This is a genomic window from Pseudomonas sp. GW460-12-10-14-TSB1, from assembly GCF_017349775.1.
In the GTDB taxonomy this organism is placed as follows: domain Bacteria; phylum Pseudomonadota; class Gammaproteobacteria; order Pseudomonadales; family Pseudomonadaceae; genus Aquipseudomonas; species Aquipseudomonas piscium.
On sequence record NZ_JACNAC010000009.1, the window covers coordinates 54,763 to 111,369 of the forward strand.

51 protein-coding genes and 1 pseudogene (1 of these 52 only partly in view) are annotated in these 56,607 nt (G+C 61.6%); 14 read left to right on the top strand and 38 right to left on the bottom strand.

What is annotated here, in order from left to right:
- Positions 1 to 94 precede the first annotated feature (94 nt).
- Positions 95 to 691: a phenylacetic acid degradation protein PaaY gene (gene paaY / locus J4D52_RS08465; RefSeq protein WP_025809041.1), complete on the top strand. Its 597-nt coding sequence runs from the start codon at positions 95 to 97 to the stop codon at positions 689 to 691.
- 86 nt (positions 692 to 777) lie between these two features.
- Entirely contained in the window at positions 778 to 1,701 is a 924-nt protein-coding gene (gene paaX / locus J4D52_RS08470; RefSeq protein ID WP_025809040.1) for a phenylacetic acid degradation operon negative regulatory protein PaaX, read from the top strand.
- A 271-nt stretch (positions 1,702 to 1,972) separates the two neighbouring features.
- On the opposite strand, the gene J4D52_RS08475 is transcribed toward paaX, so the two are convergent.
- Positions 1,973 to 2,239: a hypothetical protein gene (locus J4D52_RS08475; protein ID WP_009048883.1), complete on the bottom strand. Its 267-nt coding sequence runs from the start codon at positions 2,237 to 2,239 to the stop codon at positions 1,973 to 1,975.
- A gap of 351 nt (positions 2,240 to 2,590) precedes the next feature.
- Between J4D52_RS08475 and J4D52_RS08480 the strand changes: the two genes are divergently transcribed.
- Positions 2,591 to 3,916 (top strand): sigma-54 dependent transcriptional regulator, encoded by a 1,326-nt coding sequence (locus tag J4D52_RS08480; RefSeq protein WP_063430568.1) that lies wholly within the window; start codon positions 2,591 to 2,593, stop codon positions 3,914 to 3,916.
- Positions 3,917 to 3,977: 61 nt separating this feature from the next.
- Here the strand turns inward: J4D52_RS08480 and J4D52_RS08485 are convergent, their stop codons facing one another.
- The 9 genes from J4D52_RS08485 to J4D52_RS08525 form a co-directional block, all read right to left on the bottom strand.
- Positions 3,978 to 5,258 (bottom strand): transporter, encoded by a 1,281-nt coding sequence (locus J4D52_RS08485; RefSeq protein WP_025809038.1) that lies wholly within the window; start codon positions 5,256 to 5,258, stop codon positions 3,978 to 3,980.
- A gap of 45 nt (positions 5,259 to 5,303) precedes the next feature.
- Positions 5,304 to 6,050 (bottom strand): hypothetical protein, encoded by a 747-nt coding sequence (locus J4D52_RS08490; RefSeq protein ID WP_025809037.1) that lies wholly within the window; start codon positions 6,048 to 6,050, stop codon positions 5,304 to 5,306.
- Between the two features lie 44 nt (positions 6,051 to 6,094).
- Positions 6,095 to 6,775 (bottom strand): C39 family peptidase, encoded by a 681-nt coding sequence (locus tag J4D52_RS08495; RefSeq protein WP_025809036.1) that lies wholly within the window; start codon positions 6,773 to 6,775, stop codon positions 6,095 to 6,097.
- A 63-nt stretch (positions 6,776 to 6,838) separates the two neighbouring features.
- Complete coding sequence (locus J4D52_RS08500; protein ID WP_063430570.1) at positions 6,839 to 7,894, bottom strand: hypothetical protein; 1,056 nt, start codon at positions 7,892 to 7,894, stop codon at positions 6,839 to 6,841.
- A 62-nt stretch (positions 7,895 to 7,956) separates the two neighbouring features.
- Positions 7,957 to 8,535, bottom strand: coding sequence for a hypothetical protein (locus tag J4D52_RS08505; RefSeq protein WP_063430572.1), 579 nt, complete (start codon positions 8,533 to 8,535; stop codon positions 7,957 to 7,959).
- Position 8,536: 1 nt separating this feature from the next.
- A complete protein-coding gene (locus tag J4D52_RS08510) occupies positions 8,537 to 8,998 on the bottom strand; it encodes a hypothetical protein (protein WP_063430574.1) in 462 nt (153 codons plus the stop codon).
- A gap of 355 nt (positions 8,999 to 9,353) precedes the next feature.
- On the bottom strand, positions 9,354 to 9,878 hold the full coding sequence (locus J4D52_RS08515; RefSeq protein WP_063430576.1) for an AAA family ATPase: 525 nt from the start codon (positions 9,876 to 9,878) through the stop codon (positions 9,354 to 9,356).
- A complete protein-coding gene (pnuC, locus tag J4D52_RS08520; protein WP_063430578.1) occupies positions 9,875 to 10,441 on the bottom strand; it encodes a nicotinamide riboside transporter PnuC in 567 nt (188 codons plus the stop codon). Before pnuC ends, J4D52_RS08515 begins: the two co-directional genes overlap by 4 nt.
- Before the next feature lie 106 nt (positions 10,442 to 10,547).
- Positions 10,548 to 12,182 carry a methyl-accepting chemotaxis protein gene (locus J4D52_RS08525; protein ID WP_102677811.1) on the bottom strand — a complete coding sequence of 545 codons (1,635 nt, stop codon included), beginning with the start codon at positions 12,180 to 12,182 and terminating at the stop codon, positions 10,548 to 10,550.
- 284 nt (positions 12,183 to 12,466) lie between these two features.
- Here J4D52_RS08525 and J4D52_RS08530 point away from each other — a divergent pair, with 284 nt between their 5' ends.
- Both J4D52_RS08530 and J4D52_RS08535 read left to right on the top strand, forming a co-directional pair.
- Positions 12,467 to 13,297, top strand: a complete 831-nt coding sequence (locus J4D52_RS08530) for an undecaprenyl-diphosphate phosphatase (RefSeq protein ID WP_063430927.1) — start codon at positions 12,467 to 12,469, stop codon at positions 13,295 to 13,297.
- A complete protein-coding gene (locus J4D52_RS08535; RefSeq protein WP_009043775.1) occupies positions 13,297 to 13,722 on the top strand; it encodes a DUF1294 domain-containing protein in 426 nt (141 codons plus the stop codon). The genes J4D52_RS08530 and J4D52_RS08535 overlap by 1 nt, the downstream gene beginning before the upstream one ends.
- A gap of 138 nt (positions 13,723 to 13,860) precedes the next feature.
- Here the strand turns inward: J4D52_RS08535 and J4D52_RS08540 are convergent, their stop codons facing one another.
- Positions 13,861 to 14,205, bottom strand: coding sequence for an MmcQ/YjbR family DNA-binding protein (locus J4D52_RS08540; protein ID WP_025809028.1), 345 nt, complete (start codon positions 14,203 to 14,205; stop codon positions 13,861 to 13,863).
- Between the two features lie 23 nt (positions 14,206 to 14,228).
- On the bottom strand, positions 14,229 to 15,137 hold the full coding sequence (locus tag J4D52_RS08545; RefSeq protein WP_063430582.1) for a LysR substrate-binding domain-containing protein: 909 nt from the start codon (positions 15,135 to 15,137) through the stop codon (positions 14,229 to 14,231).
- Positions 15,138 to 15,266: 129 nt separating this feature from the next.
- Between J4D52_RS08545 and J4D52_RS08550 the strand changes: the two genes are divergently transcribed.
- Both J4D52_RS08550 and J4D52_RS08555 read left to right on the top strand, forming a co-directional pair.
- Positions 15,267 to 15,878: an FMN-dependent NADH-azoreductase gene (locus J4D52_RS08550; protein WP_063430584.1), complete on the top strand. Its 612-nt coding sequence runs from the start codon at positions 15,267 to 15,269 to the stop codon at positions 15,876 to 15,878.
- Positions 15,879 to 16,150: 272 nt separating this feature from the next.
- Positions 16,151 to 17,188, top strand: a complete 1,038-nt coding sequence (locus tag J4D52_RS08555; protein ID WP_025809025.1) for a dienelactone hydrolase — start codon at positions 16,151 to 16,153, stop codon at positions 17,186 to 17,188.
- Position 17,189: 1 nt separating this feature from the next.
- Here J4D52_RS08555 and J4D52_RS08560 read toward each other — a convergent pair whose 3' ends face one another.
- Positions 17,190 to 18,377, bottom strand: a complete 1,188-nt coding sequence (locus J4D52_RS08560) for an MFS transporter (protein WP_063430586.1) — start codon at positions 18,375 to 18,377, stop codon at positions 17,190 to 17,192.
- Between the two features lie 377 nt (positions 18,378 to 18,754).
- The gene (locus J4D52_RS08565) at positions 18,755 to 20,341 is read right to left on the bottom strand and encodes an ABC-F family ATPase (protein WP_009043780.1); all 1,587 of its coding nucleotides are present in this window, start codon (positions 20,339 to 20,341) and stop codon (positions 18,755 to 18,757) included.
- A gap of 538 nt (positions 20,342 to 20,879) precedes the next feature.
- Here J4D52_RS08565 and lpxO point away from each other — a divergent pair.
- On the top strand, positions 20,880 to 21,779 hold the full coding sequence (lpxO, locus tag J4D52_RS08570; protein WP_063430588.1) for a lipid A hydroxylase LpxO: 900 nt from the start codon (positions 20,880 to 20,882) through the stop codon (positions 21,777 to 21,779).
- A gap of 86 nt (positions 21,780 to 21,865) precedes the next feature.
- On the opposite strand, the gene ligD is transcribed toward lpxO, so the two are convergent.
- On the bottom strand, positions 21,866 to 24,391 hold the full coding sequence (gene ligD / locus J4D52_RS08575) for a DNA ligase D (protein WP_102677812.1): 2,526 nt from the start codon (positions 24,389 to 24,391) through the stop codon (positions 21,866 to 21,868).
- A gap of 32 nt (positions 24,392 to 24,423) precedes the next feature.
- Positions 24,424 to 25,296: a Ku protein gene (locus tag J4D52_RS08580; protein WP_063430592.1), complete on the bottom strand. Its 873-nt coding sequence runs from the start codon at positions 25,294 to 25,296 to the stop codon at positions 24,424 to 24,426.
- 215 nt (positions 25,297 to 25,511) lie between these two features.
- On the opposite strand from J4D52_RS08580, the gene J4D52_RS08585 reads away from it, so the two are divergent.
- Positions 25,512 to 25,868, top strand: coding sequence for a hypothetical protein (locus tag J4D52_RS08585; protein WP_063430594.1), 357 nt, complete (start codon positions 25,512 to 25,514; stop codon positions 25,866 to 25,868).
- A 67-nt stretch (positions 25,869 to 25,935) separates the two neighbouring features.
- Positions 25,936 to 27,084, top strand: a complete 1,149-nt coding sequence (locus J4D52_RS08590; protein ID WP_063430596.1) for a PQQ-dependent sugar dehydrogenase — start codon at positions 25,936 to 25,938, stop codon at positions 27,082 to 27,084.
- 107 nt (positions 27,085 to 27,191) lie between these two features.
- On the opposite strand, the gene J4D52_RS08595 is transcribed toward J4D52_RS08590, so the two are convergent.
- Positions 27,192 to 28,298 (bottom strand): GNAT family N-acetyltransferase/peptidase C39 family protein, encoded by a 1,107-nt coding sequence (locus J4D52_RS08595; RefSeq protein ID WP_063430598.1) that lies wholly within the window; start codon positions 28,296 to 28,298, stop codon positions 27,192 to 27,194.
- 92 nt (positions 28,299 to 28,390) lie between these two features.
- On the opposite strand from J4D52_RS08595, the gene J4D52_RS08600 reads away from it, so the two are divergent.
- A complete protein-coding gene (locus J4D52_RS08600; protein ID WP_063430600.1) occupies positions 28,391 to 29,977 on the top strand; it encodes a RimK family protein in 1,587 nt (528 codons plus the stop codon).
- 7 nt (positions 29,978 to 29,984) lie between these two features.
- Complete coding sequence (locus J4D52_RS08605) at positions 29,985 to 30,926, top strand: magnesium transporter CorA family protein (RefSeq protein WP_102677813.1); 942 nt, start codon at positions 29,985 to 29,987, stop codon at positions 30,924 to 30,926.
- Positions 30,927 to 30,930: 4 nt separating this feature from the next.
- Here J4D52_RS08605 and map read toward each other — a convergent pair whose 3' ends face one another.
- The 3 genes from map to J4D52_RS08620 all read right to left on the bottom strand — a co-directional run bounded on the left by map (position 30,931) and on the right by J4D52_RS08620 (position 32,309).
- Complete coding sequence (map, locus tag J4D52_RS08610; RefSeq protein WP_063430604.1) at positions 30,931 to 31,695, bottom strand: type I methionyl aminopeptidase; 765 nt, start codon at positions 31,693 to 31,695, stop codon at positions 30,931 to 30,933.
- Positions 31,692 to 31,895 (bottom strand): ParD-like family protein, encoded by a 204-nt coding sequence (locus tag J4D52_RS08615; protein ID WP_009048910.1) that lies wholly within the window; start codon positions 31,893 to 31,895, stop codon positions 31,692 to 31,694. The genes map and J4D52_RS08615 overlap by 4 nt, the downstream gene beginning before the upstream one ends.
- A 78-nt stretch (positions 31,896 to 31,973) precedes the next feature.
- The gene (locus tag J4D52_RS08620; protein ID WP_102677814.1) at positions 31,974 to 32,309 is read right to left on the bottom strand and encodes a DUF2834 domain-containing protein; all 336 of its coding nucleotides are present in this window, start codon (positions 32,307 to 32,309) and stop codon (positions 31,974 to 31,976) included.
- 267 nt (positions 32,310 to 32,576) lie between these two features.
- Here J4D52_RS08620 and ilvA point away from each other — a divergent pair.
- Positions 32,577 to 33,584: pseudogene (gene ilvA, locus J4D52_RS08625) on the top strand (threonine ammonia-lyase, biosynthetic); the annotation flags it as partial.
- A gap of 185 nt (positions 33,585 to 33,769) precedes the next feature.
- Here the strand turns inward: ilvA and eco are convergent.
- Positions 33,770 to 34,252 carry a serine protease inhibitor ecotin gene (eco, locus tag J4D52_RS08630; RefSeq protein WP_102677816.1) on the bottom strand — a complete coding sequence of 161 codons (483 nt, stop codon included), beginning with the start codon at positions 34,250 to 34,252 and terminating at the stop codon, positions 33,770 to 33,772.
- Positions 34,253 to 34,726: 474 nt separating this feature from the next.
- On the opposite strand from eco, the gene J4D52_RS08635 reads away from it, so the two are divergent.
- Positions 34,727 to 34,996: a DUF1652 domain-containing protein gene (locus J4D52_RS08635; protein WP_096374174.1), complete on the top strand. Its 270-nt coding sequence runs from the start codon at positions 34,727 to 34,729 to the stop codon at positions 34,994 to 34,996.
- 147 nt (positions 34,997 to 35,143) lie between these two features.
- On the opposite strand, the gene J4D52_RS08640 is transcribed toward J4D52_RS08635, so the two are convergent.
- The 17 genes from J4D52_RS08640 to J4D52_RS08720 form a co-directional block, all read right to left on the bottom strand.
- The gene (locus J4D52_RS08640) at positions 35,144 to 35,404 is read right to left on the bottom strand and encodes a DUF2790 domain-containing protein (RefSeq protein ID WP_102677817.1); all 261 of its coding nucleotides are present in this window, start codon (positions 35,402 to 35,404) and stop codon (positions 35,144 to 35,146) included.
- A 249-nt stretch (positions 35,405 to 35,653) separates the two neighbouring features.
- Entirely contained in the window at positions 35,654 to 36,622 is a 969-nt protein-coding gene (locus tag J4D52_RS08645; protein ID WP_081251634.1) for a tetratricopeptide repeat protein, read from the bottom strand.
- Between the two features lie 5 nt (positions 36,623 to 36,627).
- Complete coding sequence (locus J4D52_RS08650; protein ID WP_063430608.1) at positions 36,628 to 37,599, bottom strand: tetratricopeptide repeat protein; 972 nt, start codon at positions 37,597 to 37,599, stop codon at positions 36,628 to 36,630.
- Positions 37,600 to 37,650: 51 nt separating this feature from the next.
- Entirely contained in the window at positions 37,651 to 38,622 is a 972-nt protein-coding gene (locus tag J4D52_RS08655) for a tetratricopeptide repeat protein (RefSeq protein WP_164485763.1), read from the bottom strand.
- Between the two features lie 20 nt (positions 38,623 to 38,642).
- Positions 38,643 to 39,626 carry a tetratricopeptide repeat protein gene (locus tag J4D52_RS08660; protein ID WP_219736217.1) on the bottom strand — a complete coding sequence of 328 codons (984 nt, stop codon included), beginning with the start codon at positions 39,624 to 39,626 and terminating at the stop codon, positions 38,643 to 38,645.
- Positions 39,627 to 39,630: 4 nt separating this feature from the next.
- Positions 39,631 to 43,203, bottom strand: a complete 3,573-nt coding sequence (locus J4D52_RS08665) for a LysM domain-containing protein (RefSeq protein WP_025809008.1) — start codon at positions 43,201 to 43,203, stop codon at positions 39,631 to 39,633.
- A 50-nt stretch (positions 43,204 to 43,253) separates the two neighbouring features.
- A complete protein-coding gene (locus tag J4D52_RS08670) occupies positions 43,254 to 44,099 on the bottom strand; it encodes a DUF4123 domain-containing protein (RefSeq protein ID WP_102677576.1) in 846 nt (281 codons plus the stop codon).
- Positions 44,090 to 46,138, bottom strand: a complete 2,049-nt coding sequence (locus tag J4D52_RS08675; protein ID WP_102677577.1) for a type VI secretion system tip protein VgrG — start codon at positions 46,136 to 46,138, stop codon at positions 44,090 to 44,092. Before J4D52_RS08675 ends, J4D52_RS08670 begins: the two co-directional genes overlap by 10 nt.
- Positions 46,139 to 46,305: 167 nt before the next feature.
- Positions 46,306 to 47,088 carry a ChbG/HpnK family deacetylase gene (locus tag J4D52_RS08680; protein WP_063430931.1) on the bottom strand — a complete coding sequence of 261 codons (783 nt, stop codon included), beginning with the start codon at positions 47,086 to 47,088 and terminating at the stop codon, positions 46,306 to 46,308.
- 20 nt (positions 47,089 to 47,108) lie between these two features.
- Positions 47,109 to 48,239 carry a GNAT family N-acetyltransferase gene (locus J4D52_RS08685; protein WP_063430612.1) on the bottom strand — a complete coding sequence of 377 codons (1,131 nt, stop codon included), beginning with the start codon at positions 48,237 to 48,239 and terminating at the stop codon, positions 47,109 to 47,111.
- Positions 48,236 to 48,940, bottom strand: coding sequence for a GNAT family N-acetyltransferase (locus J4D52_RS08690; protein WP_063430614.1), 705 nt, complete (start codon positions 48,938 to 48,940; stop codon positions 48,236 to 48,238). The genes J4D52_RS08685 and J4D52_RS08690 overlap by 4 nt, the downstream gene beginning before the upstream one ends.
- On the bottom strand, positions 48,937 to 50,871 hold the full coding sequence (locus J4D52_RS08695) for a hypothetical protein (protein ID WP_102677578.1): 1,935 nt from the start codon (positions 50,869 to 50,871) through the stop codon (positions 48,937 to 48,939). The genes J4D52_RS08690 and J4D52_RS08695 overlap by 4 nt, the downstream gene beginning before the upstream one ends.
- Positions 50,865 to 52,175 (bottom strand): lipopolysaccharide biosynthesis protein, encoded by a 1,311-nt coding sequence (locus tag J4D52_RS08700; protein ID WP_102677579.1) that lies wholly within the window; start codon positions 52,173 to 52,175, stop codon positions 50,865 to 50,867. Before J4D52_RS08700 ends, J4D52_RS08695 begins: the two co-directional genes overlap by 7 nt.
- A complete protein-coding gene (locus tag J4D52_RS08705; protein WP_102677580.1) occupies positions 52,172 to 53,170 on the bottom strand; it encodes a polysaccharide deacetylase family protein in 999 nt (332 codons plus the stop codon). The genes J4D52_RS08700 and J4D52_RS08705 overlap by 4 nt, the downstream gene beginning before the upstream one ends.
- Position 53,171: 1 nt before the next feature.
- Positions 53,172 to 54,308, bottom strand: a complete 1,137-nt coding sequence (locus J4D52_RS08710) for a glycosyltransferase family 2 protein (protein ID WP_102677581.1) — start codon at positions 54,306 to 54,308, stop codon at positions 53,172 to 53,174.
- Positions 54,301 to 55,266, bottom strand: a complete 966-nt coding sequence (locus J4D52_RS08715; protein WP_102677582.1) for a glycosyltransferase family 2 protein — start codon at positions 55,264 to 55,266, stop codon at positions 54,301 to 54,303. Before J4D52_RS08715 ends, J4D52_RS08710 begins: the two co-directional genes overlap by 8 nt.
- On the bottom strand, positions 55,263 to 56,607 hold the 3' portion of the coding sequence (locus tag J4D52_RS08720; RefSeq protein WP_102677583.1) for an O-antigen ligase. The gene runs 32 nt beyond the window's last position; only the last 1,345 of its 1,377 coding nucleotides appear in the window; its start codon lies beyond the right edge, outside the window; its stop codon occupies positions 55,263 to 55,265. Before J4D52_RS08720 ends, J4D52_RS08715 begins: the two co-directional genes overlap by 4 nt.

The following is a 56,607-nucleotide window of genomic DNA, read 5'->3' on the forward strand; positions in this document are numbered from 1 at the left end:
TTTTTCGTTTAGGTTTGATGTGATACAAAATAAATCCTGATCGGCATCGCTTTGCGCAATGTGTCGACTTGCCGCCCTAGCCAAGGAGTACCTCATGACCTGCTACAGCCTCGACGGCCTGACCCCGGTGGTCCATCCCAGTGCCTATGTGCATCCGTCCGCCGTGCTGATCGGCGACGTGATAGTCGGTGCCCACTGCTACATCGGCCCGTTGGCCAGCCTGCGCGGCGATTTCGGGCGGATCGTGCTGGAGGAGGGGGCCAACCTGCAGGACACCTGTGTGATGCACGGTTTTCCCGACAGCGACACGGTGGTCGAGCGCAACGGCCATATCGGCCACGGCGCGGTGCTGCACGGCTGCCGGATCGGCGCCGATGCGCTGGTGGGGATGAACGCGGTGGTGATGGACAACGCCCGCATCGCGCCACGCTGCTTCGTGTCCGCGGCGGCCTTCGTCAAGGCCGGTTTCGAGTGTGCGGAGCAGTCGCTGGTCATGGGCGCCCCCGCCAGCGTCAAACGCCGTCTCAGTGATGAAGAGCTGCACTGGAAGCAGGCCGGCACCCGTGAATATCAGCAGTTGGCCAGGCGCTGTCTGGAGCAGATGCAGGTCTGCGAGCCGCTCGCGGAACCGGAAGCCAATCGCCCGCGGATCAGTGACAGCGGCCTGCGCCCGAAAAATACCGGGCAGTGAACAGCCAAGGCGCATGAAGAGCGCGGTCCAGGCCACTCGAAACCGGCGAAACCCGGTATATTTCTTCCTTTTTGTCCGGTACGCCCATGTCGTCCCTAGCACCCCTGAATCACCTCGTGACCCGTTTCCAGGAGCAGACGCCGATTCGCGCCAGCTCCCTGATTATTACCCTGTACGGCGATGCCATCGAACCCCACGGCGGGACGGTATGGCTGGGCAGCCTGATCCAGTTGCTCGAACCCATCGGCATCAACGAGCGGCTGATCCGCACCTCGATTTTCCGCCTGACCAAGGAAGGCTGGCTGACCGCCGAGAAAGTTGGGCGCCGCAGCTATTACAGCCTGACCGGTACCGGTCGCCGGCGTTTCGACAAGGCTTTCAAGCGGGTCTACAACGCCAGCGTGCCGGCCTGGGACGGTTCCTGGTGCCTGGTGATGCTGTCGCAACTCGGCCAGGACAAGCGCAAGCAGGTACGCGAAGAGCTGGAGTGGCAAGGTTTTGGCGCGATTTCGCCGGTGGTGCTGGCCTGTCCGCGCAGCGATCGGGCGGATATCAACGCCACCCTGGTGGACCTCGGCGCCCAGGAAGACACCATTCTGTTCGAGACCACTGCCCAGGATGTGCTGGCCTCCAAGGCGCTGCGCCTGCAGGTGCGCGAAAGCTGGAACATCGACGAACTGGCGGCTCATTACAGCGAGTTCATCCAGCTGTTCCGACCGCTGTGGCAAGCGCTGCGCGAGCAGGAGCAGCTGCAGCCGGCCGATTGTTTCCTGGCGCGCCTGCTGCTGATCCACGAGTACCGCAAACTGCTGCTGCGCGACCCGCAGTTGCCGGACGAACTGCTCCCTGGCGACTGGGAAGGGCGGGCGGCGCGCCAGCTCTGCCGCAACATCTATCGGTTGATCTATGCCAAGGCCGAGGAGTGGCTCAATGACGCGCTGGAAAACGCCGACGGTCCGCTACCCGACGTGGGCGAAAGTTTCTATCGGCGTTTTGGCGGTTTGAAGTAAGGCGTTTTCAAGACGCAGCCCTCGTTCAGAAAAACTCGAGCATTGGGAATGCCTGGCGAGGGATGTGCAGCTACTAAAGTGTCGCGTCAGGCGCGGACTAAGGCTGTAATAAAGAGGTTTTAACGAATGTCTGAAGACTCGCCTTGAAACAGGCGGGGGAGGAGCAAGTCAGGCAGGGAAAGTTGAACTTTCTGCAAACTGGCTAAAGTGTGGCTATATCAACTGCGACAAAATAACGCAGATCACCCGAAGGTGATCTGCGTCTGTGTTCTTACTCTGGCATGGCCCAGGATTGCAGTTTGTAACCTTCCTGGCTCAGTTCGGCGCGGGCCTGTTTCAGCAGGTCTTCCAGTTGCGCCGGGTCGGAGTAGGCGCTGCTTGGAATCTGTTTGCGGCCAATACGGGTATTGGTGCGGTCGATGACGGTCAGGCTCAGTTCGCCGTTACCGTCTTGTGGGGCCCAGGCGACGCATTGGAATGGCTGGAATGCGCGGTCGGCGATCAAAAGTGCTTCGTTGATACGGAGCGGGGCGTTCATGGGGTCTTCTCTCTATGTGCCCAATCAAATGATGTGCCGTCGGTTGGGCTTACCGTTCGGCTGGTTACTTGTACTGATGTCTCGAACCAGGGATCAGGTCACATAGAAAGACCAGAATTTACAACTTTTGTTCATCGCCGCGTTGCAGAGCCTTCTTTTGAAAGCTTAATGAAAGATTGGCGCACGGAATTAAACCAGGCTTTTGGATCCATCCAAGAGTTAGTCCAAATGGTGATTGCCGCTATAAACAATCGATACAAGACCCCGTCAAGTTATTGCTAACGTTACAACCAGGTTCGCCAAACTACTGTTTCTCATAACTTTTCCTATTTTTGGCGCCAAGGAACAGTCATGCTTGAAGCGACCGCCCAACGGCGTCTGTTAGTGGTAGACCCGTGCGACGATTGTCATCGTCTGCTGCCTGGATTACGCACGGTGGGCTGGGATGTCGACAGTTGTGACCTGGAATCGGCCGTCGATCGTGGCTGTGACGTCGGCTTGCTGCGTTTGCAGCCGTTTCACCTGGAGCGACCGGAAGCGGTCAAGGATCTGATCAGCCGCAGCGGTACCGAGTGGATCGCGGTGCTCAGCCCGGACGTGCTGCGCCTGCAGAAGGTCGGCGACTTCGTCTGCGAGTGGTTTTTTGATTTCCACACTCTGCCGTTCGATGTCTCGCGGGTCCAGGTGACCCTTGGGCGGGCTTTCGGCATGGCCCGTCTGCGTGGCCAGGGACACATTCATGTCGCTCAGCCCGAGCATGAGTTGCTGGGCGACAGCCGACCGATCCGCGACTTGCGCAAACTCTTGAGCAAGCTGGCGCCCACTGAGTCGCCAGTGCTGATTCGCGGCGAAAGCGGTACCGGCAAGGAGCTGGTGGCCAGGACCCTGCACCGGCAGTCGCAGCGCCACAGCAAGCCCTTCGTGGCGATCAACTGCGGGGCGATCCCCGAGCACCTGATCCAGTCCGAATTGTTCGGCCATGAGAAGGGCGCGTTCACCGGCGCCCATCAACGCAAGGTCGGGCGTATCGAGGCGGCCCATGGCGGCACGCTGTTTCTCGACGAAATCGGCGACCTGCCGCTGGAGCTGCAGGCCAATCTGTTGCGCTTCCTGCAGGAAAAACATATTGAACGGGTGGGCGGCAGCCAGCCGATTCCGGTGGATGTGCGGGTGTTGGCGGCGACTCACGTCGACCTCGAGGCGGCGATCGACAAGGGGCGCTTCCGCGAAGACCTGTATTACCGCCTGAACGTGTTGCAGGTGGTTACCGCGCCATTGCGCGAACGGCATGGCGATATCGGCATGTTGGCCAGCCATTTTTCCCACTTCTATAGCCTGGAAACCGGGCGCCGGCCGCGCAGTTTCAGCGAGGACGCACTGGTGGCCATGGGCAAGCACGATTGGCCGGGCAATGTCCGCGAGTTGGCCAACCGGGTGCGGCGCGGCCTGGTGCTGGCCGAGGGACGGCAGATCGAGGCCCGGGACCTGGGGCTGCTCAGCCCGCAGGCGAGCATCGCGCCCATGGGCACGCTGGAGGACTACAAGCATCGGGCCGAGCGCCAGGCCTTGTGCGACGTGTTGAATCGGCACAGCGACAACCTGAGTGTCGCGGCCAGGGTGCTGGGCGTATCGCGCCCGACCTTCTACCGTTTGCTGCACAAGCATCAGATCCGCTAGGGCGGTGCAACGAAAAGGCCCGCGGCGAAGTGATCGCCGCGGGCCTTTTTTCGGCTGTGGTTTAGAAGTAGTAAGGGAATTTCAGGCTGAAGGTGAAGTCCGGGGCATCGTCGGTCAGTCCGATGGACAGGTTGGGCACTATGGTCAGGTTGTCGGTGGCCGCCACGGTCATGCCGACGTTGAAGTAACCGGCGTTGGCATCGCTGGACACCACGGACTGCCAGTCGCCGCCATCTTCCTTGAGCTTGCTCTTGCGCTGGACCAGGTCCGAGAAGGAGAACGACATACTCATCTTCTCGTTCAGGGCGAAGGCGATGCCCATGCCGATCTGGAAGCTGTCGCCGAGCTTGACCTTGCCCGGGGTCTTCAGGTTGACCGTGGAGCTGATGTCGTCGAAGGATTCTTCCAGGTTGTGGGTGTAGGAAAGGGTACCGAACAGCACCGCCGGGTCGAAGGTCTTGACCAGCGTGATACCGGGGGTGATGGACCAGACGCCGTTACCGGTCGGCAGGTCATCCGGGACGAACAGGTTGGTGTTGTCCTGGACCTGGCGCAGCTTGATGCCGAACGGCTCTTCGCCGGTCGGCGCCTTGACACGCAAACTCAACACCGCGTCCGGGGTATTGACCGATTCGTCGAGGAATTTGTAGGCGATGCCGAAGTTCACGTCGCCGAGGGTCGGGTCCTTGGACACGGTTTTTTCGCTGGTGACGCCCGCCGCGCCGTTCTGGGCGCCGCCGGACTGGTAGGTCGATTCGCGGTAGATCACCGGCACGTTGACGTCGAACTGCCAGCGGTTGTCCAGGTTGTAGCGGGCCGTGAGGTCGAGGGTCCAGTTGTCGGCCTTGATCCGGTCCAGGTTGATGTTGCCGAGGAAGATCGAGTCCAGCGCCAGGAAACCGTTGAGGATCAGCTGCCGGGTGTCATAACGGGAGTAGGTCAGGCCGGTCTCGACACTGAACTTGCCGCCGCCGAAGAAGCCGCTGGCTTCGTCGTACAGGTTGGACACGCTCTGCGCCGGTTGCGAGTCATCCTTGAGCGATTCCCCGTAGGAGCTGCCGCCGGCCGGGGTCGTGGTCCCGGCCACCTGCTGGTTGCCACGCATGTCCGCTGGCGACTTGGCCAGGCGTTTCGGTGGTGGCGCCGCCGGTTGCTCCTCGACCTGGCGTACCCGCTGTTCCAATACCGCCAGTGCTTTCTGCTGCACTTCGTAACGTTGCTTAAGCTCCAGTAATTCTCGTTTCAGGGCCTCTACGTCGGCATCAGGCGCGGCCTGCAGCAGTGCCGTCGGGAGGAGCGTGCTCAAACATACAACTGCGCGCAGCGAGACTGATCGATACATGAGTAAGCCGTCCCTTTGAGCCTAATGATCGAGAATCAGCGTAGTTCAATATCCTAGGTTGCGAAGACCCTTGAGCTGGGTCAGGTTGCAGTCCAAAGCGCCAGTACTCGCCCCGTTATTGTTGAGTACCACGTTCAGTTGGGTCATGTTGCTGACCAGGTTGCTGTCGCCCAGCAGACGGGTGTTCTGCAGCAAGCCGCCCTGGGCCACTTGTTGCAGGGCCGAGCCCTGGTTGTTATTGGCCTGGATGGCCATCTGGATGCCACCACCGGTGGCGGACACAGCCACGCTGCCCGCGGCATTGCTGCCGCTGATGGTTTGCCCGCTCATCAACAGCTGGCCTTGCGCCGGCACCAGTGCCGGAGCATGGCTGGCTTCCCTGACGTCGATGGAAACATTGTTATAGGCGCTATTTCCATCGCCCGCCGCGCGTACGCTCTGGGTCACACCTTGGGTGGTGGCCAGGCCCGCGCCGCCGATCACGTTGCCCGAGCCTTGGGTCGGCGTCGAGCCGTTGCCGGCTTCCTTGATCGTGGAGACGTAGAATTCCGGTTTGATCGTCGATTGCTGGATCTGCATCGAGGTCGTGGCGCCGATCAGATCGCCCGAGGCGTTGCGCCAGGTGCTGCTCATGACAATGCCGAAGCTGATGATCCGCCCTGGCATGACGTAGCGACCGCGGAGCTCGGAGAGTTCCTGGTCCTTGATTTCTATAGGCTTGAACCCTGCATAAGCGTACGCAGGAAAACTGGTTACCAGGCAGGCGGCGGCCAGCCAGTACGCGCTTTTCATCTGCTGCTCCCGGAGCATCCTGCCCCTTTATCCTTAGGGCGACCCTAGAAGAAGTCGCTCTGAATGAAACCGAATTCCATCAGTTCTGCGTCTTTGACCGGGTTGAAGGTATCCAGCTTGTTCTTGGCCGTCAGCGGGTTGGGCGGGTCGAGCAAGGCGTTGGCCTTGTCGTAGCCGGGGCCGACGATGGCGAAGACGATACCGTTCCAGCCTTTGACAAAGTCTTCGTGGGAGTAGCGTTTATGGCCCAGGACGGGATCGCCGATATAGACCCAGTCTTTGTGTGCCCGCTGCATGACCACGAAGTGCTTGTAACCACGAATGTCCATCAGTACCACCACCGGAATGGAGACCGCCTGCAGTTTGTCGGGAGGTATCCGGTAGCCCCGGGCGCGCATGCCGATGCTTTCCAGGTAGCGCTTCATGTCCAGCATGGAGAAACCCTGGGTACGCACAAGGTCCTGGTCAGCGGTGGCCAGCATGCCTTTGATGACGTGCTCCTCATCGACGTCGAGCCAGTAGGCCTGGCGCAGTATCGTCGCCAGCGCGGCGGCGCCGCAGCTGAAGTCGGTTTTCTGCTCGACCAGGTCGGCGAATTTGCGCTCCCGCACGCTCTGCACCTGCTTGTACACCAGGTTTCCGCCAGGCAGCACGGCCACCGGCATCTGCGCGGCCTGAGTCAGGCCCGCCAGGCACAGGAGAAAGGAGAGGGCGGCAACTCGCATGATCGACACTCCTTGTGAGACTGTGGAAAAGCCCCGTTTCCGGGGCTTTCGTCACTATCGTGATTACAGGCAGGCTCTGCAGCCGGCAGCGATGGACAGCGAGTTGCTTTGTTGGTTGCCGGCACCCGCCGAGACGTTGGCGCCGCCGTTGCCGGAGAAGCCGTTCATCGAGCCAGACATCGACGCGTTGTTGATCACAGGGTTTTTCCAGCCGTCTTTGGTCAGCACTTGTTTCGTCCAGACGCCGGAAAGTTCGATCGTGCCTTGTTCCTTGAAGGTGAACTTCTGATTGCCATTATCGTGGTCGCCACCGCCACTACGATCGTCGTAGCCATGATGACCACCGCCATGGTGATCGTCGTCGCCCTGGATCTTGCCGTAGCCGGTGCCTTTGTAGGTGCCGGAGGCATTGAACTCACTGGTAAGGGTGTCTTTTTTGTAGGTACGTACACCCTTGTTATCCACGTCCAGGCCAGTGACGGTCTGGTCGGCCGAAGCCGATGCGGTCGCTACGCGTCCGCCGGATACGGCGATTGCCAGGTTGTTTTTCTGTTGGTTGAAGTCGCCGGCGGTGACGTTGATGCCGATGTTGCCGGAGCCGCCGTTGCCAGCATTGTCGAGTGTTGCGTTGTTTTGCGTGGACCAGTTTTTCACCGTGTTGTTGGTGTTGGTCTGGGTCGCGCTGGAAGTGGCTACCGCGCTGCCGAAGATGAAGCTTTCATCGGCGGTGGCCAGGGCGACGGCGTTGTCTTGTTGGTTGCCGGCGCCGGCAGCCACGTTGGCGCCCATGTTGCCGTTGGAGTTGTTCATCGAGTCGCTGGCGTCGGCGTTGTTGTTGGTGCCGCGGTTGCTGACGCTGTTGCCCGAGCTGAACTGCTCATCGGTTACGTTGGCCACGGCTCCGGCGGTGAGTTGCAGCTTGGTTTTGAGGTCTAGACCGTCGTTGCCTCCATGACCGCCATGGCCACCGTGACCGCCGTGGTGACCATTGTGACCGCCATGGCCGCCATGACCACCGTGACCTCCGTGGTTGTCGTCATTACCACCTGCATGTGCAGCGATTGCCATCACTGCGGCAAGTGCAAAAACCAGTGGCTTGAGAGCCATTGTAGGTTTCATGGTGTTTCTCCGTGCTTATTAGTTGGTTAAGTGTTGGTACTTTCCAATCGCACTGCTGCGGGTCAGTCAGCGACCCGTATGCTCAGGGTGTTAGCCATTCGGTTCCCCACCCCGGCACTCTGGTTCACCTGAATCACTCCCCGGCTGCCGGTGAAGGCCTGGTCGCTGGTAACGACCTGGCGGCTGCCTTTGGAAGCCTCAGTTGCTCCCGAGCCTGGTAACAGCGCCACGTTCTGCTGGGACAGGACGCTGTCGTCGATGCTTTGCGGCTGGGCACTGATGCTCACCCGCATTGCGTTGACCATTTGGTTGTTGGCGCCGGCTCCCTGGTTCACGCCCAGGACCCCGTTGCCATTACTGAAAGCGTTGCCGTCGATGCTGCTGGTGGCGTCGATCGCGCTGCTGGCCGGCGTGCCGAGCTTCTGCCGGACCACAGTGGTGGCCTGGGCGTCGGTGCCGATGGCGATGGCGCGCGTGTTGGTCTGTTGCTGCTGGTCGCCGGCGGCCTGGTTGACGTTGAAGTTGCCGTTGTAGCGGGCGCCGGAGTTGTGCAGGGTGGCGGTGTCCACCGCCTGGATGCCTGGGTCGGCCATTGCCGAAGGGCAGCCGAACAGGGCAAGCAATAGGAGGGTGCGAATCATCTCATTGGCCTCCGGCCAGTCTGCCCAAAGGAGCCAGGCCAGAATTCAGCGAGCGGTTGATGGTGCCGGAGATGGCGCCACCGCTACCGCCGCCGTGGCCGGCACTCATGCCGGTCAGGCCGTTGGGGTTGGTGACGCTGTTCAGCCCCTGCAGGTTGACGCCGTTGGGCATGACGCTGCTGCTGATCGTGGAACCGCTGCTGACCCCGGCAAAGTCGCCGTCGCTCAATTCGGTGTTGCTGGTCATCTGTTTGACCCGGGCCGAAGGGTTGGCATTGACGGTGGTCGGGTAGGGGTCTGGATGCAGCGGAGGGCGGCCGACGCTACGAGGTTGAACGTCGCGGTCGAGAACGATCCTGCCGTCCCTGATGTCGTCGGCAGCCAGGACCGGGAGGCTGAGCAGCGAGCCGATGGCACAGCCGATCAGCAGGAGGTGGGTCAGAGCTGAATTGTGATTCTCCACGGCAGCATTCCCTTCTTCTATCGCTGGCCCTAGTCAGCGTTGCGAGGGTAGAGAGCAGAAGCCGTGCCGCTTTTTGATTGTTTCAAAAATTCAACAGGTTACGCATAACCAGGAGTGTTGCCGGGCCAGGGGTGTTTCAACAATGAGACCACTGTCGCCTTCGGCAGCCCGGTATTGCCATGGCGAGGCTCTGAATCGGGGGGCTCGCGTCGGGTTGTATCAGCGTTTTAACAGATGGCCGAAGAGCAATGAGAAGCCCTTTGATTTGGCCGTTTTACGTAGCGGCGGGTGTTTCAGGGATGGACATTTTTCTCGCTGGCAGAGGAGAAAAAATGCGGACAGGAAAAGGATTCGGCTAACCCTGAAGCAGACGCTCGACCAGCTCGAATGCCCGTTGCCGGCGGGCTTCCCAGTCGCCGCGAATCACTTCGAAGGGCTGCTGGTGTTGCACCAGCCAATCACCGGTGGCCTTGAAGAAGGCCAGGCGCTCGCTCAGTTCGGGTTGGCAACGCTGGCCGTCGTTGCTCCAGCCGACATCTTCGGGGGAGAGTAGCAGGTGCAAGTCATAGCAGCGAGCCAGCAGCTCGGGTTCCAGCCAGTCCGGGCAGGTACCGAACAGGGTCTGGCTCCAGAGCATATTGCTCAGCAGGTGCGTGTCGAGAATCAGCAACGACGGGTGTTGCGCCCGGGCCTGGTCTTCCCAGGCCAACTGGCCGCGGGCGATCTCCGGGATATCCGCCAGGCAGGTGTCGCGCTGGTTCTGCTCGATGAAATGGCGGACGTACTCGCCCACCTGGATGCCACCGAAGCGTGCCTGCAAGTGGCTGCTGAGCCAGCTTTTGCCGCTGGACTCGGGGCCGGTCAGTACCAGCACCTTCATGCCGGGCGCAACGCCGGGTCGGCCCGCCAGGCGCGCCAGCCCTGCACGGCCAGCAGGGTGAACAGCCCGTACAGTGCCGCGGTCAGGTACAGGTCCTTGTAGATGAACAGGCCGACAAAAATCACGTCGACGGCAATCCACAACGGCCAGCACTGCACGCGCTTCTGCGCCATCCACCACTGCGCCACCAGGCTGAAGCCGGTCAGCGCGGCGTCCAGCCAGGGTTGCGCGGCATCGGTCCAATGGGCCATGGCCGCCCCCAGCAGCAGGCTGCCGATGGCCCCGAGGCTCAGGCCGAACAGCATCGAGCGGGGCCCCAGCAGGCTGACCGGACGCCCCTGATGACTGGCGCCGCCGCGGGTCCATTGCCACCAGCCATAGAGTTGCAGGGCGGCGTAGACCACTTGCAGCAGCATGTCCGAATACAGCTTCACCTCGAAGAAGATCCAGCTATACAGCAGCACCATGACCAGGCCGATCGGCCAGCACCAGGGGTTCTGTCTGACTGTCAGCCAGACGGCGATCACGCCGAGTGCAGCGGCGAACAGTTCAAGCCCGGACATGAAAACTACCTGGAAGCGGAGGAGGGGGCGGATTGTAACCAGAAGCGGCCTTGCATGTTAGTGAAGGCCGCAAACCTTGGCGGGGCGAACCCCGCCATGCACAGCCTCAGACCCGGAACTGGCGCAACAGGCCGTTGAGCTGCTCGCTCAGCTCCTTGAGGTGCAGGCTGGCGGCACTGGACTGCTCGGCTGCCAGGGCGGTGCTGTGGGACAGGCCGGCGGCCTGGGTCACGTTCTGGTTGATATCTTCGACCACATGGGCCTGTTGCAGGGTGGCGCTGGCGATGGAGGCGTTCAGCCCGTTGAGGTTGCGCAGGGCCTGGCCGATGGCGTTCAGGCTTTCCCCGGCCAGCCCGGCCTGCTCGATGGTCTGCTGCGAAGCCCGGCTGCTGTCGCCGATGACTTTTACCGCGGCTTCCGAGTGCCCTTGCAGGCGTTCGATCATCGACTGGATCTCGGCGGTGGACTTCTGCGTGCGCTGGGCCAGCAGGCGTACCTCATCGGCCACCACGGCAAAGCCACGACCCTGTTCGCCGGCACGGGCGGCTTCGATCGCCGCGTTGAGCGCCAGCAGGTTGGTCTGCTCGGCGATCGAATGGATCACCTCCAGCACGCTGCCGATCTGGGTGCTTTCCTGGGCCAGGGTGCGAATCACCTCCACGGCCTGGTCGATGGTGGCCGAAAGCCGGTCGATCTGTTGCAGGCTGCCGTCGATATTGACCTGTCCCTGCTGGGCCTGGGCTTCGGCGTCGCGCATCTCGCTGGCGGCGTGTTCGGCGTTCTTCGCCACGTCCTGTACGCCGTAGGTCACTTCGTTGATGGCGGTGGCCACCAGTTCCATCTGCTGCGACTGCTGCTGGCTGCGTTCCTGGGCCTGGCTGGCGTTGCTGCCCAGGTCGGCGGAGGATTGCGCCAGGGCGCTGGCCGATACCTGCAACTGGCTGACGACAAGACGCAGTTTGGCGGTGAAGCCGTTGAAGTGCCGGGCCAGTTCGGTGACTTCGTCCTGGCCGTGGGTGTCGAGGGCGCGGGTCAGGTCGCTTTCGCCGCTGGCGATGTTGGCCATGGCGTGCACGGTTTCCTGCAGCGGGCGGACAATGCTGCGGGCGATCAGCAGCACCAGCAGGGCCATGATCAGGGCAATGGCGATGCCGACGACCGAGGCTTTCACCACCTGGCTGCGGAACTCGGCCTGCACGTCATCGATGTACACCCCTGAACCGATGATCCAGCCCCAGGGCTGGAACAGCTGGACATAGGAGGTCTTCTGCACCGGCTCGCTGGCGCCCGGTTTCGGCCAGCGATAGTTGACCATGCCGGCGCCCTTGGCCTTGGCGATGGCCACCATTTCGTTGAACACGGCAAAGCCGTCGGGATCGCGAATCGCCGAGAGGTTCTGACCGTCGAGCTTGGGGTTGGTCGGGTGCATGACCATGACCGGGGTCAGGTCGTTGATCCAGAAGTAGTCGCTCTGGTCGTAGCGCAGGCCGCGTATGGCGCTCAGCGCCTGCTTCTGCGCCGTCGCGCGATCGAGGCTGCCGGCGCTTTCCAGGCTCTGGAAATAGGCCAGCACGCCGTTGGCGGTCTGCACCACATGCTGGGTCTTCTGGGCCTTGGCCTGGTACAGGTCGTCGTGGATCTGCTTGAGCATCAGCATGCCCAGGGTCATCAGCATCAGTACCGCCACAATCAGGATCAGCCACAGCCGGCGGCTGATCGACATTCTGCGTAAGCTGTTCATGAATCTGTCACTCCCGATTGTTGTTCTTGTAATGGAAACACCCTGTACATCCGTCATGCGCTCCTTGCAGTCAGGTCCAGCCGATTCTCTCAACGCGACAGCGTTTCTCGAGTATGTCTGCTAGGATTTCGGCCTCATCGCGAAAAACCTGAATCCGGCTGATTTTTCACGGAATTTTCAAGGGCGATGATGATCCTATTGCGGCTGCGAAGTCGCAACGCACGCGTCAGTGAACATTGAAGAAAAACTAAGAGGCATGCCGCGGCATGACCTTCGGGGGATTGATGGAGCTTTGGACCGCCGTACAGGCATTGATTTTAGGGATTGTGGAAGGGCTGACAGAGTTTCTGCCCATCAGCAGTACAGGCCACCAGATTATCGTTGCGGACTTGCTCAACTTCGGTGGCGAACGCGCCATGGCGTTCAACATCATCATTCAGCTGGGGGCCATTCTCGCGGTGGTCTGGGAGTTTCGCCGCAAGATCCTCGATGTGGTCACTGGCCTGCCGACCCAGCGCAACGCCCAGCGTTTCACCATCAACCTGCTGATCGCCTTCATGCCCGCCGTGGTGCTGGGGGTGATTTTCGCCGACCTGATCCACGAATACCTGTTCAACCCGATCACCGTCGCCACGGCGCTGGTGGTGGGTGGCGTGGTCATGCTCTGGGCCGAACGCCGGAAGCATGAAATCCATGCCAATACAGTGGACGAGATCAGCTGGAAAGATGCCTTGAAGGTCGGTTTCGCCCAGTGCCTGGCGATGATTCCAGGCACTTCGCGCTCGGGCTCCACCATCATTGGCGGCCTGCTGTTTGGCCTGTCGCGCAAGACCGCCACCGAGTTCTCGTTCTTCCTGGCCATGCCGACCATGGTCGGTGCCGCGGTCTACTCGGGCTACAAGTACCGCAACCTGTTCCAGCCGGACGACCTGCCGGTGTTCGCCGTCGGTTTCATCACCTCGTTCATCTTCGCGATGATCGCGGTCAGGGGCCTGCTCAAGTTCATCGCCAACCACAGCTACGCGGCCTTTGCCTGGTACCGCATTGCTTTCGGCCTGGTGATCCTCGCCACCTGGCAGTTCGGCTGGGTCGACTGGACCGCGGTCCATTCCTGATGGACGCACGCAACCCGAACCGCCCCGGCAACGTCGCCGGGGCACGGATCCAGCAGCCAAGGCTCAAGGCGGTGATTTTCCTGCTGCTTTGTGCCTTGCCCTTGTGCGGTTCGCTGCTACTGGGCGTGAAGGGGATTTCCTGGGTGCCGCTGGCGGCCTATGGCGCGGTCAGCGTGCTGACGTTCTTCCTCTACTGGAGCGACAAGCGCAAGGCCCGCAGCGACAGCTGGCGGACCCCGGAAAACGTTCTGCACGCCGTGGAGCTGGCCGGTGGCTGGCCAGGCGCCTTGCTGGCGCAACAGGCGTTTCGCCACAAGACCCGCAAGCTGTCCTATCAACTGGTGTTCTGGCTGATCGTGCTGTTGCACCAGGTGTTCTGGATCGACCGGCTGTTTCTTGAAGGCAGCCTGTTCTCGCTGTTCTAGGCTCTTTACGAAAAGTCGGCGAGCGAAGGTCAGGCAAGGCAAAAACAGGCGAGGAAGCGGAGTTTAGGGGCCTAAATGAGCATTCCGAGCCTGTTTTTAACGCAGCATGAGCGAGCGCAGCCACTTGTCGTACAGAGCCTAAAGCAACAGGCCGACCTGTACCCGCTTGGGCAGCTTGCTCACCACCAACTGGTGGGAACGCTGCAGCAAGTCCCGCAGTTCGCCGGCGCCCAGCGGGTAGGGCGTCTGCATGATGATCCAGTGCGCTCGCGCCAGGTACGGCGCCGGCGCGATGCCGGGGCGGTCGACATGGCCGAGGAACAGCTCCTTATCCACCTTGAACGCCAGTGATTCGCCCCGCAGGTTCTGCAGGGCGAACATCTTGTTGCCGGCCACGGAAAACACCCGCACACCGCCCCATTTGTAGTCTTCGCGCGCGCCCGGCAAGTCCAGGCAGAATTGCGCCACATCCGCTTCAGTCATGGTTTTTTCCTTTTGTCGCGCTGTCACAGTGTGCGGTCCCCGCAGGCTTTGAAGGCTTCGCTGACATGCTCGATCCAGGCCCTTACCGCTGGCAATACACCGCGCCGGTGAGGGTAGACCGCCTGCAGCCAACCGCCAGGCAGCGACCACTCGGGCAGCAGTTGCACCAGTTGCCCGGTCTGCAGTTCTTCCTCGCAATACATCATCGGCAGGATGGTACAGCCAAGGCCGGCGAGGGCGCAGGACCGGCGCACGAGGAAGTCGTCGATGCCCAGGCGCGCCTCCAGGACCAGGTCGCATTTCTCGTCCTGGGCATTGAGCATGCGCAAATGCACCATGCGATCGGCCTCCAGGGCGCCCAGCACCGGTACCTTGTGCAGGTCATCGGGGCTGTGGATCGGCCACTCGCGGGCGAACGCCGGGCTGGCGACCATCACGGTCTGTGCCTGGCGCAGGCGCCGGGTCACCAGCAAGGGGTCTTCGTCGCCATGCTCGCGAACTCGCAGCGCCACGTCGATGCCTTCGGCGACCACATCGACCCGGCGGTTGAGCAGCTGCATGTCGAGCTGGACCTGGGGATATTGCTCGAGAAAGGAGCTGATGACGGTCGGCAGCATATGATGGGCCAGGCCGACCGGGCAGGACACCCGCAGGCGCCCGCGAGGTTCGCTGGACATGCTGGCCACGGCCTCGTCGGCCATTTCCGCTTCCAGCAGCATGGCCTGGCAGTGGCGCAGGTAACGTTCGCCGACCGCGGTCAGCTTCAATTGCCGGGTGGTGCGTTGCAGCAGCCGGGTGTGCAGCCGCTCTTCCAGCTCGGCGATACGCCGCGACAAACGGGATTTGGGAACCCCCAGTAAGCGCCCGGCGGCGGCGAAACCACCGGCCTCCACCACCTTGGCGAAGTAATAAAGATCGTTGAGGTCTTGCATAGAGTGACTCGACTGTCCTGCTGATGGGACAAACTATCGCATTTTAGCCGACTAATCAGCTATTGGTTTCATCTGTAGGATTGTCTTCAATTGATCGCCCGGTGGCGATCCTCACTTGGAGAATCCCAGATGAAACTGTTGCATATCGATTCGAGCATCCTTGGTGACAACTCGGCTTCCCGTCAGCTGAGCGAAAGCGTGGTCAAGGCCTGGAAAAACGCCGACGCCAGCGTTGAGGTGACCTACCGCGACCTGGCCACCGACGCCATCAGCCACTTCAGCTCCGCCACCCTGGTGGCCGCCGGCACCCCGGCCGAAGTGCGCAACGCCGCCCAGCAGCACGAAGCCGAGCTGAGCGCTTCGACCCTCGCCGAATTCCAGGCCGCCGATGCTGTAGTGATCGCCGCGCCTATGTACAACTTCACCATCCCGACCCAGCTCAAGGCCTGGATCGACCGCATCGCCGTTGCCGGCCAGACCTTCCGCTACACCGAAGCCGGCCCTGAAGGCCTGTGCGGTGGCAAGAAAGTCGTGGTGGTTTCCACTGCAGGCGGCCTGCATGCCGGCCAAGCCACTGGCGTGGCTCACGAGGACTACCTGAAGGTGCTGTTCGGCTTCCTCGGCATCACCGATATCGAATTCGTCCGCGCCCATGGCCTGGCTTATGGCGACGAAGTCCGCAACAAGGCTTTGAGCGACGCCCAGACGCAAATCAGCGAGCAACTTTTCGCTGCCGCGTAAGGCTTGTGTAAAAGTCGCTTACGCCCCAGGCAACGCCCTTTAAACTCTGTATTCTGATGCCCTCCAGGCAGCGGAATACGGAGTTTTTCGTGTTCGCGTTGTTTATTCTGGCGCGGGTTATGCAGCAGGTTATGCAGGGTGCGGGTTATGCAAATAGCGGGTCATGCGTTGGTTTGACCCGGCCCCGATAACCTCAGCTATCAGGCCAGCGAAACCCTGGCCAGTGAAGCAATGAATTGGCGTTTTCATCAGGTAGGGAAGGTGGTGCATCCATGATGCGTCTTTGGGCAATGTCACTGATCTGCCTGCTCGGCGGCCCGATTATCGTGCACGCCGCGCCCGCGCCCCATCCGCACTGGAGCGTGGGTTTCCACGAGATGAGCTTTCTCGACCCGCTGGACCAGCAGCCAATGCGGGCGATTGCCTTCTATCCCTCCACCGGCATCGAACACAGCAGCAAGGTTGAGGGTTATCAGATCGCCGCGTCCCGGGATTCGAAGGTCGCCATCGGCCGTTTTCCGCTATTGATGCTGTCCCACGGCAATACCGGCACGCCGCTGGCCCTGCACGACCTGGCCACCTCACTGGCGCGCAAGGGCTTCGTGGTGGTGGCGGTGATTCATCCGGGTGACAACTACAAGGATCACAGCCGGCTGGGCACCCTGAGCAATCTCTATGGCCGGCCGATCCAGATTTCCGAAGCCATCACCGCGACCCTGGCCGACCCGATGCTGTCGCCTTTCGTCAATGCCGGGCAGGTCGGGGTCATCGGTTACTCCGCCGGCGGCGAAACCGCGCTGATCCTGTCCGGGGCGACCCCCGATCTGGATCGCTTGCGCCGCTACTGCCAGGAGCGCCCCGACGATCACGATGCCTGCAATACCCAGGGTGAGCTGATCGTCGATCGCGACGACCTGCAACCGGTCGCCGATCCGCGGGTCCAGGCCTTGCTGCTGATGGCGCCGCTGAGCCTCAAGTTCGGGCGGCAGACCTTGTCCGGCGTACATGTGCCGGTGCTGCTGTACAGCGGCGACGTCGACAAGCTGGTGGCCTTGGACAAGAACGCCGCGGCCCTGGCCCGCAAGCTGCCGGTCGCGCCGGACTTCAAACTGTTGGCCGGCGCCGGGCACTTCGTGTTCATGGCGCCGTGCACCGAGGAGCAGTTGCTGAGCATGCCGGCTCTATGCACCGATGCCGATGGCGTCGACCGCGAGGATATCCACCGCAATCTGATTGCCGAGGCCGGCCGGTTCTTTGCCCAGGCCCTGGGCAAGCCGAGCCGGGCCGGGATGCAGACCGCGGATCAGTGATTCAGGCGTCGGCCCGGCGCATGAGCAGCAGGGTCAGGCCCAGGGCGCTGAGGGACAGCAGTGCCGCGCAGAAGAAAATCCACGAATAGCCCAGGTTCAACGCCACCGCGCCCATCAGCGGCCCGGCAATCGCCAGCGCCAGGTCGAAAAACACCGCATAGGCGCTCAGGCCGGCACCGCGACTGGTGCTGGGCACCTGCTTGATCGCTTCCACCCCCAGCGCTGGGTACACCAGTGACAGGCCGAAGCCGGCGAGCCCGGCGCCGATCATGGCGAACGCCGTCGAGGGCGCCAGCCACAGCAGGATCAGGCCCAGGGTCTCGATGCTCATACAGGCGATGGCCGCGCGATAGCCGCCAAAGCGGCTGATGCTGGAGATGAACAGCAGGCGCGAGAGGATGAAGCAGACGCCGAATACCGTCAGGCAATAGGCCGCGCCGGTCCAGCCGCGGCTGAGGTAGAACAGGGTAATAAAGGTGGTCAGGGTGCCGTAGCCGATGGACGCCAGGCTCAGGCCGGCGCCGTAAGGGGCGATACGGCCAAACACCGCGCGAAATGACAGGCGCTCGCCGCGGATCACCGGCACCGACGGCTTGTTGCGGATCAGCAGCAGGGCCAGGGCCGCCAGCACCGACAGGGCCAGCCCCAGGCTTTCGAAACCATAGTCGGCGACCATCACCACCCCCAGCGGCGCGCCGATGGCAATCGCGCCATAGGAGGCGATGCCGTTCCAGGAAATCGAGCGTGCGGTGTGTTCGGCGCCGACCTGGCCCATGCACCAGCTGATGGTGCCCACGCCGATCAGGCCCTGGGCCACCCCCAGCAGCAAACGTCCCAGCAGCAGGATGCCCAGGCTGAGCAGCGGCAATGCCTGCAACAGGGTGGACGCCAGGGTCAGCAGCCCACTGAGGAAAATCCCCGCCAGACCGTAGACGATCGCCTGTTTGGTGCCGAGGTTGTCCGACAGGCGCCCGGCCATGGGCCGGCTGAGGAGGGTAGCCAGGTACTGCGCGCCGATGGTCAGCCCGGCCACCACCGCGCTGAAGCCCAGCTCGCCATGGACGTAACCGGGCAATACCGCGATCGGCAGGCCGATGCAGAGAAACGCGATAAAGGTATAGAAGACGATGGAGACGATCTGCAGGGTGATCGCCATGGAGCTGGGCACGGGCTTTTGTTGCGCAGACATGAGGGCTCGTTCGCGGGCGGGCGGTTGGAGAACTGCATCATGGCGCGGGCTGGAAATAAAAGGAAGCAGGCTAACGATTTCTTTATGGCCTGCTATTTATAGGGCTTGGGAGGACGCCATCGCGGGCAAGCCTCGCTCCTACAGGAGGGCGCATTCAATCTGTAGGAGCGAGGCTTGCCCGCGATGGGGCCGATACATTCAATATCGATATGGCCTGCAGGACTGCTATCGCGAGCAAGCTCGCTCCTACAAAAAGCGGTTTGCGCCGCTGCAGGAACAGTCGGTCAACGCTCGATTGATCGTGAGGCTTTTATCGCCGCACAAAAAAGCCCCGTCACCAGGACGGGGCTTTCAGACCGGCAACCAACTGGCGTTCCTTAGAACACCACGCCCTGGCTGCGCAGGTAGTCGTCATAGGTGCCGCTGAAGTCGGTCACGCCGTTCGGGCTCAGCTCGATGATGCGAGTGGCCAGGGACGATACGAACTCACGGTCGTGGCTGACGAAGATCAGGGTGCCCGGGTAGTTTTCCAGCGCCAGGTTCAGCGCCTCGATGGATTCCATGTCCAGGTGGTTGGTCGGTTCGTCCATCACCAGTACGTTGGGCTTTTGCAGGATCAGCTTGCCGAACAGCATGCGACCTTGCTCACCACCGGAGATGACCTTGACCGACTTGAGGATCTCGTCGTTGGAGAACAGCATGCGGCCCAGGGTGCCACGGATGATCTGCTCGCCTTGAGTCCATTGGCCCATCCAGTCGAACAGGCTGACGTCGTCTTCGAAGTCATGGGCGTGGTCCTGGGCGTAGTAGCCCAGCTCCGCGCTTTCGGTCCACTTCACCGAACCGGCATCCGGGGTCAGCTCGCCCATCAGGGTGCGCAGCAGGGTGGTCTTGCCGATGCCGTTCGGGCCGATGATCGCTACGCGTTCGCCGGCTTCGACGGTGAAGCTGAAGTTCTTGAACAGGGTCTTGCCGTCGAAGCCCTTGGACATCTGCTCGATGGTCACGGCCTGGCGGTGCAGCTTCTTGGTCTGTTCGAAGCGGATGAACGGGCTGACGCGGCTCGATGGCTTGACCTCGGCCAGCTGGATCTTGTCGATCTGCTTGGCGCGGGAGGTGGCCTGCTTGGCTTTCGAGGCGTTGGCCGAGAAGCGGCTGACGAAGGTCTGCAGCTCGGCGATCTGGGCTTTCTTCTTGGCGTTGTCCGACAGCAGTTGCTCGCGGGACTGGGTCGCCGCGGTCATGTACTCGTCGTAGTTGCCCGGGAACAGGCGTAGCTCACCGTAGTCCAGGTCGGCCATGTGGGTGCAGACGCTGTTGAGGAAGTGACGGTCGTGGGAAATGATGATCATGGTGCTGTTACGCGCCGTCAGAATCGTTTCCAGCCAGCGGATGGTGTTGATGTCCAGGTGGTTGGTCGGTTCGTCGAGCAGCAGCACTTCCGGATCGGAGAACAGCGCCTGGGCCAGCAAGACCCGCAGCTTCCAGCCCGGAGCCACTTCGGTCATCGGGCCGAAATGCTGTTCCAGGGGAATGCCCAGGCCCAGCAGTAGTTCACCGGCGCGGGATTCGGCGGTGTAGCCGTCCATCTCGGCGAAGTCGGTTTCCAGCTCGGCCACGGCCATGCCGTCTTCTTCGCTCATTTCCGGCAGCGAGTAGATGCGATCGCGCTCGGCCTTGACCTTCCACAGCTCTTCGTGACCCATGATCACGGTGTCGATCACGGTGAATTCTTCGTAGGCGAACTGGTCCTGGCGCAGTTTACCCAGGCGAACGTTCGGCTCCAGCATGACCTGGCCGCCGGACGGCTCGAGGTCGCCGCCGAGGATCTTCATGAATGTCGACTTGCCGCAACCGTTGGCGCCGATCAGGCCATAGCGGTTGCCGCCGTTGAACTTGACCGAAACGTTCTCGAATAGCGGCTTGGCGCCGAACTGCATCGTGATGTTAGCTGTGGAGATCAATTACTTACCTATCAGTGATTTAGAGCTGACATGAAACGGCTGACACCGATTGGAAAACCCTGTCTGGAGTCTCTCCAGGGCAGGACCGGGTCGGGGTTGAGCTGAGCCAGCGGGCATACGTCGACAGCAGCTTTGAGGCCATGGGCCAAGCTGCCGAGCAAGAAATGCGGGAGTTCATGTTGGAATTTGGCGCGCATTGTCGCATATGTGCGCCGGCAGTTGTATGACAGTGGCCCACGGATTTTTCATCCAGGCCGGTAAGCCTCAGCCGTTGCAAAAATCGCCGCTGCGGATTTGTCCCGGGCAATGCGACTTAGGTCGGGGCACAGCGGGCGGACACATTTTCACAAATCGGAGTTAACCTTTGGTTACAAACTGTGGCTAAAATGCCGACCAGTTGCCACATGCCATCATTGGCATGGGCTCAGGGACGTGCCTTCAGGACCTCTTATCGCTTTCGGACGCTGCACATGACCCCTCGGCCCAGGTGGCCCAAATGGGGGCGCAGTATGTTCTCTTCTGACATGTGACGATTTCCGTGAAACTCATCATTGCCGCTGTTTACGTTCTATCCATCGCGTATGTGCACCTGCGTGGTCGCGTGCGCCATAAACTGGGCCGCCAGCTGAGTGATCACTCGACCTTCCTGGCTCCCATCAACTGCTTCCTTTATCTGTTCTCGAAGATCCCCAACCGCCCGTTTCTCGATCCGGCCGACTTTCCCGACCTGAGCCCGTTGCAGGCCCACTGGGAAGAAATCCGCGCCGAGGGCCAGAGCCTGCTCAAGGCCGGGGAGATCAAGCGTTCGGAGCAGTACGACGACGTTGGCTTCAACTCGTTCTTCAAGACCGGCTGGAAGCGCTTCTACCTGAAGTGGTACGGCGACAGCCATCCTTCGGCGATGAAGCTGTGCCCGCGGACCACCGAGCTGGTGCAGAGCATCGGCTCGATCAAGGCGGCGATGTTCGCCGAACTGCCGCCGGGCTCGAAGCTGGTGCGCCATCGCGACCCTTATGCCGGTTCCTACCGTTACCACCTGGGCCTGGAAACGCCCAACAGCGCCGGTTGCTATATCAATGTCGACGGTGAGAAGTATCACTGGCGCGACGGCGAAGCGGTGATGTTCGACGAGACCTACATCCACTACGCGGAAAACACCACCGAGCAGAATCGCATCATCCTGTTCTGTGACGTCGAGCGGCCGATGAAGTACCGCTGGGCCGCCGCTTTCAACCGCTGGTTCAGCCGCACCGTGATGGCCGCCGCCGGCGCACCGAACGATGCCGGCGACCGCACCGGGGGCCTGAACCGCGCCTTCACCAAGCTGTACAAGATCCGCCTGCGCGGTAAAGAGCTGAAAAAGCGCAACCGCAAGCTTTATTACCTGGAAAAGTGGGCGATCTTCGCTGCGCTGTTGCTGCTGTTCATCTTCATCTGATTCGCCGGACGGCGAATCGCTGATCGCGGGCAAGCCTTGCTCCTACAGAGCCCATGTAGGAACGAAGCTTGTCCGCAATCACTTCCTCAAGGCTTTTCCACTCCCAACTGCTGCCACATCTTCGCGGTGATCCGCTGCCGATGGGCGTAGCCGTGCCACGGATCCCTCCGTAACTCCTTCAGGCGCTGCCCAAGGTTCGCCACATTCCACTGCTGGGCATGCCGGACATCGCCCAGTTCATCCCGCGCAATAGGTACCGAGACCGGCAGCCCCGGGCGCGCCCGCACCGAGTAGGCCACCACGGTACTGGCGCCGCGGGTGTTGCGCAGGTAATCGACGAAGATCTTGCCGACCCGGTTTTTCGGGCCCATGGTCGCGGTGATGCGTTCCGGCAACTGCTGCGCCATGAACTGCGCGATGGCCTTGGCGAAGCCCTTGACCCTGTCCCAGTCGTCCTTGCGCGCCAACGGCACGATCAGGTGCATGCCTTTGCCGCCGCTGGTTTTCAGGAAGGCCTGCAAGCCCAGCTCATCGAGCACCGAAAGGGTCAGTTGGGTGGCTTCCAGCATGCTTTTCCAGGGCAGGGCCGGGTCCGGGTCGAGGTCGAGCACGAACAGGTCCGGGGTTTCGATCCGGTCGTGGGTGGCGCCCCAGGTGTGCAGCTCGATGGTGCCCATCTGCACCGCGCCGATCAGCGCCGAAGTGCTGTCGATTTCCATCAGCCGTGCATGGCCGGGGTCCAGCGCCGGATCCAGGTGGCGGATATGGGGGATGGCCAGGTGCTCGGCATGTTTCTGGAAAAACTGTTCGCCTTCCACCCCTTCAGGCGCCCGCAGCAACGACACCGGCCGGCCGCGCAGGTGAGACAGGATCTGCTCGGCGATGCTGGCGTAGAACTGCGCCAGTTGCAGCTTGGTGGTGCCGGACTGCTGGTCGATGATCCGTTCCGGGTGGGTGATCCTGACCCCGGCGACGCTGTGGGCGGCCGATTTATCCGAATGGGCGGCCGTATGCCGGCTGCGGGTTTCGACGGCCTTGGAGGTCTGCGGCTGTTCGCGGACGATTTCCCTGGCCGGCTTATCGCTGCGCAGGGCGATGAAGGCCGCTTGGCGCACCACCTGCTCGCGGGTCCACTCGGCGAACTCGACTTCAGCCACCAGTTGCGGTTCGATCCAGTGCACGCCACGGGTCTGGGCCGCGGTGAAAGGCTTGGATAGGGGCGATGAATCCCGTTCAAGTTCCTGCATCCGCTCATGCAGCTGCTTCAAGGTCTGCTGGTCGAAGCCGGTGCCGACCCGGCCGGCATACAGCAGCCCGTCAGCGTCGTTGACCCCCAGCAGCAGGGCGCCAAAACCGCTGCGCGAACCTTGCGGCTTGGTATAGCCGAGCACCACGAACTCCTGACGCAGCCGACATTTGAGCTTGATCCAGTCGGCGCTACGGCGCGACACATAGGGGCTGCCGGCCCGCTTGCCGATCACCCCCTCGAGGGACAGGGCACAGGCGCTTTCGAGGATGTCTTGGTGATGGGCGGCAAAGGCTTCGGAAAAGCGCAGGACCTTGCTCGACTTGCGCCCGAGCGCCTCCTTGAGGGCCTGACGCCGTTCTTCCACGGGCGTTTCGCGCAAGTCTTCGCCCTGCAGAAAGGGCGCGTCGAACAGGTAATAGATGATGTCCAGGCTGCGGCCGATATCGAAGGCGTTCTGCAGCGCCTGGAAGTCCGGCAGGCCTTGATCATTGAGCACCACCACTTCGCCGTCCAGCCAGCTGCCCTTGAGCTTCAGGGCGGCCAGGGCCTTGGCTTGCAGGGGCAGGCGGCTGGTCCAGTCGTGACCGTTGCGGGTCAGCAGGCGCACTTCGTCGTCCTGGATCCGCGCCAGGATCCGGTAGCCGTCGAACTTGATCTCGTAGCGCCAGTCGCCGCTGGGCGCCTTGTCCACCAGGGTCGCCAGTTGCGGTGCCAGGCTTTGCGGCAGGGCGACGGCCTTTTTCCCTGGCGGTTTCTTCGCGTTTTTTTTCGCGACCTGGGGTTTGGCGCGCTTGTTGTCGCCCAGCGTGGCACCGCTGAGCACGCTCCTGGGCAGGGCCTGGACCACGTCGTACTCGGCGCTCGGCCGCGCCTGGGCATCCTGCTCCTTGATCAGCAGCCACTGTTCCTTGTCGCCGCTGCCGCGCATATGGGTGCGCACCAGGGCCCAGTCGCCGCCGAGCTTTTCGCCGATCAGGGTGAACTTGAGCTTGCCGGCCCGGTAGCTGGCCTCGGGGTCGCCATGGGGTTGCCAGACGCCATGGTCCCAGACGATCACGTCGCCGGCGCCGTATTGCCCGGCAGGGATGCTGCCTTCGAAATCGCCATAACTCAGTGGGTGGTCCTCGACATGCACCGCCAGGCGTTTTTGTGTGGGGTCCAGGCTCGGGCCCTTGGGCACCGCCCAACTTTTCAGGCTGCCGCCCAGTTCCAGGCGAAAGTCGTAGTGCAGGTTGCGCGCAGCGTGCTTCTGGATCACGAAACGCAGGGCGGAGGTGGACTTGACGGAGGGTTTGTCCGTCGCCGGCTCCGAGGTGATCGCGAAGTTGCGCTTGCGCTGGTATTCACTCAAGGATTTGGCCATGACCCACTACCTTGCCTTGCGAGCCGCGCCGTTCAGGCACGGGATCGCTTCGTGGTTTTCTTGGTCGCAGCGGCCTTGCCGGGCTTGTCCGGGCTGGCGGGCGGCTTGCTCCTGGACTTGCCGCCCAGGCTGCGCTTGAGCATCTCGGTGAGGTCGATGACATCGGCGCTCCTGCGTTGCGCTTCGCCGGCGCCGCTTTCCACGTCCTCGATCTTGCCGGCCCGGGCCTTTTTCTCCACCAGGGCCATGATCTTCTCGGTGAAGCTGTCGTGGTAATCCTCCGGCTGCCAATCGGCGCTCATGTCCGCCACCAGGCGCTTGGCCATGTCCCGTTCGCCCTTGGTCAGCTCCGGCTGGGTCACCTCCGGCCCCAGGCTCAGTTCGTCGAGGCTGCGCACATCGGCCGGCCAGCGCAGCATCACCAGCACCAGCGCCGACTCCAGCGGCATCAGCGCCGCCAGATGCTGGCGGGTGTGCAGCACCACCAGGGCCAGGGCGACTTTCGAGGTGCTCTGCAGGGTTTCGCGCAGCAGCGCATAGACCTTGCCGCCACGCTTGTCCGGGGCCAGGAAGTAGGGGGTGTCGATGTTCTGCAGCGGGATCTGCTGGCTGTCGACGAAGGCGAAGATGTCGATGGTCTGGGTCGACAGTGGGTGGGCCGAGCGGATCTCGTCCTCGCTGAGCAGCACATAGCGGCCTTTTTCGTACGCCACGCCTTTGACGATATGTTCCTTGCCGACTTCCTTGCCGGTGACCTTGTTGATCCGCTTGTAACCCACCGGGTCCATGGTGCGCTGGTCCAGCCAGTCGAAGTCGACGCCCTGGGAGGAGGTCGCCGAGACCAGCGCCACCGGAATATGAACGAGGCCAAAACTGATCGCGCCTTTCCAGATTGCCCGTGCCATGAGCCTGTCCCCGTATTGACTGTGGAGTCGTCATGTAGCGACTGGTTTTCAGGTGACCCGTGGCGTGGCGCGAAAGTTTCCCCGGGCTGCCGGCCTGCAGGGGCGAGCCGATAACTCGTGTTACATGTCTGACGGATTATTTAATTAACAAGGCCGAACCTGCGACGTAGCCTGGACTCGAATGCGATAACTCGTCGCCATCCAGGAGGGTCGCCATGAACAACCTGCTTCGCGGTCTTGCCGTGTTCACCCTGATGAGCGGGGCCAGCATCGCGGCGTTCGCCGCACCCCAGGCGTCCTCGGACAGCACCGCCATGCTGCTGGCGCAGAACCTGCCTGGCAGCAGCAACAACAATCCCTACAACAGCCCGATACGCCGGGCCAACCCCAATAGCATGCAGGGCACCCAGCCCAGTGCTCCGGCTGTTCGTGGGGTTAACCCAGTACCGGTGCAACGCCCTCCGACCCTGGAGAATGGTGGCATCGGCAACGGTTACCCGCGCACCATCACCCAGCCGCGGATCATCGATCCGACACCCGTGACCCCACCCCGTAACCAACAGCAGCGATAAACGCTGACCGCCCGAGGCCGATGCAGGCCCCGGGCGGAAACCTTTTTATCGACAGAAGGAATCGTGCATGTTGCGTAAAACCCTCTTGGCGACAGTCTGCGCCAGCCTTGTTCTGAGCAGCGCGCTACCCGCGGTGGCCGCCACCCAACAGTTCCAGAGCGAGCAGGGCCCGCTGAGCCTGACCCCGGTGGTCGAGGGCCTGGACCACCCCTGGGCCCTGGCGTTCCTGCCGGACCGCCAGGGCATCCTGGTGACCGAACGCCCCGGCAACCTGCGGCTGGTTGGTGCTGACGGCAAGCTCTCGGCGCCCCTGGGCGGCGTGCCGCAGGTCTGGGCTAAGGGCCAGGGTGGGTTGCTGGATGTGGTGTTGTCGCCGGACTTCAAGCAGGACCGCCTGGTCTATCTGTCCTACGCCGAAGGTGGCGGTGAGGGCGGCACGGCGGGGACGGCGGTAGGGCGTGGGCGGCTGTCCGAGGATCTGAAGACACTCAAGGACTTCCAGGTGATCTTCCGCCAGGCGCCCAAGCTCTCCACCGGCAACCATTTCGGCTCGCGCCTGGTGTTCGACCGCGACGGCTACCTGTTCATCACCCTGGGAGAAAACAACGAGCGCCCGACCGCCCAGGACCTGGACAAGCTGCAGGGCAAGATCGTGCGCCTGTATCCGGACGGCCGGGTCCCGGAGGACAACCCCTTTGTCGGCCAGCCGGGCGTGCGCCCGGAAATCTGGTCCTACGGCCACCGCAACCCCCAGGGCGCGGCGCTCAACCCCTGGAGCGGCACCCTGTGGGATAACGAGCATGGGCCCAAGGGCGGCGACGAAATCAACCTGATCGAACGTGGCAAGAACTACGGCTGGCCCCTGGCGACCCACGGCATCAACTACTCAGGCGCACCGATTCCCGAAGCCCAGGGCAAGACCGCCCCAGGCACCGTGGGGCCGCGGCATGTCTGGGAGAAGTCCCCCGGCATCAGCGGCATGGCCTTCTATGACGGCGACCGCTTCAAGGCCTGGCAACACAACCTGTTTATCGGCGCCCTGGCTTCTCAGGAACTGATCCGCCTGCAATTCGACGGTGACAAGGTGGGCCACGAGGAGCGCCTGCTGGGCGAGCTCAAAGAGCGCATCCGCGACGTGCGCCAGGGCCCGGACGGGTATCTGTATGTGCTGACCGACGAGGACAAGGGCAGGTTGTATAAGGTCGGCCTGGAATAACCCTTTCGTCTGTAGGAGCGAAGCTTGCTCGCGATAGCCGCGAAGCGGCGATTCATCCTGTCAACACGGGTTATCGTCGAGGATTTTTTCGCGAGCAAGCTTCGCTCCTACAGGGCGGCGGGGGCAGGGTAGAGGATCACCGCCGCCTGCAGCTTGCCGCTGCCGAAACGGCACATCTTGGCGAACTCGCCGTGGCTCACCGGCAGGTGCTGGCAATCCATCGGCTGGCGGTGCTGGCTGTGGTCGACATCGGGATCGTGCAGGTAGACGAACTCTTCGTCGCAGTCGGTGACTATCACCCAATGCGGGGCCTTGGAGCGGGTCAGGCGGTAGCTGCTGATCAGCACCAAGGGCTGGCCGCCGTCGGCCAGCAGCCTTGGCAGGTCCAGCGGCCCACCCAGCACCTGCAAGACGTCGCTGCTATCCAGCTCTGCGCAGAACTCCTCGTGCACCAGGCGCATGACGTCTTTTTTATGCTCGTCGCGCACCCCGCCAAGAAACAGCGGCCCGCGGGTATTGACCTGCAGCCTGACCCTGAAGCCCCGGCGCCACGCGGCCAATGCCAGCCCCTGAGGGCTGCAGCCGCCATGGCCGGAGGTCATGAACACGGTGGTCGCCTCGCGCCACAGCTGCAGTTCTTCGCGCCGCTCCAGGGCCCGTCCGGGTTGCAGCGCGCCCATGGCCATCAGCAGGCAGGCCGGGCCGCAGGTGAAATCGGTGGTCTGCTGGTAGTAGGGCACGCTGATACTGCGGGTTTCGCGATGCTGCAGGATGCGCTTTTCCAGGCGCAGGGCATCGGTGTGGTCTTCGTAGTAGTCGTGCAGCACGGCGAAGCGCCGGTAACCGCTGCGCTCGTACAGGGCGATGGCCGTCGGGTTGTCGGTGCGCACCTCCAGCCGCAGGTAGGCGCAGTCATGCTCCCGCGCGCAGGCCTCGATCCGCTCCAGCAGGCGCTTGCCCAGGCCCAGCCCGCGGGCCTCGACCGCGGTGGCTATGGAGTACAGGCGGGCCAGGGACGTACCGCGATGGAACAGCACCAGGGCGTACCCCAGCAGCTGGTCCGCCTGCTCGGCGACGATCAGGCGCGCATGGGCGCGGCTGATCATCCACTGGAAGCTGCGCGCGGTGAGGCGATCGGTGGTGAAACACTGCTGTTCCAGTCGCACTAAAGCGGGCAAATCCTCAGGTGTGGCAATGCGAAAGACAAGATCCATATAACCGCCGTAAAAGTTGCGTAACGAAACGAGACTTTCAGAAAAGTTCGTGCTTAATAGAAAAGGTCTTGTTCTTAAGCGGATCAAACATTATGTCAGCGGTACAAGGTCATTGGCGTGGAGTATCCGAGCAAAGTCTGCCGGCGACAATAACTCCGGTTAATTATTTTTCAACGGTGAGTGAAACTTCCAGTCAGTTGGTGATTATTGTCGAGCGCAAGGAAGATTGGGCTTCCTACTTCCCCAGCGAAGACATCCTCAGCGCCCAGGAGTACCTGGAACAGACCCGTGAAACCCAGCCCGGCAAGCGGGTCCAGGTGATCAACCTGTGCCGCAGCTACAAGTACCTGGGCCACGGTTACTATTGCTCGCTGCTGGCCGAGGCGCGGGGGCACAAGGTGATTCCCTCGGTGCGCACCATCAGCGAACTGACCCGCAAATCGCTCTACGGGCTGGCCCTGGACGACCTGGATAAAACCCTGGAAAAGGCCCTGAGCAATCATCTTTACAGCGATACCGAAGGTTTTACCCTGACCCTCTACTTCGGCAAGACCCATATCGAACCTTTGCAGGAGTTGGCGCGCCAGTTATTCGAAGTTTTTCCCTGTCCGATATTGTTGGTGGACTTCAAGCGAACTAACGGCTGGCATATCGAAGGCGTGAAGGCCGGTGCCTTACATAAGTTGCGTGAAGACCAGGAAGATCAATTCGCCCACTCCCTGGACAGTTTCAGCCGCAAGATCTGGCGCGTGCCACGTTCGAAAAGACTGGCCCGGTATGACCTGGCGATCCTGCATGACCCGCAGGAAGCCTTGCCGCCTTCCAACGCCCGGGCGCTGGAGCATTTTGTCCGGGTCGGCAAGGGCCTGGGCATCGACGTCGAGCTGATCGAGAAGAAGGATTACCCGCGGATCGCCGAGTACGACGGCTTGCTGATCCGCGAGACCACCAGCGTCGACAACCACACCTACCGCTTCGCCAAGAAGGCCGAAAGCGAAGGCCTGGTGGTGATGGACGACCCCACCTCGATCCTGCGCTGCACCAACAAGGTCTACCTGACCGATCTGCTGAAAAGCCATCAACTGGGCATGCCCGCCACCGAGATTCTCTACAAGGAACGACCGGAAGATTTCGAGCGGGTCGGCGAACGCCTGGGCTTCCCGCTGGTGCTGAAGATTCCCGACGGCTGTTTCTCCCGCGGGGTGATCAAGGTCGAGAGCCAGCAGGCGCTGCTGGAGGCCACCGCGGAGCTGTTCGAGCATTCGGTGTTGCTGCTGGCCCAGGAGTTTTTCTACACCGAGTACGACTGGCGGATCGGCGTGCTCAACCGCAAGCCGATCTTCGCCTGCCAGTACTTCATGTCCAAGGGCCATTGGCAGATCTACAACCACAAGGCCAAGGGCCAGGACATCAACGGTGAGTGCCGCACCCTGGCGATCCACGAGGCACCGCGAGCGGTGGTGGAACTGGCGGTTAAGACCGCCAACCTGATTGGCGACGGCCTGTACGGCGTGGACCTGAAACAGTCCGGCGACAAGGTGGTGGTGATCGAAGTCAACGACAACCCCAACCTGGACGCCGGCATCGAAGATGCCTACCTGCGCGACGACCTGTATTCCCTGGTGCTCGAGGAGTTCGTCCGCCGCCTGGAGCTCAAGCGCCGCGGACAGGCCTGGTGAACGGCCGATGATCCAGAGCTATCAGCTGAGCCAGGGCCGCCTGCTGGCGGTGGAGCGCCTGGACGCCGAGGTGATGCTGTTCAGCAACCCCGACCTCGCCGAACGCGACCTGCTGCACACCGGCTTCAAGCTCGACGAACACGCCCTGGCCTCGGCTCTGGACCCGGACGAGGTGTCGCGCATCGAGTTTCACCCGGACAACCTGTTCCTGATCTGGAAACGCCCGGAAAACTACTCCGGCGGCGGCAGCCTGTCGTTCGAGGTGTCGTCCTGCGGCCTGCTGTTTTCCCCGCAACGGCTGCTGGTGATCGCCCATGATGACAGCCAGCTCAGCGGCCTGGGCGCGCGCCAGGCCTTGAATAGCCCCCTGGATGTGCTGCTGGACCTGCTGTCCAACAACATCCATCACTACCTGGGTCACCTCAAGGTGATCAAGATGGTCGCCCGGGAGTTGCAGCAGCAGTTCAACGACTCGATGGAAAACCGCCACCTGATCCAGATGTTCAACCTCAGCGAAAGCCTGATCTATTACATCAATGCCATTCACAGCAACGGCGCGGTGCTGACCCGGTTGCGCAACCACGCCGAGAAGGAACATTTCAGCGCCGAGGCCATCGGCCTGATCGACGACCTGATCATCGAGAACAACCAGTGCTACAAGCAGGCGGAGATCTATTCGACGGTGTTTTCCGGGCTGATCGACGCCCGCGGCAACCTGATGAACAACAACATGAACAGCCTGCTGCGCAAACTGACGTTGATCAACGTGGTGTTCCTGCCGCTGAACCTGATCGCCAGCATCGGCGGCATGTCGGAATTCAGCATGATGACCGCCGGCACCCCCTGGTGGATTGCCTACCCCTTGTTTCTCGTGGCGATGCTGCTGGCGGCAGGGGGGATGGTGCTGGGGCTCAGGCGCCTGGCCGGGGGCAGCGGCAAGTGCGCCTGAGCTTTCAGGCCGGTTGCAGGGTCAGCACTTCATAGCCGTCGCGGGTCACCGCCACCGTGTGTTCCCACTGCGCCGACAGGCGGTTGTCGCGGGTGACCACGGTCCAGCCGTCTTTCAGGCCGCGCACCCGGGCGCTGCCCTGGTTGATCATCGGCTCGATGGTGAACACCATGCCTTCGCGCAGCTCCAGGCCGGTGCCGGGGCGACCGAAATGCAGGATCTGCGGTTCTTCGTGCATCTGCCGGCCGATGCCGTGGCCGCAATATTCGCGCACCACGCTGTAGCCCTGGGTTTCTGCGTGTTTCTGGATGGCATGGCCGATATCGCCAAGACGCGCGCCGGGGCGGACCAGCTTGATGCCTTGCCACATCGCCTCGAAGGTGGTGCTGACCAGATGCTGGGCCTTGGGGCTGACGTTGCCGACCAGGTACATCTTGCTGGAGTCGGCGATAAAGCCGTTCTTTTCCAGGGTGATGTCGATGTTGATGATGTCGCCGTCCTTGAGGATGGCCTGCTCATGGGGCATGCCATGGCACACCACTTCGTTGATCGAGGTGTTGATCGAGTAGGGGTAGCCGTACTGGCCCTTGCTCGCCGGGCGGGCGCCCAGGTCGTGGCGGATGAAGCGCTCCACCGCGGTGTCCAGTTCCATGGTGGAAAGGCCGGGCGCGACCAGGTCGTCGAGAAAGGTGAACACCGTCGCCAGCAGGCGCCCGGACTCACGCATCAGGGCCAGTTGTTGCGGGGTCTTGATCAGGGCCTGGGTCATTCGCTGCGCCCCCGGATCAGGTCGCTCTTGTTCAGCAGCAGCTTGTTGATCAGGTCGTTGTAGGCCAGGTGCGGATTGAGCTCGGCCAAGAGGCCGATCTTGATCCAGAACTCGGCCTGGGCGTTGATGGAGCGATCCATGGCGTCGCTGGCGACGCGGATCTGTTCATGCAGCTGATCTGAAATCTTGACGATGCCCACGGGGTTTCTGTCCTGGTAAATATACGAAGCATATACGTTTCATATATTCGCGGGCAAACCCAGATCGCTCGACCGGGCTCAAGCCTGCTGGCGGGCAGGGCGGGTGGTTCTCCGTTCACGAAAGCCGCGAACCACCAGATACAACAGCGGACCGATGGAGACGAACACTGCCGTCAGCAGCAGATAAGGCAGCACCGACAATGCGGACTGGCCACGGGAGCGAGCGTCCCGGTACATCCAGATGCCGGCCAGGGTCGCCAGCAGGTACAGGTCGATCACCACCTGCGCGGTGTCGGGGCGGGACATCAGGCCGAGGCCAAACTCGAGCAGCGATTGTTCCGCCTGCAGCATCACCGCGAAGGTGTAGCCGGCAAAGGCGATCAGGGTAATCAACGGCAATTCGACAGACTTCATGTTTCCTTCCTTGGTGGCTGAATGAGGGCTGAGAAGCGAGCCGCGAGAGTAGCGCAGGCAGCGGCCACCTCAAAGAATTGGCCATTGACTTGCCAGCAGCGCGCCGGTTAATTTCCTGGCCATGACTTTTTCCGCATTGCGTTCCCAGCCAAGCATTATTACCGCCATTCTTGATTGGCGGGTTTGCTGACGACTGCACCCAACCCGCCCTAGAGGCGGGTTTTTTCTTTCTGTCTCCGGGGCCTTCAACACAGCCAGGAGAGCCGTATGAACCATCCCGCCGAGCCAGACACGCAACTGGACCTGCTTGAGCACTACGTGAAGAAGATTCTCGCGGCGCCGGTCTATGACCTGGCGGTGCGTACGCCGTTGCAGCCGGCGCCGGCCTTGTCGGCGGCGCTGGGCAACCAGGTGCTGCTCAAGCGCGAGGACCTGCAACCGACCTTTTCCTTCAAGATCCGCGGTGCCTACAACAAGCTGGTGCAGCTCAGTGACGAGCAGAAGCGTCGTGGAGTGATTACCGCATCCGCCGGCAATCACGCTCAGGGTGTGGCATTGGCGGCGCGGGAACTGGGAATCAAGGCGACCATCGTCATGCCTTCCACCACGCCGCAGCTGAAAGTGCAGGGTGTCAGCAGTCGTGGCGCCGAGGCGGTGCTGCACGGCGAGAGTTTTCCCTTTGCCCTGGCCCATGCCCTGCAGCTGGCCGAGCGCAGCGGCCAGACCTTCGTCTCGCCCTTCGATGACCCGGACGTGATCGCCGGGCAGGGCACGGTGGGCATGGAGATCCTGCGTCAGCACCCCGGGCGCCTGGACGCGATCTTCGTCCCGGTGGGCGGAGGCGGATTGATCGCCGGCATCGCCGCCTACGTGAAATACCTGCGCCCTGAGGTGCGCATCGTCGGCGTCGAGTCCGAGCACTCCAACTGCCTGCAGCAGGCGTTGCAGGTCGGGGAAAGGGTGGTGCTGCCCAGTGTCGGCACCTTCGCCGACGGGGTTGCCGTGGCGCAGGTCGGTGCTCATTGTTTCGAGCTGTGTCGCCTGCTGGTCGACGAGGTGATCAGGGTCAGCAACGACGAACTCTGCTGCGCGATGAAGGACATCTACGACGACACCCGTTCCATCACCGAGCCGTCGGGGGCGCTGGCGGTGGCCGGGATCAAGCAGTACGTGGCCCGCAGCGGGGTGCAGGGCGAAACCCTGGTGGCCATCGATTCCGGGGCCAATATCAACTTCGATCGCCTGGGGCTGGTGGCCGAGCGCGCGGCCTTGGGAGCTGGTGCGTTGGCGTGAGGCTAACGGGTGTCATGTAGCTGCTGGCGAAGCCTGCGCACGAGCGCGAAGTGCTCGCCAGCCGACCCCCCGATGCACCGCGTTGCCTGGCCTGGCGGCTACTGCGTAGCCGATCGCAGCCTGCGGCAGCGGCTACATCACTTGCGATGCAGCCGCCGGGGTGTGGATTATTCCGCGCGGGCCTTCTCGACCTTATCCGAGGCGGACCACAGGCGGTAGCGCACTTCGATGTCCTTGGGGGTGTAGATCACGATCGGCAGCTTGCTGTTGTAGCGCAGCACGAAGCCTTCGCCGACCACCGGCACGAACGCCTGCTTGCTGGTGCCCTCGGGGCAGGCCATCAGGGTGCTCATCGGGCCGCTGACCTTGTCCAGGCGATAGTAGGGGTAACCCCAGCCATCAAGGTTCTTCTCTTCCAGGGTACCGCCCAGGCGCTGACGGTTGCAGTCGACGGTCAGGGTCTTGCCGGCCAGCACCTCGACCTTGAACTCCTCTTCCTTGGCCTGCTTGGGCAGATGGATCACCTGGCGCACAAAACCGTCTTCAGCCTTGGGGTAGGGCGCCACGTCTTCGAGTTTGGCCGCATGGCTCAGGGTGGAAATACCGCTCAACAGCACAGCGATGGCGGTGGAAACAGGAAAAAAGCGCATAAGGCCTCCTTGCAGGTTGATCGACGGCTCTCTCCATTCAGAGGGAGCCGCTTGCTTGAAACGCCGGGCAGTTTGACTGGGTAACGCCCGGTCACGCAAACCGTGGGCCGCTTCGCTGCCGCAACGGGCATGACGTATTCCTTCAAGACCCAGGGATAAGTCAATGATTTATCAAGCATGACAACGGGCGGGAGGACGGCATGTATATGCTCCATCCTCTATCGGCGAGAGGCAGCTATCGGATCCCCAGGAGGTCCTCCAGTCGGGCGAAAGTTCCAGGGCTGAGGGTGAAAAAAGCCTCACTGCTCAGAGCAAAATAGAATTTAGTAGAAGTGCAAATACGGCCTAGTCTAGGAATTGGCTTTCTCTTCCAGGGAGGTTTAGTCATGCCGTACGCCGTATTTCGGGGGTGGAATCCCGAGACGATATTCTTGCCATCATTGAATGGCCACTGCACCAACGGAGAGATCTGCCATGTTCTTATCTGCCTTGGAACTGCGCAATATCATTGAATGCAGCTTCCTGCCCAAACGCTGCGAGTGCACCCTGAGCCCCGACCTGCACATGACCGTGAAAGTCTATGGCGACCATGAAACCGACCGCGTGGACCTGGTGGTCACCGGTATCGATGCGGCGAGCCTCAACGGCTGCCGGGAAATCAACGACCTGATCGCCGAACTGCGCTACGACCTGGCCAATCATCCGGGCAGCCAGCCCATCACCCTGAAGTCCAGGGTTCATTGATCGGCGGCTTTGCCAATGCCTGCGGTGCCTGCCTGGCCTGGATAGATCCTGGGCCAGGCGCAAACTTGACCCTCACCGCGAATAAAATCCCTACCTGATTATCGCCGAGCTGCCTGCAACCTGGCGCGGGGTAGAGCAGGGCAGTCCTCAGTTCTGATAACTGCAGGCGTCCGACAGCTTGCGGTAGCTGATGGCCTCCAACTTGCCCGCCTTGTCGATAAAGGTCATGTCCGCGGTGATCACCTTGCACTCCGGCGTCGCAGGCTCGGTCATCGACACCACCTTGGCCACATTCAGCGGCATGCCATAGTGATAAGGCACCGGCTGCACCTGGACCGTGTCCGCCTGAGCCACACCCACAGCCCCGACAAAAGCCAAGGCCCCGACCAGCAAAATACGCATGTTCATGAGAATTTCTCCGATAAGCCCGACACAAACCACCATCGAGCACGCCGCGGAGGGCGGCAGAGGATTCTGCGCTGCGCGGTCTTGTACAGTTTTGGGCGGCGGGATTAATCGAAGATTAAGTAGGGGGCTAATGATTTTTGTGGGGCGGGCTGGGCTGCGGATAGCGGGAGAGTAGGAGATCGGGGGTAAAACTGATTATGAGGTTCAGGCCACGTTGCTTAGCGAGTCGCTACTTTGGGGCGTGAGCCACTAAAAACCCAGCTTTGGAGGAAAGAACGAGAGCGGAGGATGGGTTTTCTTCCATTCGGAAGAGAATTTTTCAGCCTCGGTAATTTGCAAAGCCGTCATCTTTGACTCTATTTCAGGTAAAACCAAATCTACGAACTTCAATACTCCACCGCCACCGTCCAGTTCTTTTAAAAGAGATATTAGAGCGTACCCCTTAACAAAGTCTGCTTTAAAGCCTAAAGCCTCAGGCTCTACTGCTAAGAAATATCCATAAGCGTAAACACCACTTTCATAACCGGTTTCAGCTGCGCGCACTAGCCAGTAACGAGCTTCAGCCAAATCATTTTTGGCTCTTAGTAGCCCAAAGTACTCCATCATTGCCTTAGGGCTACCGCCTTCGGCAGCTTGCTTTAATAAATTTTCGGTGGCTTGTGAGCGCGTCCAAGGAAAAACAAAAAAGCCTTTTCCTTCTTTATACCTATTGGCCAACAATTTTTGTCCAGGAGCATAACCAGTGGCAGCAGATTTTTTTAACCATTCCAGATCTGCCTTTGTGCTGTACATGACAGCCATTGCTTCACCGTCACCATTTTGCACTAGTGGTTCAACAGTTTGCCAAAGCAGTTTTAGCCAATCCTCGGGAGCCTTGGTTCCGCTTGGACAGTTTTTCATTACATTACACAAGTCCGACTGATAGGTGGCCAGGCGGAACATTGCGTAGTAGTCTCCTTGCTCGGCAGAGGCTACATACCATTGATGTGCCTCCGCTGTAATATATTGATTTTCCTTCCTTAACTCTTCCGCTAAATAATACTGAGACTCTCGATCACCTGCTTTGGCAGCGATTGTTAGTTCGGGTTTTGCGACTTTATATTGATTGTAGAGAGTCAGCCCTCGATCTTTGGCGATCTGCTGCTCGGCAGAAAGCTGTGCATGAGCTTGGTTGAGAACCATCCACAAGATAATGGCAATGCAGTAAGGGATTCTCATAAGAGTTACTGGCTTAGCCTGTCAGGGAAAAAAGATAGAGGTGGGTGGCTAGCCTTCCACTTTTTGGATGCTTCTATTGCTTCCTCTATTTGTTGTGGGGTCATTTTTTTTGCAATTAGAGGGAGTTTGTATTCAACGTTTTCTTGCATTCCATCGCCCCCGTCCAACTCCTTTAAAAGATAGATGAGGGCATAGCCTTTTATAGGCTCGAAAGGAAAGCCGTAAGTATCGGGTTCATGGGCAAGATCAGAGCCGTAACCATATACTGTCGGGGCATAACCAGTTAAAGCTGCTTTTTCATTCCACTGACGAAAGCCTTCTGTGTCACCCTTTTCAAACAATATGGCCGCATATTCCATCATCGCTTTTGGGTAACCACCCTCGGCGGATGCCTTAAACCACTTCTCAACTACTTCGGCACGGTTCCATGGCAAAAGAAAACCTTCACCCTGCTTGTACAGTATTCCCATCCAGTACTGAGCAATCGCATGACCGTTAGTGGCGGCTTTTTCAAGCCAAGTGTTGTCCAGTGTCAGTTCGTACATTACATACATCGCTTCTGCATCCTTTGCAGAAGCTCGAGGTTCGGCAAGTTCTTTAGCTTTATTTAGCCAATCAACTGGACTCTTCCGTTCAATAGGACAGTCTTTTGCAACTTTGCAGAGGTCATCCTTATCCCGGCCGAGTTGGATCATCGCGTATAAGTTGCCTTGAGATGCGGCCGCCTCATACCACGTTCTTGCCTCAGGATTCATAAAGTGGTTCTTTTTTCTGAGTGCCTCTGCCAAGAAGTATTGCGACTCATCGTCTCCTGCCTCGGCTGCAGCAGTCAAAAAAGGAGCAGCCGAAGTGGCTTTGAACTGATTGTATAGAATCAATCCTTGCTCTTTAGCGGTCTGCTGCTCCGGCGAAAGCCCCGCGTTCACTTGACTGGAGAGCAACAAGAAAATAACCGTCACTATGGAAGATATTTTCAAAAAGTGATCTCCGGTCCAAGTAGAAAGCGATGAGGTTGTTAGTGGTGAATGTCAATACCCAAGTTTGTCTGGAAAATACGAAATGGGCGGGTGAGAGGATTTCCATTTCATTGCAAACTCTTTTGCTTCTTCGATTTGGCTGGGCGTCATTTTTGCAGCAATTTCTGGAAGTACTTCTTCAAGGTAAGATTGAACGTTGCCGCCGCCACCATCCAAGTCAGATAGAAGAGAAGTTATCCCGTAGCCTTTTGCAACATCATATGGAAAATCAAATCTTGACGGCGCATGAGCCAAATATGCCCCATAGCTGCTTACACCGTCTTCCAGGCCTGCCTCGGCAGATTTTTTAATCCATTTCCGTACATCAGATAAGTCACCGCCGTTTTCATATAAAAAAACTGCGTACTCCATCATGGCTTTGGGGTAACCATTTTCGGCAGACTTTCTTAACCATTCACCTACAATGTTATCTCGCTTCCAAGGCAGAAAGAAGCCTTCACCTTGCCGAATGCCAATTGCCATCCAGTATTGAGCAATAGCATGATCATGCTCTGCGGATTTTTCCAACCAATCTTTATTTGATGTTACTTCATACATAATGAACATGGCTTCGGCATCGCCTTGCTCTGCTTTTGGTTTGGCCAGGTCTTGAGCGTGTTTTAACCATCCTGATGGGGTTCTTTTCCCATCAGGGCAGTTTTTTAACGTTGCACACAGATCTTTTTTACTGCGCCCTAGCCGAATCATGGAGTAAAAATCGCCTTGCTCTGCAGATTTTTCATACCATGATTGTGCTTCTTTGGTAATGAACTGATTAGCAAGGCGTAGCTCTTCCGCTAGATAGAACTGTGCTTCAGGATCTCCCGCCTCTGCGGCTAATCGAAGTTTATGTCCCGCAGATTTATATTGATTGAATAATGCAATTCCTTGCTCTTTAGTAGCCTGCTGCTCTGGTGAAAGCCCGGCATTTACCTGCCCACAGAGTATTAGGGAAAGAGCTGTAGCAATGAAGAGCGTCTTCATAGGGTATATTCAATTAAATACTAAAAACCTAATTTAGGAGGAAAGAAGGATAGTGGTGGGTGGGTGGCCTTCCACTCATGTGCAAGCTTTTCAGCAGTCTGTATTTGTTCTGGGGTAATTTTTTCTGCAACATTAGGTAGGATGTCTTCAACATCTCGGCGGACGCCACCCCCACCATCCAGTTCGAGCAAGAGGGAGAGCAACGCATATGACTTTACAAAATCTAATGAATAACCGTAATTAGAAGGTTCTCCAGCTAAATAGGAGGCATATCCGAATACACCTTCTACATACCCAGAGTTGGCAGCTTTTTCGTTCCACAGTCTGAAGCCTTCAAGATCTTTTTTTCCTATAAGAATAGCGGCTAATCCCATCATCCCTTTAGGATAGCCTCCTTGGGCCGAAGCTCTCATCCAATGCTCAGCTTTTTCTGATCTACTTGAAGGTGACAGGAAGAAACCTTCGCCTTCGAGATATTCCGTAGCCAGTAGATATTGTGCTAAAGCAAAGCCGCTTGTTGCCGATTTCTCAAGCCAAGATTTATCACCTGAGAGCTCATACATTAAGTACATAGACTCTGAGTTTCCTTCGTCGGCTCCTTTTCTTGCTAAATCTTTAGCCGCTTTCACCCACTCTGCTGGAGACTTACTTCCTTTAGAACAGTTTTTCATTGCTGTGCAAAGATCAGAGTCCGCCCTCCCAAGCCTAATCATTGAGTAAATATTTCCTTGGAATGCGGAGCTTTCGTAAGCTTTTTGAGCCTCGGCGTCTATATGGCGATTGTTTTTTCTTATCGCTTCCCCCAAGTAATATTGAGCTTCATCATCGCCACCCTCTGCAGCCAACTTTAAATATGGTATGGCTGATATTGCCTTGTACTGATTATAAAGCTCAATACCCTTTTTTTTTGCTTCCACTTGCTCCAAGGAAGGATTTGCCTTGACCTCAAAGCAGAGCAAAAGAAGGAAGAAGAAAGACCAGGTGCAAAGTTTGGTTGAATTCATTTTTCTATTTGGTTCCAATGTATTTGACGGTGGTTCTGGGCAGGTAGCTGTTTTCACCAAATGTAACTTTGCAAGAAGAGTCTAATCTTTCTCCCAATAGTGAGGAGTTTTTTGTATAACGAGAGCGAGCACGAACACCACGGGGCTCGCTAAAGCTCAAGACTGGATCACTCATGAATTGATTTAATTTGTGCCGATTTTCACAGTACTTATTTCCGATATCTATGGGCATGGCACCGAATTTGTTCATGCAGGCACAAGCAGATTCAAACTGCTTCTGAGCTTCTGTTAATGTTCCTTTCTGTTTGGCGTTGTCCACGATCCAAGACAATATTGTATCGATGGCTCTTTGTTGAACTAAGTGTGAATGTTGCTTTGTATAGGCCCGCGGTTGATCACTTGATGTCTCTTTTTTGTCTGATTTTTCACTTCCAATTGCTTCAATGGAAAAAGCTTTGGGCTCAGATATCAGCGTCATCAGAATCGGCCCCAATGCCGCAGGAGTGGCCTCAACAAACCACTTCTCGAGCTCTTCCTGATTCTGATATTCCATAATCGCATCAGCAATCGGCCCACCCTTACCACCACTGGTCATGGCGTCGTAAAGGCTCAGGATGACCTCCAGTCCCATCATGTAAACCAGCGCCACATCCAATCCAGCAGCTCCCAGCACGTTGAGCATGGAGGCTTGTTCGGCTGCGGCGGGGTCTATCCAGGAGATTTGCGCGCCTTGTGTCTTGTAGAGTTCGCGGCGATAGAGGTTGACGATTTCGACCACCGCTTCGTAACCCACTTCGAGCTTGAAGGCGCCGCTCGCGCCCGGTCCCAGTACCACGGCGGCTTTCAGATTGAGAATAAAGCGACCTTTATCCAGGGATATCTGGGCATCGCCTTTGAAGCCTACGCCAGCGGCGACACCGACCGAGCCGTTCAATTTGGCCAGGGTCAGCCATTGGCTGGCAGCGGTAGCCTCCTTACTGCTGTTTATGCCAGTGGCGGGCGGCGTACGCAGGGCCGCCAAGGCCTTGGGCGGCGCCCAGTTCAGGGCTCCAGTCAGCTCGATAGCAGCCTGGACACCGGCGAACAGGTTGAAGTTGGCCTTGACGCCATTTTCAATCTGCACCTTGGCCTTGCGCCCGGTCAGCACCTGATCGGAAGTCTTGGTGTCTACGCTGGTGAGTGCCTCGGACTTGTACTGCAGGTCTGGGGTAGGGCTATTGTCGTTCTTGGCCGCTTTGTCGGCTTTGATCTTTTCATGGGCTGCCCGCTCGGCCTTGGCTTCGGCGTCTTCACGCTGCACGGGCTTGATCGGGCTGAGGTTGGCGCCGTATTTGGCATTGCCGAATATCGGGTTTAACTCGATGCTACCGGCGAGCATCAGGGAGGCACCCGCGTAGCCCCAGGCTCTGGCTCCGAAGTGGAAAGAGAAACGACCAAAATTCATGGTCTGGGCTTGAGGATTGCCAACGATGAAATATTCGACGGTGAGGTCCCGAGCTTTCTCCCGCGCCGGCATGTCGACTTTCAGCAACTCTACTTCCCCGCGAGCCAGGTCATAGCTCAATGAGGCGCTTGCCGAGACCTGAAAACCCTCTGCAGCGGTATAGGACGGTCCTTCAAACTTCGTTTCACCATGCAGTTTTGCCTGTGGCGGGGTAAGACAGCGGACAAATTGCGCCTGAGGGCTTTTATCGAACAACCTCGCCGAACCCCGCACACTCTTTTTGAATACCACCTGTTTCAGGTGTTCGCCCCAGCTTTTGCGGGTGTCGGCGTCTTCAAGCTGGGTGACCTTGTAGCCTTCCTTTGTCAGGTATTTGTGAAAGGCCTCGATATCGAACCAGCCGTTACTGTCGAACCAGTTTCCGGCCTGATCGTCGATCTTGTGCGCCCCCTGGGATTCGAGCCATTGCGTAAAGACCTTTTGGGCACTGTCCTTGGCAGCGCCACCATCGCCATTTTTTGGAATGCCGTTTAGGAATTTCTTGGCTTTCTTGCCTGCATTTTTCAGCTCTTCCATAAGGATCTTCGGCGCGCCATCCAGGTCCAGGAGGCTGAACCAGCTCAGCGGATTACCTTTGGCGTCGACCCTGCTGACTTCCCGAAGAGGAAAGCCGGCCTTGACCAGGCGATCGACAGGTTGCGGTTGAAACTGCTCCGGTTCCCAGAGCAGGTGAAGACTTGGGGGGGTGGCCAGTTTTGCTTGAGCCTTTTTATGCAACCCCTCTTTTATGATCTGCAAGCGGTCCCATTCGGCCCGCTCTTTTTCCACCAGCCCGGCCGGTGCCTGAGCATTCTGACCGGTCGCTTCGATCCAGCGGCGGTACTTCTCACGCAGGCGATCATTGACCTTCGATTGTTTCTTCTCCGTCTCCAGGTACAACCGGAATTGCTGGATGCCGGTCGCCAACCCGTCATCGATCAAGGCGAACTCCGGTAATGCAATACCGTATTCCGCGACCTTCATGATGGCGTCGGTGTATTCGTAGTAAGCGAATTTACCGGCGTTTTCCTGTTTCCAGACGAAATAGGCGTGCAGGTCGCCTTGGCCTTCGGCTACACAGCATTGCAGGGCTTCGCGTTTCTGTTTGTCTTCTGCCAGCAGCTTCGCGATTTCTTCCGGAGAGTATTCGGTGGCGGCCTTGCTATCGAACTTCTTGAATACAGCCTTGCGTTTTTCCAGGTAGTTCTGCACTCGGGTGCGGGCTTCGATGGCCTTTTCGGAAAACAGCGTACCGCTCTCGTAGGTGTAACCCTCTTCCTTGGCAACGGCGATGGCCTTATCCCTGAGCACACACCACTCATTACGCAATGTGTAGAAGTTGTCGTACTCGGTCCTGATCTGGTTCCGAGCGTTTTCGTCGCTAATGTACTGGTCGATACGGGATTGCTGGGTGTCGGCCTTGGGCGCCTCCGGTTCGGTTTTTTCCCCGGCCTGGGCTTTCTCGCTTCTGGCGCGCAGGGCCATGGCAGGGTCCATGTCGATATTGGGTTCCTCCTTCTCGATTGCCTCCATGCGCTCACGCTCTGCATCCTCGAGAAAACCGCCCAGCTTTGGCTCGAGGAAGTAACTCAGCAGGCCACTTTCATCCAGCCCCTTGATTCGCTCCGCATTCGATTTGCTCGGAGATATCTGCTTCTCCAGGGTGTACATGGCCTCCTTCATCGATGCGCTGGCACGTTCGGGCAGCAGCCAGAATTGTTGTTCATCGGTCGCATAAATGGCATTGGCGTAGATTTTCGAGCAGGGTGGCGCGTGCTTTACGAAATTCGCGTCGCAGGTTTTTGAGAAGTCTTTCTCCGCACCGAGCTTGATGCAGGCGGAATCAGGCGCGGCCTTGGCCGGGGCAGGCTCAGCGGCGGAGGATGTTGTGGCGCTTGCGGTACTTTTGGCTGGCGCGCCAGCGGCCGGTGCCTGGGCGCTCTTGGGAACGCTGAGATTCCAGCCAGCCTTGATGTTGCCCGGGTTACTGATGAAGGGGTTGAGCTGTCGCAGTTGCGCAACAGTGGCGTTATAGCGAGAGGCAATCTGGCTAAGGGTTTCGCCAGGTTTGACCAGGTGATTGGTGATTTCCATGGTGCTTCCGTTCTGTTGTTGCGTCGAGTTCATCGGGGGACGGCCAATGCCTATTGCATCAGCCGTTCAACCTTGATGAACGAGTCGTCCTTGGATTGCAGGATTGCCATCATCGCTGGCCGGGTTTTGAACAGTGGCCCATTGACCACCGGGGCCAGCTTGAGCAAATGCCGGCCTTCATAAATCTGGTGTTCCAGCAGCACGTCGAGGTTCTCTGTGATGTCTGGCAGGCGTTCATCCTCGGGTTCGCCGAAGGCGGCGTATTGCTCGTCGACCCAGTACACCCAGCCCAGGCGTGCCTGGACCCTGGCAGTGTCGGCGGGGAGGTTGAAGGCTGGGCCGTCGGCGTTCCAGGGCTGCTGGGCGTCGGTGCTCCAGGCCAGCCAGTGGCCGTTCTGTGGGCCGAAATTGCGCGGGGCAGGGCTGTAGACGTTCTGCCAGGGGCCGAACAGCTGATTCGCGGTGTCGCCGGCGGTATAGACCAGGGCGGCCCACAGGCTGGCCTTGTGATAGCTCAGCAGGCTCTGGCCGCCGGAGCCGTCATTGGCCTTCAGCAGCCAGCGGGCGTGGGCCAGGGCCTGGGCGGGATCCTCGGCGCTGAGGGCGATGCCGGCGCCGTTCTCTGCGCACAGGCGCGCGGCTTCGGCGGCCAGGCGGCTGCCCCAGGGGGCGACCAGCCACAGCGGGCCTTCGCTGGCCAGTTCGGCCAAGTCGGTATTGCCGAACAGGGGCTGGGTGTTCATCGGCTCGCCGACACGATACAGAATCGACATGGCCTCGGGCTGGCGGCCGCGATCGATGATGAAGCACAGGCTCTGGCTGGAGCCCTCTCGGGGCAGTTGCTCGAAGGCATAACGCGGTGCGGCCAGCAGGGCGTTCATGGCGTTTACATGCATGTGCAATCCTTACGGCTGCAGGCGCCGTTGCTCTGTTTTCCGCACAGCGGGGTGATGCCCGACTCGTTCAGGCGGCTGGGCAGCGGGACCTTGCCGGCCTTGTCGTTATCGGCAAGTTTCAAGGGGCCCGGCAACAGCGGCGCCGCCGGCGTACCCACCCCCGGCGCGCCACCGGAGTTGACCTTCACATTCGCCCCGCTGATGGTCACACCACCGGCATCGAGCTTGACGAAGCTGCCGCCGGCCTTGGCGGTGAGTTCGGCGCCGGCTTCCAGGACCACGATGTTGCCGGTCTTGTAGTGGATTTCCTGACCGGCTTCGACGAATTGCGCGGTGCCGATGTTGGCGTGCTGGGTGACGGCCACGGTCAGGTGGTCGTTGGCGCGGATTTCGCTCTTGCGGTCGAGGTGGGTGATGCGGTGTTCTTCGGCCTTGAGTTCGGTGAGGCTGTTGGCTTCGACCGTGTCGTGGCGTTGGTTGCCGACGCGGATGCGCTGGTCGTGCTCGACGTTTTCGTCCCAGTCGCGCTGGGCGTGCAGGTAGATCTGCTCGGCGCCTTTCTTGTCTTCGATGCGCAGTTCGTTATAGCCCTTGCCGCCCGGCGAGCTGAGGGTCTTGAAGGTGCTGCGGGTCTTGTTCGCCGGCAGGTCGTAGGGGACGACGTTTTCCTTGTGGTACAGGCAGCCGGTGACCAGGGGCTGGTCGGGGTCGCCTTCGAGGAAGGTCACCAGCACTTCCATGCCGATCCGCGGGATGGCGATGCTGCCGTAGGCCTTGCCGGCCCAGCCGCTGGCGACGCGGACCCAGCAGGAGGTGTTGTCGTCGGCCAGGCCGTCGCGGTCCCAGTGGAACTGCACCTTGATCCGCCCGTACTGGTCGCAATGGATTTCTTCACCCTTGGGCCCGGTGACCACGGCGGTCTGGCTGCCCAGGGACTTGGGTTTCGGGTGTTCCAGCGGCGGGCGGTAGTGGGCGTCCCAGGGCGTGGCGAGGAAGCGGTTGCGGTAGCCCTGGTGGAAGTCGTCCTTGTTGCTGGTGACGTCGCTGGTGATGTTCTCGCCCAGCACCTGCGGCTGCTTGCCCTCGTGGATCACTTCCAGCAGCAGCCACAGGTCGTTCCATTCGCTGCGCGGATGTTCGGCCAGGGTCAGGAAGTGGCCGCTGACCAGGCTCGGCTCGTCGCCTTTGCCTTCGGCCAGCTGGTAGTCGCTGCGGTGGCGTTCCAGGGCGCGGGTTGCCAGTTGTTTGCCGCGGGCCTGCTGGGTGAACAGGCCGGGGTAGTCATAGTCTTCCAGGTCCGGCATGACCCCGGACTTGGCCGCGCCTTCGGGCAGCAGGCGCGGTTTCTCGAAGTCATAGTCGCGGCGGCTGACGCGGCTGGTGCGGGTCTCCAGGCGCAGGTTGAAGCGCTTGATCACCGGCTGTTCGGCGGCCATGCCCGAGTCCTGCTGGTAGTTCACCGTCGCCAGTTTGCGGAACACCGTCTGGTCGTCGCCGAACACCAGCTTGTGGCCGCCGGCACTGTGCTGGAAGTGGAAGTGGATGCCTTCTTCTTCGCACAGGCGCTGGATGAAGTGCAGGTCGGATTCGTCGTACTGGGTGCAGTAGACCCGCTCCGGATAGGTGGCGCCGAGCTGGAAACTGTAGGCGTCGGCCAGGATGCCGCGGGCCTCGAGGACCTGGGCGATGATCTTCGGCACGCTCAGGTGCTGGTAGATCTTCTGGTTGACGCTGTGGCGCAGGTAGTTGAGCTGTGGGGTCAAGCTGATGCTGTAGCGGGTCAGCTTGCGCCCGGAATCGCCCTGGGCGATGCGGTACACCAGGCCATGGATCAGGCCTTTGCCCGTGCTGCCAAAGGTCAGGCAGGCCGGCTTGTGCAGCAGCTCCTCGAGCTTGAGGTCGGGACGTGTGCTGACCAGTTCGATATCGAAGCAGAAGGGCTGATTGAGGGCTTCGCGGCCAACGAAACTGAGGACCTGAAGGTCGACCGAGGCGCCTTCGATCGTCAGGGAAATATGGGTAGCGTTAGCATCCAGCATGCCGTGAAATCCATCCATTGAATAAGCAGGGGGCGGATGGTGCAGGAATAAGCCAGTCGATTCAAGCGGGGTCGGCCGCCGCCATCCGCCCCCCTGGAACATTCAGAAATGTCCCTGCTGACTATCACTCAGGCCTGACAACCCATCCGGCTAACGCCCTACGGGCATCAGCGAAGTTGGCTGTAGGCGATATACCGATAGCCCCTCAGGGTTTCCCGTAGCAACCGGTCCAGGGACTGCCCCTCGGGCAGGTAATCGTCACCGAAATCGCCGTCGGCCAGCAGGGTCGGATGGACCACCACTTCCAGCGCACCGGCTGGCCGGAAGCCTTGCAGCAAGTCTCGAGGAGTACAGACGAACAGCACCGTAGCGCCGCTCAAACGGACGATGCGCCGGTTCAGGGCGTTCTTGAACAGGCGCTTGGCCAGGCCGATATTGCCCCCGACATTGCGCGCCAGGCGCACCGGCACCCCCTGTTGCGCGGCGAAGCGGGCGACGATCGGGGCGATCGGCCACAGGTTGTGCACGTGCTGATGGGAGTCGATATGGCTCGGGCGCAGACCCTGGTCGACGCAGCGCTGCCATTGCGCCTGGAGTTCCTCCCGGACCGCGGCCACTGTGCTGGCCGGCAGGTGCAGGACGGAGCGCGGCAGCCTGAGGTCGAACTCGCCGCTGCTGTTGCAGAACCGCCGCTGGCTGCGGATCGGCACGCTCAGCGGTTCGCCGTAGGTCAGGTTGAAATGCAGGCCGATGCGTCCTTGCAGACTGTTCTCGCGGGCCAGCCGGCAGGCGTCCTCGAAGGCCGGCATATTGGCCATCAGGGTCGCGGAGCTGATCACCCCACGCTCGAAGGCGCGCAGGGTCAGCTGGTTGTACTCGGGGTCGAGGCCGAAGTCGTCGGCATTGACGATCACCGCCGGCAGCTTCGCCGCGGTCTTTGTGCTGTTCAAACGGCTGTTCAAAGTAGCGCTCAAGGTCGGCTCTCTTTTGGTTGGCGGGCGGCACGGCGTTCGCGCCAGTTTTTGACATGGGGTTTGAGGGCTTGCCAGAGGCGATCGGCGAGGCCCAGGAGCAGGCCGCCGGGGCGGCGCGAATAGAAGCTCCAGCGCTGGTGCTCGACCTGGCCGCTCATGCGTTCGTGCAATTGATGGCTGGAGCGGCTGAGGCTGACCCGCGAGGCATCGACCCACTGCCAGCCTTCGTCGAGGCCCCAGCGAATCCACTCGTCGAGCAGCAGTCGGCCGCTGCCTAGGCTGGCGTAGTCCGGCAGGAAGGCGATGTTGTAGTCGTACAGCCGCCCGCGCTCCAACAGCCCCAGGCGATAACTGATGCAGCGGCCCTGGTGTTCGAGCAGCACCACGCGCACGCAGCCGTCGTCGGCCAGCCCGCGCAGGGCGCCGCGCATCCACTGCTGGCGGCGGGCGCCGGAGAAGATCCCCAGGCCGTCCGCGCCTTTCCAGCTGGCCTGTTCCACGGCGCCGATAAAATCCAGCAGTGCGTCGATGCCCTCGCCATCGGGGCTGACGCGGATCACCCGGGCATCGATCTCGGCGCAGCGTTTTTTCGCCCGGCGTAGCTCGTAGCGCAGGTTCTTGTCCTGGGCTTCCTGGCGATCGGTCTCGACAATCAGGTGTTCCGGCGCCCGACAACTGATCGCGCAGGCGCTGTACCAGCTGTGCTCGCGCCAGCTCGCCAGGGTGGGGCCGGCCGCCAGCAGTTCGCTCAACTGCAGCAGGGCATGGGGCAACTCGCGGCGGATTTCCTGTAGCGCCAAGGGCATGGCCGGCAGCGCGTCCTCGGCCACCAGCAGCGCCAGGCGGTCGCTGAGGGGGAAGCCCAGATGGCGCACTACCTGCAACGGCAAGCCAGCCTTGCGCTCGCGGCCATGCAGCAACGGCAGGCACAGCACCAGCCGCTCCCCGTGCCAGCCCAGCAGCACCCGCAGATGTTGCCCGGCGTCCAGTGCCTGTTCGGCGCCACGCAGCCAGGCCAGGCGATTGAAGGGCGTGGCCCGTTCGACCGCGTTGCGCAGTTGCTCGAAGGCGGCGACGGGAAAGTCTTCGTCCAGCAGGCTGGAACGCCAGGCGAAGCGGATCGTCACAGCGGCTCCTTGCGGGAATCGGCCGAGGTTTGCGCTCGCGTCGACAACTGTGGCTTACGCAGGTGCAGCAGGCGTGGCTGGTGATAGGGCACGCGCCGATGGAAATGCAGGCAACGCAACAGGCAATAGACGTGGATCGATTCGCCGACCTCGGTAAAGCCCATGCGCACGTGCAGCTTCAGCGCCGCCTCGTTGCGCACGTTGACCACCGCCCGGGTGGCCTTGAAGCCGCGTTCGCGGTAGTGCTCCCAGATCAGTTTCTGCGCCAGCACCACCACCCCGGTACCGCGGTAAGGCAGGGCGCACTCGCCGGCGAACTGATAGATGCAGCCCGGCGGGATGCGGATCCAGCAGCGGTACAGCTGATCGTCGTAGTAGTCGCGCTCGTTGATCCAGATCATCAGCATCACGTTGCCGTCGGCGTCGAGGTGGGCATTGCCGCGACAGCCCTTGTCCAGCAAACCGCGGATCGCCGGCAACTGCGCGGCGAAGTACTTGTCGAAGGCCGGCAGCAGCGCGCGCTCGATCGGCACCTGGGGCCAGCGCCGCGTGGTGACCGGGCAGGGCACCGGCAGCGCCAGGGAGCGTTCGACGCTGAGCAATTCCCAGTGGTAATAGAAGTAGCGCTCGCGCAGGACCCGCAGGCTGTCGCGCAGGCCCTTGCGACGGATTTTTTCCAGCAACGTGCTCAATCGGCTCATAAGGCTTTCCAGGTCAGGGCAAACAGGGTTTCGCCGGGCAGCTCGAAGTGCACCCGGCCATCGCGGCATTCAAGGGGCGCGTCGCGAGGCTGGTCGTCGGGGCCGAGCAGGCTCAGCTTGAGCTGCGACGCGTGGCACAGGCCGACGGGGCCATCGAGGCTCACCGCTTGCACCCGCGACGCCTTGTTCACCCCCAGCAGGCTGTGGCGGCCGGCCTCGCTCATGGCCAGGGCATCGACCTCGAAGGCCGAGTTGTCCAGGACCTGGACATTGGTCAGCCAGTGCCGGGCAATGAACTGCTGGGCCACGGCCACCGGCTTGAGGCTGAACTGGCTGGCGCTGCGTTGCGCGAGCATGCCCTTGGGGTAGTCCGGCTCGTCGGCGGCCTGGAACCAATTGAGCATGTCCAGCAGGCCGTCGGCGGAGGCGTTGATCACCACCGAGGCCCACCACAGACCGGCGTAATGGCTGTCCTGCTGATAGGGGCTGAGGTCGCGGCCGCTGGAGATATTGGTCTGGCTCAGCAGCAGGGCCTTGCGCGGCCGGCCCGCGGCATCCAGGCCCACCAGCTCGGCGGCGGCGCGCACGCTGTCGCGGTAGCGGCGGGTGGCGAGCAAGTCGCGGACCATCCATTCGTGCCAGGCCAGGGCGTCAATATCCTCACCGTGCTGCGCCAGCAGCTTGCGCGCCCAGTCGATGCCGCGGCGTTGCCCGGCGCCGACCCGGAACGGCCCGTCGAGCAGCCGCGAACTGGCCGGCATGGCGATCCGCACACCGGCCGCGCGAGCCTCGGGATTGGCCTTGGCCCGGGCCAGCATCTGCTCGAAGTACAGGGCGTAGCTGCTGTAGTCCGGGTAGTTGAGGTTGGGCTCGTCGGCGAAGGCCAGGTAGTGCAGGCCGTTGCCGGCCAGGTGCACGCTGTCGGCCAGCCAGGCGTCGAGGCCGGCGAAGCTCTGGGCATCCGCCGCGAGCACGGCGCGGCGCCCGGTGCCGGCCAGCAGGGTGATGTCGCGGTCGATCCCGAAGCGCTCGCGGTACAGCCGGCGAAAGCCGATTTCCCGTTCGGGCTCCTGCTCGATCACATCGACGAAGCTGTAGAAGTTGGCCGCGCGGGCGCCAATCGCCTGCAACAGATCGAAGGTGGACTGCGGCGGCTGGGCATAGGGCAGGGCGATGCCCAGGCGCGGCGTGGCCCCGAGTATCTGGGGTTTTAGCTGCAGGTGGGCCTTGCCCCGGGGCTGGTCCAGCGGGTGCAGTTGCTGGACCTCCTGGGCAAACAGATTGGCCGTGCCGTCCAGCCAGAACGCCACCTTGCCGGAGCCGCCCAGGGACAGGCGCCAGACTTCGTCCTGTTCGGCCGGCGGCAGCGCCATCTGGTCGAATTGCCCGTAGGCCGGATGTTCTTTCAGCTCCAGGCGGACCTTGGCGCCATCGCTCAGGCGGCTGGCCTGCAAGACGCTGACGCCGCCGTAATACTTGCCGGCCAGTATCGCCTGCTCACCGGCCGCGACCCGGAAGTACAGCTCGGCGCCGCTGTGCACTTCAGCGCTGAAATGCACCTTGGTCGGCTCGAACTGCGCCGCGGTGCTGCCGCGGTGGCTGACGGTGAACCCGCGAAAGCTGTAGCCGGGAATCTGCAGGCGATAGTCGCCCGTGGCCGCTGGCAGTTCGATGTCCTGTTCGCCATAGGCCTGGTCGGCGCGGATCTCCAGTTGCTTGAACAACTGGCCGTCGGGCTGCAGCAGGTACAGCTGCTCGCGATTGGCGTCGCTCTGCCAGGCTGGGCTCCAGCCGATCTTCAGCCGATCCGGTTGTGCGGCGCGCAGGTACAGGCTGCCGTCGCGGATGCTCGACCACTGCATGGATTCGGCCTGGGCGCCCGGGGCCAGGCTCAGCAGGGCCAGGAGCGTGTAGAGACCGGCTTTCAGCATGCCGCCTCCCGAGGGCGCAACAGCGCACGCAACTGCACAAGATCTTCGGGCAACAGGAGCAGGGTGCGGTACCAGGCCACGCCGCTCAGGCGGCAGTACATCACCAGCATCGCCAGGCTCACCGCCAGATAGGCCAGGGACGAGGCCAGGCCGGCGCCGACTATGCCCAGGGTCGGGATCAGCGCGGCGTTGAGCAGCAGGTTGAGCAGCGCGCCGCCCCCCAGCAGCCACGACAGCGCGCCGGGGCGCTGCTTGCCCAGCAGGTCCAGGCGCAGGATGCTCGCGTAGCACAGGCCGAACAGCCCTGGCAGCAACGCCAGCAGGGCCGGATAGGCCGGGCCGTAGGCCTCGCCGAACAGGCTGACGATCAGCCAGTGGCCGACCAGTGCCATGCCCAGGCAGGCGCCAAGCATCACAGTGGCGGTGATGCGCAGGGCCAGCGGGGTCAGGCGCTCGATGCCTTCGCCCTGTTGCAGCAGGCGCTTCATCAGCGGCGTGGTCACCGCCTCGGGAATGATCAGCAGCAGTTCCGCGGCGGCGCTGGCCATGGCGTACAGGCCCAGGGCGACCGGGTCGAGCAGGGCGCCGATAAACAGGTAGTCGCAGCGCAGCATCAATTGCTGGGAAAGCACGCCGGGGTGGCTCTGGGCGCTGTAGCGCAGCAGCTTGCCTTGCTCGCCCGGCTGCCAGCGCAGCCGCAACCGGTGATAACGCCCCAGCCAGTACCAGCCCGCCAGCACCACCAGCAAGGTGCCGCCGAGCCAGCCGGCCAGCGCCGCCGACAAGGCCTGGTCGCGCCACAGCCACCAGAGCAGGACAAACAGCAGCAAAGGCACCAGGGATTCCAGCAGGCGCAGGCCATTGAAGGCGCCGACCCGACCGTCAGCGTTGTGCAGGGTCAGCAGGCCGCTCTTGAGCACGGTCAGCGGCACCGCCAGCAGCAACAACCAGGCGAAGGGGCCGAGCTGGCTGGTGATCGACCAGTCCTGGCCCAGGTTGTTCATCAGCAGCAGGCCGATCAGGGTCAGGGTCCCGGCCAGCAGGCAACCGTAGATAAGGATCTGGGTCAGCAGCAGGCCCATCGGTCGCTGGCGCGCCGCTTCATAACCCACCGCGGTGTTCAGGCCGCCGCTGGTGAGGGCGGCGATCAGGTCGGGCAGGGCACTGAGCAGGGCGAACAGGCCGCGATCCGCCGGGCCCAGCAAGCGCGCCAGCAGTACATTGCGCAGCAGGCGAATGGCGATCATCGCCAGCCGCGTGCCCATGCTCAGCAGCAGGTGCCAGACATAGCCGTTGCGTTTCATGCCCGTGCCCCTTTCAATAGGCGCCAGGCCAGCAGCGACGGGCAGCGGGCGCTGGCCTGGCTGACGTCGATGCGCGGCAGGGCCAGGGGCTCGTTGCGTGAGGGTTCGATCAGCCCCGGGGCAGTGCCCAGGGCATAGCGATAACCGAGGTCGGCGACCGCCTGGCGCACCACGGGGTCATGGTCGCCATTGGGGTAGCAATAGATTGGTAGCGGCGAGGCGCAATGGTGCTGCACGCAAGCGTGGGAACGGGCCAGATCGTCCTTCAGGGCGGCGCTGTCGAGTTGGGTGAGGATGCCGTGGCTGGCGCCATGGGGCCCGAAGCGTACCAGCCCGGAACGTTCCAGGCGCTTGACCTGGCTCCAGTCCAGGCTGTGGGGCGCGGTGTCCCGCGGGCAACTGTCGGCCAGCAACTGCAGGCTGTCCGGGGCCAGGGTTTTCAGGCGTTGCAGCAACAGCCCCAGGTCACGGCTGCGGGCTTCGTCGCTGCCGGGTTGCCTGAGGCTGGCCGGCAGCACCAGGCCCAGCACCCGCAACTGCTCCTGCAGTTGCCGGCCGGCGATGCTCTCGGGTTGGCGCCACAGGGTCTCGCCTATGGCTTCCCACCAGAACGCCTTGCCGGTGCCGATAAAATCGGTGGACAGGAAGATGCTCGCCGGCACTTCATGACGTTCCAGCAGCGGATAGGCCTGCTCGGCGTTATCGCGCCAGCCGTCGTCGAAGGTCAGGGCCACCCGCGGGCGATCGCCGCCGGGGTACAGCAGCAGCTGCTCCAGCGGCACGCAGTCGAAATGCCGGCGCAACCAGCGCAGCAGGTGCTCGAAACTGTGGCGGCCGACACACAGCGGCCCGCGATGGGGCAGGTTCGCCGCGCCTTCGTCCGCCAGCACCCGGTGCAGCATCAGCACCACGCCGGCCTCGCTCAGGCGCGTGCGCCCGAAGCTATTGAGATAGGCGGTGCCGGCCAGGCGCTTGAAGTGTTGTTTGAGTCTCATGTCATCGGTTCTGCTGCGGGTTCCACAGGCTGTAGCGCTGCCCGCGGAGAAATTGCCAGAGGCCCATGCTCATGCCGGCCAGGGTCACCAGGACGAAACCGGCCAGGCGAAAGGGTTTGGGCAAGCGCCCGCGCGGGTCGAGCAGGCCGAGCAGGCCGGCGCCATAACCGCACAGCTGGGCGATCAGAAACAGGCTGTAGAAGGCCCCGGCGTTCCACAGCCACAGGTTGCTGAGCAGCAGCGGGATCAGCAGCACCGGCGCCAGGCGGCGGATCAGTTTGTGGCTGATCAGCGCTATCGCGTAGAAGCCGTGGCGCCAGGGGTTCATCAGGCCACGGCGCTGGGCCAGGCTCTGCAGGCCGCCGACCGTGACCCGCAGGCGTCGGCGGTATTGCTTGCCGACTTCGTCCACGCCCTGGTCCAGCACCTGGGCCTCCTCGACGTAGACTATGCGTTTGCCGGCCACCGGCGCGCAGGTGCTGATAAAGAAGTCGTCGTTGACCTCGGCCGGGACCTGCTCGAACAGTTCGCGACGCAGGGCCAGCAGCGCGCCGTCGGCCGAGACCATGCAGCCGGTGCGGTTTTCCGCCTCGCGCAGCCAGGCTTCGTAGTGCCGGTACAGGCTGTCGCCCAGGCTCAGGGCGTGGCCGGGGTTGGGGATGATCATATGCCCGCCGCAGGCCCCGACATCCGGGTCAGCGAAGGGCGCGAGCAGCTTGCCGAGGGTGTCGCCGGACCATTGGTTGTCGGCGTCGGTGAACACCAGGATCTCGTTGCGCGCCAGTTCCACCGCGGCGTTCAGCGCTCCGGCCTTGCCTACTCGCGGCAGGTCGAGCACCAGTATCCGCTGGTCGTGGATCGCCAGTGCGGTGGCTACGGTGGCGTCGGTCGAGCCGTCGCTGGCGAGGATGATCTGCAGGTCGGTGGCCGGGTAGTCCTGGGCCAGCAGGGTGCGCAGCTTGTGCTCGATGTGTTGGTTTTCGTTGTGTGCGGCGATGATCACGCTGACCGACAAGGGCGGCCCCGGTTCGACCCAGGGTTTGCGGATGAACAGGCTGATCAGTGCCAGGATCAGCGGGTAACCGATCCAGGCGTAGACCGGCAACAGCAGGCATAACCAGAAGAGTGTCTTAGCCACGATCGGGCCTCACGGCAGTACGGTTGAAAAGGCCCTGCAGCAGGGCGCCGGCGCCCAGGTGCAGGCGCAGCCAGTGCAGCAGCCAGAGTTGCAGGAAAAACAGCGGGTCGCGGTGCCGGTAGCTCTGGCGCAGGGCCAGGCCCAGGGGCGCCAGGGCGCTGCCGAGCAGGGCCAGCAGGGCCGCCGTCCACTGCCCGCCGAGCAGGCAGAGCAAGGCCAGCAGGCTGAGCAGGGCGGTGGCCAGGCACAGCAGGGGAAAGCGCAACAGCCGCGGGCTTAGCCCGCCACTGCGCAGCAACTGCACATGGCTGCTCTGGCGCCAGAACTCCTTGCCGCTCCATTCGCGCCAGCTGCCCTCGAAACCCCAGTGCTGCACCACGGGCGTGGCCAGGCTCAACTGGCGGGCGCCGGCGCGGTTCAGGCGCAGGCCGAAATCCTTGTCTTCGCCGGTGCGCAGCGCCTCGTCGAAACCGCCGATGCGGTTGAACCAGACCCGGGCCATGCACAGGTTGGGGGTGGGCAGCCATTGCAACAGGCGTTCCTGCTGGTTGCCGGACAGGCTGCGGCGCTGCCAGGCGCGGGCGAACCAGGGCGCGCTGCGCGGGGCATCGCAGTCCAGGGCGAAGACATCGGCGCGCTGGCTGGCTTCGGCGGATTTCCACAGCAGCAGCCAGTTCAGCGGCACCTCGATGTCGGCATCGAGGAAGGCCAGCCAGTCGCCGGTTGCGCTGGCCGCGCCACGATTGCGCAGGGCGCCGATGGACAGCCCGGGGTAATGCAGCACCCGCGCGCCCTGGTCCATGGCCAGTTGCGGGCCGTTGTCGCGCGAGCCGTTGTCGACCACGATCAGCTCGCATTCCAGCCCCGCCACGGCGGCGGCGCTGCTGACGCTGTCCAGGGTGCGCAGGATATGCCGCGCCTCGTTGAACATCGGCACTATCACGCTGATCCGTTTCATGACCTGGCTTCCTTGTAGGGGTGGCTCTGCGGCGCTTCGGCCTGGCGGCGCAGCACGCTGGACAGGGCCAGGAAGATCCACAGGTATTTGTGGTTCGGCGCGCTGAGAAACAGCAGGAACACCGCCAGGGCCAGCAGGCTCAGGCCCAGGTGGGTGGCGATGTCGGCCTGGTCCTGCTGGCCCTTGTGCAGCCATGCGATCCGCGCCCGCTCGAAGTTGCGCAGGCCCATCAGCAGCAGGGCGACGAAGCTCAGGCCGCCGGGAATCCCCAGTTCGCTGAACAGCTCCAGGTAAGTGTTGTGGGCGCGCCGGTAGAGGTCCGGCTCGTTCATGTTTTCCGAGAAGCCGCTGGCAAAGCCGGTCTGCGCGTAATGGATCGGGAAGGTGCCCAGGCCCGAACCGAGCAAGGGGTTCTCGCGGATCATCTGCCCGCCGACCACCAGGTATGAGGTGCGTCGGCCCAGGGAAGTGTCGGCGGAGTGGGAGCCGGACTTGAGCAGGCTCAGGGACTGGATCCGCGCCACGTAGTCCGCCGGCAGCGCGGCGATGCCCAGAGGCACGACAATCGCCACGGCGAACATGACGAACCCCAGGTGCTTGGGCCGCAGCCGTTGCAGCCGATGGCGGTAGTGCCAGGCGCCGATGGCGATGGTGAACAGCACAACGAGCAGCCCGGAGCGCGAGTCGGTCTTGGTCATGCCGGCCATCAGGGTCAGGGTCACCCCGGCCCAGAACAGCCGCAGCGGCCAGTGCCGCTCGCGCAGGGCCAGGAGGATCGCCGGCGGCACCGCCATGGCGATCAGCAGGGCGAAGTAGTTGGCGTCCTGCAACAGGCCGATGGCCCGGCCGCCGACCTGGTACTTGGCCGAGAACAGGGCGATCACGCAGGTGGCGGCCACGCTCAGCGCCAGCAGGCGGCAGAGCATCAGCAGGTTGACCTCGCGGCCGATCAGCAGGGTCACGAAAAACAGCACCAGGCCCACCGCCAGTTCCCGCAGGCTGCCCAGGGACACCCCGAGGTTCTCGCTGTACATCAGGCTCAGCAGCAGGCACAGCAGGAACGGCAGCAGCGCCCGCCACAGGTTGCTGCGCAGGCGTGTCTCGCCGATCTGGCGCATCAGCAGCTTGAACAGCAGGATCAGGATCAGCGAGGCCCCCAGCAGCTTGGCCGCGGAAAAAGAGCTGTCCTTGAACAGGCCTTCGAACGGTACCAGCGCGCAGATGCCCAGCAGGCCCCAGCCGGTACGGCGGTACAGCAGCGCCAGGCCGAACAAGCCGACCACCACCAGCGGCGCCAGGTAGGGCCAGGGGCTGGCGAGCAGCAGCAGGCAGGCCAGCCCC

Excerpts from the sequence above, each read along its gene's own strand:
- paaY (WP_025809041.1), top strand. The coding sequence starts at position 95 with ATGACCTGCTACAGCCTCGACGGCCTGACCCCGGTGGTCCATCCCAGT.
- paaX (WP_025809040.1), top strand. The coding sequence starts at position 778 with ATGTCGTCCCTAGCACCCCTGAATCACCTCGTGACCCGTTTCCAGGAG.
- J4D52_RS08475 (WP_009048883.1), bottom strand. The coding sequence starts at position 2,239 with ATGAACGCCCCGCTCCGTATCAACGAAGCACTTTTGATCGCCGACCGC.
- J4D52_RS08480 (WP_063430568.1), top strand. The coding sequence starts at position 2,591 with ATGCTTGAAGCGACCGCCCAACGGCGTCTGTTAGTGGTAGACCCGTGC.
- J4D52_RS08485 (WP_025809038.1), bottom strand. The coding sequence starts at position 5,258 with ATGTATCGATCAGTCTCGCTGCGCGCAGTTGTATGTTTGAGCACGCTC.
- J4D52_RS08490 (WP_025809037.1), bottom strand. The coding sequence starts at position 6,050 with ATGAAAAGCGCGTACTGGCTGGCCGCCGCCTGCCTGGTAACCAGTTTT.
- J4D52_RS08495 (WP_025809036.1), bottom strand. The coding sequence starts at position 6,775 with ATGCGAGTTGCCGCCCTCTCCTTTCTCCTGTGCCTGGCGGGCCTGACT.
- J4D52_RS08500 (WP_063430570.1), bottom strand. The coding sequence starts at position 7,894 with ATGAAACCTACAATGGCTCTCAAGCCACTGGTTTTTGCACTTGCCGCA.
- J4D52_RS08505 (WP_063430572.1), bottom strand. The coding sequence starts at position 8,535 with ATGATTCGCACCCTCCTATTGCTTGCCCTGTTCGGCTGCCCTTCGGCA.
- J4D52_RS08515 (WP_063430576.1), bottom strand. The coding sequence starts at position 9,878 with ATGAAGGTGCTGGTACTGACCGGCCCCGAGTCCAGCGGCAAAAGCTGG.
- pnuC (WP_063430578.1), bottom strand. The coding sequence starts at position 10,441 with ATGTCCGGGCTTGAACTGTTCGCCGCTGCACTCGGCGTGATCGCCGTC.
- J4D52_RS08525 (WP_102677811.1), bottom strand. The coding sequence starts at position 12,182 with ATGAACAGCTTACGCAGAATGTCGATCAGCCGCCGGCTGTGGCTGATC.
- J4D52_RS08530 (WP_063430927.1), top strand. The coding sequence starts at position 12,467 with ATGGAGCTTTGGACCGCCGTACAGGCATTGATTTTAGGGATTGTGGAA.
- J4D52_RS08535 (WP_009043775.1), top strand. The coding sequence starts at position 13,297 with ATGGACGCACGCAACCCGAACCGCCCCGGCAACGTCGCCGGGGCACGG.
- J4D52_RS08540 (WP_025809028.1), bottom strand. The coding sequence starts at position 14,205 with ATGACTGAAGCGGATGTGGCGCAATTCTGCCTGGACTTGCCGGGCGCG.
- J4D52_RS08545 (WP_063430582.1), bottom strand. The coding sequence starts at position 15,137 with ATGCAAGACCTCAACGATCTTTATTACTTCGCCAAGGTGGTGGAGGCC.
- J4D52_RS08550 (WP_063430584.1), top strand. The coding sequence starts at position 15,267 with ATGAAACTGTTGCATATCGATTCGAGCATCCTTGGTGACAACTCGGCT.
- J4D52_RS08555 (WP_025809025.1), top strand. The coding sequence starts at position 16,151 with ATGATGCGTCTTTGGGCAATGTCACTGATCTGCCTGCTCGGCGGCCCG.
- J4D52_RS08560 (WP_063430586.1), bottom strand. The coding sequence starts at position 18,377 with ATGTCTGCGCAACAAAAGCCCGTGCCCAGCTCCATGGCGATCACCCTG.
- ligD (WP_102677812.1), bottom strand. The coding sequence starts at position 24,391 with ATGGCCAAATCCTTGAGTGAATACCAGCGCAAGCGCAACTTCGCGATC.
- J4D52_RS08580 (WP_063430592.1), bottom strand. The coding sequence starts at position 25,296 with ATGGCACGGGCAATCTGGAAAGGCGCGATCAGTTTTGGCCTCGTTCAT.
- J4D52_RS08585 (WP_063430594.1), top strand. The coding sequence starts at position 25,512 with ATGAACAACCTGCTTCGCGGTCTTGCCGTGTTCACCCTGATGAGCGGG.
- J4D52_RS08590 (WP_063430596.1), top strand. The coding sequence starts at position 25,936 with ATGTTGCGTAAAACCCTCTTGGCGACAGTCTGCGCCAGCCTTGTTCTG.
- J4D52_RS08595 (WP_063430598.1), bottom strand. The coding sequence starts at position 28,298 with ATGGATCTTGTCTTTCGCATTGCCACACCTGAGGATTTGCCCGCTTTA.
- J4D52_RS08600 (WP_063430600.1), top strand. The coding sequence starts at position 28,391 with ATGTCAGCGGTACAAGGTCATTGGCGTGGAGTATCCGAGCAAAGTCTG.
- J4D52_RS08605 (WP_102677813.1), top strand. The coding sequence starts at position 29,985 with ATGATCCAGAGCTATCAGCTGAGCCAGGGCCGCCTGCTGGCGGTGGAG.
- map (WP_063430604.1), bottom strand. The coding sequence starts at position 31,695 with ATGACCCAGGCCCTGATCAAGACCCCGCAACAACTGGCCCTGATGCGT.
- J4D52_RS08620 (WP_102677814.1), bottom strand. The coding sequence starts at position 32,309 with ATGAAGTCTGTCGAATTGCCGTTGATTACCCTGATCGCCTTTGCCGGC.
- eco (WP_102677816.1), bottom strand. The coding sequence starts at position 34,252 with ATGCGCTTTTTTCCTGTTTCCACCGCCATCGCTGTGCTGTTGAGCGGT.
- J4D52_RS08635 (WP_096374174.1), top strand. The coding sequence starts at position 34,727 with ATGTTCTTATCTGCCTTGGAACTGCGCAATATCATTGAATGCAGCTTC.
- J4D52_RS08640 (WP_102677817.1), bottom strand. The coding sequence starts at position 35,404 with ATGAACATGCGTATTTTGCTGGTCGGGGCCTTGGCTTTTGTCGGGGCT.
- J4D52_RS08645 (WP_081251634.1), bottom strand. The coding sequence starts at position 36,622 with ATGAGAATCCCTTACTGCATTGCCATTATCTTGTGGATGGTTCTCAAC.
- J4D52_RS08655 (WP_164485763.1), bottom strand. The coding sequence starts at position 38,622 with ATGAAGACGCTCTTCATTGCTACAGCTCTTTCCCTAATACTCTGTGGG.
- J4D52_RS08660 (WP_219736217.1), bottom strand. The coding sequence starts at position 39,626 with ATGAATTCAACCAAACTTTGCACCTGGTCTTTCTTCTTCCTTCTTTTG.
- J4D52_RS08665 (WP_025809008.1), bottom strand. The coding sequence starts at position 43,203 with ATGGAAATCACCAATCACCTGGTCAAACCTGGCGAAACCCTTAGCCAG.
- J4D52_RS08670 (WP_102677576.1), bottom strand. The coding sequence starts at position 44,099 with ATGCATGTAAACGCCATGAACGCCCTGCTGGCCGCACCGCGTTATGCC.
- J4D52_RS08675 (WP_102677577.1), bottom strand. The coding sequence starts at position 46,138 with ATGCTGGATGCTAACGCTACCCATATTTCCCTGACGATCGAAGGCGCC.
- J4D52_RS08690 (WP_063430614.1), bottom strand. The coding sequence starts at position 48,940 with ATGAGCCGATTGAGCACGTTGCTGGAAAAAATCCGTCGCAAGGGCCTG.
- J4D52_RS08695 (WP_102677578.1), bottom strand. The coding sequence starts at position 50,871 with ATGCTGAAAGCCGGTCTCTACACGCTCCTGGCCCTGCTGAGCCTGGCC.
- J4D52_RS08700 (WP_102677579.1), bottom strand. The coding sequence starts at position 52,175 with ATGAAACGCAACGGCTATGTCTGGCACCTGCTGCTGAGCATGGGCACG.
- J4D52_RS08705 (WP_102677580.1), bottom strand. The coding sequence starts at position 53,170 with ATGAGACTCAAACAACACTTCAAGCGCCTGGCCGGCACCGCCTATCTC.
- J4D52_RS08715 (WP_102677582.1), bottom strand. The coding sequence starts at position 55,266 with ATGAAACGGATCAGCGTGATAGTGCCGATGTTCAACGAGGCGCGGCAT.